Here is a 44,656-nt window from a genome sequence, read left to right as displayed (position 1 = left end):
CTTGGAGCGCTTCGTACATCTCAGTGTCAACTGGTGTTTTTCAGCGTCTATTGGTTCTTTTCAAGGGCTTCCTGCTGGGACTTCAGAAGTCATTCTTTTGTCTCAGCGCTTGGCGCTCACATATAGTACCATACCGCAACCGCTTTTGCAAGCCTTTTTTACATTTTTTTCGCCTTTTTTTGCGCTTTGTGAACTATCGCCAGTTTTCCGCCGGGAACCGCCGGGTGTTTTGACGTCTCCAGCAGCGGCGGTGTCTCCCGCCCTATATTATTACATTATATAGGCAGCGTGATGCACAAACGGGTATAGACAGCGGCTTATATTACCCGCCAGAAAGCGTACTGCGCTGTCAAGACTTTCCGTGCAAAATTTTGTCCCGAAAAATATCTGCGATTTTTGGCGATTGCTACAAAACGCAAAATATAGTGGTATTTTGCTTGACTTGCCACTAGATAATGATAAAATAGAGCTACATTCAGTTTGTTGGATATCATTGTGCGCAAACGGGTATCTCTTAGGGTAAGGGATACCCGTTCACAATGCGCCTATATAGAAGGAGGAGAACCGATGAAGATCATCAAACGAAACGGTGCAGAAGTTCCTTTTGATATTACCAAGATCATCACCGCCGTTACCAAAGCCAGCGATTCTGTGGGCGGTCAGGCTCGCCTGAGCCGGGAGCAGATCACCCAGATCGCCGCAGCTGTTACCGACCAGTGCCAGCAGCTCAACCGCGCGGTCAGCGTGGAAGAAGTACAGGATCTGGTGGAGAACCAGCTGATGGACATTCAGGCGCACGATGTAGCACGCCACTATATCACCTACCGCTACGTCCAGAGCCTGAAGCGCCAGACCAACACCACCGACGAGCGTATTCTGAGCCTGATCGAGTGCCAGAACGAAGAGGTCAAGCAGGAGAACGCCAACAAGAACCCCACCGTCAACAGCGTGCAGCGCGACTATATGGCCGGCGAGATCTCCAAGGATCTGACCGCCCGTCTGCTGCTGGACCCGGAGATCGTAAAGGCACATCAGGAGGGTCTGATCCACTTCCACGATTCCGACTACTTCGCCCAGCATATGCACAACTGCGATCTGGTGAACCTTGAGGATATGCTGCAGAACGGTACCGTTATTTCCGGCACCTATATCGAAAAGCCGCACAGCTTCTCCACCGCCTGCAACATTGCCACCCAGATCATTGCGCAGGTAGCTTCCAACCAGTACGGCGGCCAGAGCATCAGCCTGACCCATCTGGCACCCTTTGTGGACGTCTCCCGCAAGAAGATCGCCGCTGAGGTGGAGCTGGAGATGGAAGGTCTGGACGTCTCTGCCGAGCGCAAAAAGGAGATCGTGGAGCGCCGTCTGCGCAACGAGATCAACCGCGGCGTGCAGACCATCCAGTATCAGGTGGTCACCCTGATGACCACCAACGGTCAGGCACCCTTTATTACCGTGTTCATGTATCTGGGCGAAGCCCGCAACCCGCAGGAAAAGGCCGACCTTGCCATCATCATCGAGGAGACCATCCGCCAGCGCTATCAGGGCGTGAAGAATGAGGCCGGTGTGTGGATCACCCCCGCCTTCCCCAAGCTGATCTATGTGCTGGAAGAGGACAACATCCGCCCCGGCGCTCCCTACTACTACCTGACCGAGCTGGCCGCCAAGTGCACCGCTAAGCGCATGGTGCCGGACTATATCTCGGAAAAGAAGATGCTGGAACTCAAGGTGGACAAGAATGGCGAGGGCCACTGCTACACCTGCATGGGCTGCCGTAGCTTCCTGACTCCCTATGTGGACCCCGAGACCGGCAAGCCCAAGTACTATGGCCGCTTTAATCAGGGCGTGGTCACCATCAATCTGGTGGACGTTGCCCTGAGCTCCGGCGGCAACTTTGAAAAGTTCTGGAAGATCTTTGACGAGCGTCTGGATCTGTGCCACCGGGCTTTGCAGGCACGCCATAAGCGGCTGCTGGGCACCCCCAGCGACGCTGCTCCCATTCTGTGGCAGTACGGCGCGCTGGCACGCCTGAAGAAGGGCGAAAAGATCGACAAGCTGCTCTTCGGCGGCTACTCCACCATCAGTCTGGGCTATGCCGGCCTGTACGAGTGCGTGAAGTATATGACCGGGAAGAGCCACACCGACGCCGGTGCCAAGCCCTTTGCCCTGAGCGTGATGCAGCACATGAACGACAAGTGCAACGAGTGGAAGAAGGCCGAGAACATGGACTACTCCCTCTACGGCACCCCGCTGGAATCCACCACCTACAAGTTTGCCAAGTGCCTGCAAAAGCGCTTTGGCATCGTGGAGGGCATCACGGACAAGAACTATATCACCAACAGCTACCATGTCCATGTCTCTGAACCCATCGACGCCTTTACCAAGCTGAAGTTTGAGGCCGACTTCCAGCGCCTGTCCCCGGGCGGTGCCATCAGCTATGTGGAAGTGCCCAATATGCAGGACAATCTGGAAGCCGTCATGAGCGTGCTGCAGTTCATCTACGACAACATCATGTATGCCGAGTTGAACACCAAGTCCGACTACTGTCAGGTGTGCGGCTATGATGGCGAGATCAAGATCGTAGAGGACGACGGCAAGCTGGTGTGGGAGTGCCCCAAGTGCGGCAACCGCGACCAGAACAAGCTGAATGTTGCCCGCCGCACCTGCGGTTATATCGGCACCCAGTTCTGGAATCAGGGCCGCACGCAGGAGATCAAGGACCGCGTGCTGCATCTGTAAAAACAGCAAAACTTTATTTTTGATTTGATGTTTGGAGCGGTCTTTCGGCCGCTCCAAACATCTTTTCAGCAAACGACAGGAACATTAGCATGAACTACGCAAACATCAAGTATTACGATATCGCCAACGGCCCCGGGGTGCGCACCAGCGTTTTTGTATCCGGCTGCCGCCACCACTGCCCGGGCTGCTTCAACGCCGTGGCATGGGACTTTGCCTACGGTCAGCCCTTTGATAAGACCGTGCGCAACGAGGTATTTGCCTCCTGCCAGCCGGACTATATCGCCGGGCTCTCCCTGCTGGGCGGCGAACCCTTTGAGCCGGAGAACCAGCGGGAGCTGCTGCCCTTTGTGCGCAACTTCAAGGCGCTGTACCCTGCCAAAACGGTGTGGTGCTATTCCGGCTACACTTGGGAACAGCTTACCGGCAAAGAGCCCAGTCCCGCGCGGTGCGAGGTGACCGACGAGCTGCTGGCACTGCTGGATGTGCTGGTGGACGGCAGATTCGTGCAGGCCGAACACGACATCTCCCTGCGCTTCCGCGGCAGCCGCAACCAGCGTCTGCTGGACGTCCCCAAGTCCCTTGCCGCCGGGCAGCCCGTGTGGTGGGAGGACGAAAAGGTGTTCGCCACCCATACCATGGAACGGTAAACCGTATTGAATCCCTCCCGTGAACATCAAAAGAAGCCGCTGCACGGTCTGTGCAGCGGCTTCTTTCTTTTTTTACTCCCGGCTGCCCACGGCGTCCTCGATGACGCGCAGAAAGGCGTTGCCGTAGCGGGCAGCTTTCTTTTCGCCCACGCCGCTGATGTTCAGCAGCTCGTCGATGCTCATGGGCTTTTTCTCTGCCATCTCCCGCAGGGTGGCATCGTTGAACACCATAAAGGCGGGCAGGTTCTGCTTGCCCGCAAGGCGCTTGCGCACCGCATACAGGGCGTTGAGCAGCTTTTCGTCCGCTTCGCTCAGGCTGCCGGCTGCGGCGGGCTTTGCGCGGCGGGGCTTTTCCAGCCGGTCGGCGCTCTGGGCGGCACGGCGGCGGGCGTATTCCACCTGCAGCTGCGCTTCCTGCTCGGCGGCAAGGCAGCAGGAGCAGTTGCCGCACTTTTGGGGCGCTGCTTCCCCGAAGTATTGCAGCAGAAAGCCGCGCAGGCAGTGCTGGGTGGTGGAGTAGAAGGTCATGTACTTGAGCCGCTCCTCTGCCTTGCGGGCGGCTTCGGCCTTTACATCGGCGGGCAGACCGTTGTCGGCTTCCCGCTCCTTGTCGATAAAAAAGCGGATGGTGCGCACATCTGTGCCGGAATACAGCAGGGTACACCGGGCGGGCTGACCATCGCGCCCGGCGCGTCCAGCCTCCTGATAATAGCTTTCCAGATCCTTGGGCATATTATAATGGATGACGAACCGCACGTTGGGCTTGTCGATGCCCATGCCGAAAGCATTGGTGGCAACCATCACCTGCACCCGGTCGTAGAGGAAATCGTCCTGATTCTGCCGCCGGGTGTCTGCATCCAGCTTGGCGTGGTAGGCTGCCGCCCGGATGCTGCGGCTTTGCAGCAGCTGCACCGTCTCGTCCACCTGCCGGGTGGTGCTGCAATACACGATGCCCGCATGATTGCCCTCCTTGAGCACCAGCTCCAGCAGCTCCTTGGGCTTCTGGCTGGGCAGCGCCCGCCGGGTCTCGAAGTACAGGTTGGGGCGGTCGAAGCTGGTGGTCACCTCGTAAGGATCTCGCAGCGCCAGATGGGTGCGGATATCCTCCCGCACATGGGCGGTGGCGGTGGCGGTGAATGCGCCTATGACCGGGCGGGCGGGCAGGCTGTCCACAAACGCCTTGATGCGCAGATAGCTGGGGCGGAAGTCCTGTCCCCACTGGCTGATGCAGTGCGCCTCGTCCACCGTGACCATGCTGATTTTCTGCTCCTGCGCAAACCGTTGGAAGCCCGGCATCTCCAGCCGCTCCGGAGCCACATAGATGATCTTATACCAGCCCTCCCGGGCGCGGTGCAGCATCAGCGCCTTCTGGTTATCGGTCAGGCTGTTATTCAGAAAAGCCGCCGCCACGCCCGCCTGCACCAGCGCTCCCACCTGATCCTTCATCAGGCTGACCAGCGGGGACACCACGATGGTAATGCCCGGCAGCAGCAGTGCCGGCACCTGATAGCAGATGGATTTGCCCGCGCCGGTGGGCATGACCGCCAGCACATCCTGCCCGGCCAGCAGGCGGCTGACGATCTCCTCCTGCCCGGGGCGGAAGCTGTCGTAGCCGAAAACTTTTTTCAGGATACTGTGCGGGTTTTCCATGGTCTCCTCCGTTATATAAGTAGGTGCGCTGACGCGCCGATCGCTCAAAACCTTATCAGTATACCACAAAACCGATACTTTTGGCAGAAAAAAGCGTCACTTTGCGCAAAAATGTGCGATATCCACTCTTTCTGCCCGGGAAGGATAGCTTTTCAGGCGCGAAAATGCTATAATGAGAACACATATCTCCATGCCACCCCCGCAGACTGCCCGGCATGGATCATGCAATGTAAAAAGGAGCATTTATAATATGCAGCAGAAACTTATCACCTTTGCCGTGCCCTGCTACAACTCGGCAGCCTATATGCGTCACTGCATCGAAACGCTGCTGAGCGCAGGCGAGCAGGCCGAGATCATTCTGGTGGACGATGGTTCCGTCAAGGATGACACCCCCGCCATCTGCGACGAGTACGCCGCAAAGTACCCCACCATCGTCAAGGCCATCCATCAGGAGAACGGCGGTCACGGCGAGGGCGTCAATCAGGGCATCCGCAACGCCACCGGCCTGTACTACAAGGTAGTGGACAGCGACGACTGGCTGGACACCGACGCCCTGAAAAAGGTGCTGGAGCGCCTGACCACGCTGGTAGCCCGCGGCACCGCGCCGGATCTGATGATCTGCAACTATGTGTACGAGCACGTGGAGGACGGCACCAGCCATACCGTGCGCTACACCAACGTGTTCCCGCAGAACCGCCTGTTCGACTGGGTGCACGTCCGGCACTTCCGCCCGGATCAGAACCTGCTGATGCACTCGGTCATGTACCGCACCGAGGTGCTGCGCCAGTGCGGCATGGTGCTGCCCAAGCACACCTTCTATGTGGACAACATCTTTGTGTACCAGCCCCTGCCCTACGTCAAGAGTATGTACTATATGGATCTGGATCTGTACCGCTACTTCATCGGCCGCGCAGACCAGAGCGTGAACGAAAGCGTGATGATCGGCCGTGTGGACCAGCAGCTGCGGGTCACAAAGCACATGATCGACTGTCAGGATCTGGACGCGCTGAAAGACCAGAAGCGTCTGCGCGCCTACATGGTGCACTACCTCTCTGTGATGATGGCGGTCAGCGACATCTTCCTGCTGCTGGACGGCAGCGCCGAAGCACACGCCAAAAAGGCAGAGCTGTGGCAGTACCTCAAGGATCACGTCACCCCCGGCGTTTACCGCGCCGTACGCGTGAACCTTGGCGGCCTGACCGACCTGCGCTTCCCCGGCGGCGACAAGGTGGTCATTTCCACCTACCGCCAGCTGCGCAAGATCTTCAAGTTCAACTAAGGGCTTTTGCAAAACAGCACCAACAAAAAAAGAGATAGGTTTCCCCGAAAGGGGTTGCCTATCTCTTTTTGCTTTGATCTTATGTTTTCAGCCTTCTGCCCGATCGGTACGGTGAAGGCGGGCTATTTTCCTTATCAGGCACCCACGATCAGGCGCACGGCACCGTAGATGCCGGCGTCGTTGCCAAGGCTGGCGGCCTTGATGGGAGTCTCCTTACAGGACTGGAAGGCGTACTCCTTGTAGTGGCGCACCAGCGGGTTGAACAGAATCTCCCCGGCGCGGGCCACGCCGCCGCCGATCATGAACATTTCGGGGTCGGTGGTGGCGGCAATGTTGGCCAGTGCCATGCCCAGCGTAGAAGCCATCTCGTCCACCTCGCGGGCGGCCAGTGCGTCCCCGGCGCGGGCGGCGTCGAACACGTCCTTGGCTTCAAAGTCCTTGCCGCGCAGGGTGCAGGCGGTGTCCGGGTTTGCGTCCAGCAGCTTCTTCATGCAACGCACAACGCCGGTGGCGCTGGAATACTGCTCCAGACAGCCGCGCTTGCCGCAGCCGCAGACGGCGGTCTCGTGGGGGTTGACGGTGATGTGGCCGATCTCGCCGCCGGCACCGTGAGCGCCATCGATGACCTTGCCGTTCACGATGACGCCGCCGCCCACGCCGGTGCCCAGCGTGACCATGACGGCGCTGCGGCAGCCCTGTGCCGCGCCCATCCAGATCTCGCCCAGCGCAGCCACGTTGGCGTCGTTACCCACCAGCACCCGGATGCCGCCCAGCAGCTCGCTGAGCTCAATGGACACGTTGCGGTTGCCCCAGCCGCCAAGGTTTGCACACACGATGGGCACGATGCTGGAATCCAGCACCGGGCCGGGCACGCCCAGACCGACACCCTCGACCTCGTCTGCGGACAGACCCTTTTCCTGCATCTTCTGCTGCACGGCAGCAGCCAGATTTTCCAGAATGTGAGCACCATTATTGGAAGTATCGGTGCTTACCTCCCACTTTTCCAGCAGCTTGCCGCTGGTGGTGAACAGGCCGACCTTGGCAGTAGTGCCGCCCAGATCGATGCCAAATGCGTATTCCTTCATGTCATTTACCCCTTTGATGCGGATGCGCCGCATTTTTTATCAGTATTTTATAGTATACCATATTTTTCCGCAAAAGAGCAGTGCTGCGGCGGCATTTCGTGCAATCGGACTGAAATCCATGTAAAATTTTGGGCAGTTCCACAAGTAGATTCAGCGCACGGTGTTGGTCAGCGTGCCGATTCCCTCGATCTCGCACTGCACGGTGTCGCCCGGGTGCAAAAACTGCGGCGGGTCCATGCCCATGCCCACCCCGGCAGGGGTGCCGGTGGCAATGATGGTACCGGCTTTCAGGGTCATGCCCTGCGAAAGCTCGTGGATGACATGGTCGATATCAAAAATTTGCAGCTTGGTGTTGGAATCCTGCCGCAGTTCGCCGTTCACCCGGCTGCGGATGGGCAGCGCGGGCGGGTAGGCGTCAAATTCGTCGGCGGTGACGATGCAGGGCCCCATGGGGGTAAAGCCGTCCAGACTTTTGCCGAAGTACCACTGCTTGTGGGCGGTCTGTACGTCCCGGGCAGAGACATCGTTCAGGATGGTGTAGCCGAACACATAGTCTTTGGTCTGCCCGGCGGGCACATCCTTGGCGTCCTTGCCCAGCACCACCGCCAGCTCACACTCGTAGTCCAGCTTCTGCACAAGGTCGGTGTGTGCCTCGATGAAGCCGCCGTCCGGTACCGCGCGGCTGACCCGCTTGGAGAAGTAGATGGCGTCCTGATGCTGGGTGGCAAAGGCGTCTGCAGAATACTTTTCGGCTTCGTCCGAGTGTGCCATGTAGTTGATGCCCAGACAGACTACGTCCTGTGCAGGGCTGGGGATGGGGCTTTGCAGGGTGACGGCTTCCACCGGCAGCGCGGGGATGCCGCTGATGGCCAGCTGCAAACCGAACCGCACCTGCGGGGTGAGAAAGGGGATGGCGTCGGACAGGGTCTCGTAGGAGAGCCCCAGCCAGCTCAGCGGCCAGACCTGTGTGCCGTCCTGCGAGAGGATGGCGGGGTCCTCCACACCGTCCGGCAGGCGGCAGGTGACAAAACGCATACAGTGCCCCTCCTCTCAGTGCCGGTAGGCGATGGCGCTGCGGATGCGGTCGGCTTCCGCTTCTCCGGCCAGCTGGCGCACCAGCTCCAGCGCAAAGGGGATAGCGCCGCCCAGACCGTAGCTGGTGGTGATGTTGCCATCCACGACCACCTCGGTGTCCAGCACATGGGCACCCGCCAGCTTGTCCTGAAATGCAGCGTGAGCGGTGGCGTTTTTGCCCTCCAGCAGACCCAGTGCTGCCAGCACGCTGGGCGCAGCACAGATGGCGGCTACCTTTTTGCCTGCCTTTGCAAAGGCAACGCAGGTGTCGGTCACCGTCTTGTTGGCGGCAAGGTTCGGCGTACCGGGAATGCCGCCGGGCAGCACCACCAGATCCACGTCGGAATAATCGACTTCCTCCGCCAGTGCATCGGCGGTGATATGCACCTTATGGCTGCTCAGGATCTCCCGGCTGCCGGAAGCGCTGGCAACCAGCACCTCCACCTTGGCGCGGCGGAGCAGATCTACCACCAGCAGAGCTTCGCACTCCTCGGTGCCCTCCGCAAAAAATACAACAGCTTTTGCCATAAGAATAACCTCCCATATCAAATATCAAAAAGAAAAGCCGCGTGCCGCAGCTTTGGGCAACAGCCCTTTTGGCGGTACGCGGCCTTTGGATCAGTCAGCGGCCTTTTTTTCAGCTTCCAGCAGCGCACGCAGCACACTGTCGTCCGCGCTCAGCACCCGGCTGACCCGGCTGATGATGGCGCTGGACGCACCGGTCCTGTCCATGATCTCGGTGTAGATGCACTTGTCGGCCAACAGTTCGGCAATGTTGTAGCGCTGCTCCATTGCGCTGAGCTCCGAATAGCTGCACACGTCCTGTAGAAAACGATAGCATTCCTCCGGGGTCTTGAGCTGCAGAAAAGCCCGGTACAGTCCGGAGTTGCCGGTGGGATGATCTTTCGCCATGATAGTCTCCTTTTTTGCACAGAATGCCCGCAGACAGCGGCTTTATTACACTACATCAGTGTAGTACAAACGCGGATAAATTTCAATGGCTATTTTGTGATTTTTCGGAAATCAGCTCAGGGTATGCTCATACACCAGCTCGTTGCGGGGTACGGTGCCGGTCTCCTGCTCGGCGGGGCGCAGCTCGCGGTAGCGCAGCGCCTTGAAGAACTGCTGCACCGGCAGCGCCTTGGCGTGGATGGTGCACCACACCCGGCCTTTGCCCTCGCCCTTGGCCAGCCGCTCGCAGGTCTGCACGATGTCCCTGCCGATGGCTTTGCCGCGGTATTCCGGCTTGAGGTACAGGTGCATCAGGTGCAGGGCGGTGTTCTCCATCTTCCACGCAAAGTAGCCGATGAGCTTGCCCCCCAGAAACACCAGAAAATAGTTCACATCGTTGTCGATGTCCTCTTCAATGGCGTCGGCGCTCTGCAGCTCCTCCACAAGAGTGTCCAGCTGCTTTGCGGGGTAGTAGCGCTTGTAGACCTCGTGCCACAGCTCGCTGGCAAGGTCGGCAGTATTGTGGATGTATTTGGCCTTTGCGACCAGCTTGTAATCAGGCTTCATAAAACTCCTTATACTCTTACGATGTAATCCGGTTTGCGGGGCGCGGCGGGCTTGGGTTCGGCGGCGGGGTAGCCCAGAATGCAGTGGCCTACGCCGATCCAGTCCCCCTCGATGCCCCACTTTTTCAGCAGTGCCTTGCCCTCGGCGGAGTCGAACTCCTCCCGGGCACGATTGATCCAGCAGCTGCCCAGCCCCAGCGATGCGGCAGCCAGCATCAGGTTGCCCATGACAAGGCTGCCGTCCTGCACGGCGCAGTTTGCGTGGGCATCGGCCAGCACCACCAGAATGGTGGGTGCGCCGTACATGGGGTCGCTGTCGGCACCCATGACGGCGGCGTTCATCCGGGTCAGTTGGGCGCGGGTAGCGGCATCCTGCACGACCACGATCTTAGCGCTCTGGCGTCCCATAGCGCTGGCAGCGTAGGTGCCGGCCTCCAGCACGGCGTCAAGCTCTGCATCCGTGATCTGCTGGGGCTTGTAGGCGCGGCAGCTGCGGCGGCTGTGAATGGTTTGTAAAGTCTCGTTGGTCATGAAAGATCCCCTCCTTAATAGTGGATGGCTTTATTGTACCACAACCTGCGCCGGAGTGCAAAGTGCCCGCCGGTAAAAAACATTGCTGGCTTCCGAAAACGTTTGCGCTGCAAAAACACGACAGAATGCACAAAAAATAAAAGAAAGATTATGGAAAAGCATTCTTGTTGCCAGCGGGCAAATCGGGTATAATAGGGCTACCATAGCGGAAAGGAGTTGTGCTCTATGGCAAAGGCATCGCAGGTCGTCATTATGGAAGGGGAATACTACATCATCAAGTCCCCCAACGGGAAGGTACTGGAAGTAAAGGATTTCAACACGGAGAACGGCGCCGGCATCCAGCTGTGGAGCTATGCGGGGCATCCGTGGCAGCAGTGGCAGTTTGTGGACGCGGGCGAGGGACGCTGGCGCATCCAGAACCGCTTTACCGGCAAGATGATCGATCTGGCACTTGGCGGCGTGGTGGAGGGCACATGGCTGCACCAGTGGAGCCGCACCAGCGGGCTGAGCCAGTGCTGGGCACTGGAACCTACCCGCAGCGGACGCACCCGCATCCGCAATGTGCTGTCGGATAAGTACATCGACCTTGTGGGCATGAACACTGCCAACGGCGCGCAGGCGCAGATCTGGAACTATGTGGCGGGCGGCAATCAGGAGTGGACGCTGGAGCGCATCGACCCCGACGCTGCCCAGGCCGGCAAGCGTGCCGGGGAAGCCAAAGACCCCCAGCCCACCCCCAGCCAGCGCAAGCACCAGAACGATTTGGTGCGCAAGCTGAACAGCGCAGGCAAGGGACGCACCGGACGCAAGGCATAACGAACAAAAGCGCATCCGCTGCTTTGTGGGCATCCGCAGCGGAGACACTTCCCAAAGGGCTGCTGCACAGCGTTTCATGCAGCAGCCCTTTCTTATGAAAAGAGATACGGTCAGCGGTCTCGCCCTCTCAGTCATCGCTACGCGATGCCAGCTCCCCCAAAGTGGGAGCCCTTGGCAGTCCACACAAACTTCATCTCTTTGCCAAGGCCTCTCCCTTTGAGGAAAGACTTCCCCCGCACCGGGGGAAGATGTCGCGCAGCGACAAAAGGGGGAGTGTGGATGCGAACGCAGTGAGCAGACGGAGAGGGCGAACATACTGGCGAAAAAACATCGGACAAAAAAGGAGAACTCCACATGAACTTAGGCGCATTTATGGACCCGGAATTTCCCATCTTCAGCACCACCCTTTGCTATCTGGAGCGGGAGGACGCTTACCTGATGCTGCACCGCATCAAAAAGCAGGATGACTACAACCACGACAAATGGGTGGGCGTGGGCGGCAAATTTGAACGGTTTGAAAGCCCGGAGGACTGCCTTGTGCGGGAGGTGCGGGAGGAGACCGGCCTTACCCTGACGCGCTACCGCGCCCGGGGACTGCTGACCTTTGTGTGGGGCAACATGACCGAGTTCATCCATCTGTACACCGCCGACCGGTGGGAGGGCGAGATGATCCGGGGTGATGCCTGCGCCGAGGGCGAACTGCAGTGGGTGCAGAAGTCTGAGGTGCAAACGCTGCCCATCTGGGAGGGAGATAAGCTCTTTTTCCGTCTGCTGGAGGAAGAGCATCCCTACTTTTCCCTCAAGCTGGTGTATGACGGCGACACCCTGAAGCAGGCCGTGCTGGACGGCAACCGCATCGTCTGAGCAAGCTGCAAAAAAGAACAAAAAGCATCGGCAGACTCCGCTGGTTTTCTGAGGTTCAGAAGCGGAAGCTGCCGATGCTTTTATTTATGTTCTTTGTTTGTGCGCGGTCATCCACGCACGGCGTCCTTCATGCGTTTGACGTAGGCACCGATTTGCTCCGGTGCGGCAGTGCCGTACTGCTCCAGCAGCTTGATGATGGCCGAGCCGACGATGGCACCATCGGCGATGCCTGCCATCTTTGCGGCCTGCTCCGGGGTGGAGATGCCAAAACCGATGGCGCAGGGCGTCTTGGTGTTCTCCCGCACCACCTTTACAATGGCGGCAAGGTCGGTTTTGATCTCACTGCGGGTGCCGGTGACGCCAAGGCTGGACACGATATACAAAAAGCCCGGCGCTTCTGCCGGAGGAGTGTAAAAGAAAAACGCCCCTGACAGAAGAAACCTTCTTCTGTCAAGGACGAATAAAGCTTGGCCTTTGATCCGCGGTGCCACCCTGACTTCATGGGAACGACCCCATGCACTTGGCGGGATGCCAACACATCCCCGGCAACTGACGTATGCCCTACGTTGCAGAATACTGTGCGGCAAAAGCACCGCAGTTCCCTGCACCCTCAGCGGTCCATTTCAGGAAAAAGCGACGCAAGGCCGCCTTTTCCTTGACGAACTGTTTCCGGTCTGCTTCTCAGCTGCGCAGGCTCTCTGTACAGGCATGGTTCGCCGTTATCTCTGCTTCAACGGTTTAGTGTATTGAATTTGCCTATATTAAAGCACGGATTTGGGATTTGCCAATACCAAATTTTGCTTTGGGAAAATTTTACCTATGGCTGAGCCAATACCAGCCCGGATGCTCCTCGCTGCTTGTGATCTGATCCGGGTGCTCAAACAATATTGCATACTGCGCAATTTTTTCATCCGGGATGTCAGGGGCTTCCGCAAAGAACTTTCCGTTTTCAGCGGCGGGGTTCTTTGCGCGGGCGGTATTATACAAGATGATATGGTTCGTATCAGATTCGCCCAGATCTCCGATCTCATGGGTCACGATGCCGTCAATGACGGTCAGTTTGCCGTCAAGGAAGCTTTCTTCACCAGCCATCCGTGAAACGAAACAATCATCGATCCAATAAACCGTTCCATCGCCAACATAGCGTGTCATTTGGACGTGTGCTGCCCCGAACGAACCGAAATACTTTGCAGTTGGATTTTCCTGATAGATTCGCTGGAGATTTGCATACAGGGCATCCTCCCGATAAGCCATAGCCTTGCCGCCATGTTGAAGCTCTGCCTGATAATCGTTCAGTTCATTGCACGTCAGCTCCTGTTGCCAGCCCAGAAGAGCACGCTCCAGATGGATCATCTTATCGCCCAGCACTAATTCGAGCTGTTCCGGCCGAGTCTGCATCTGCTCGATCAGCTGTGGCAGCAGACTGTTTTGAAAACGCTGCTGCAACCGGCATTTCTGGATGCCGATCAAAAGCATCTGTGTCTCTCTGTCTGCTGCTGAAAAATCACAATCTTTCAGAAGATACTTGCAGAAGGTGCAGAGCATCTCAATCGAATCCGTGATATCTGCGCCAACGATGGAGATCTTATCATTGTCCGGTCTGTTTCGGTTGAATTCCGACATCCACCGGAATAATTCGTAGTCCTCTTGGGATATCGTAAACTGATCGAACGCATCGGAAAAGGTCATCCGGTTCTGTATCGTTTCGTTTTCGATAAAGCCGCTTGCATAGCCATGCTCCATCAAAAGGACACGCACACCTTTTTTCTCCACAAGATACTTGAATAGCACATTGCGGAACTTTTGGTATTCTACTTTTCGATGAATCTCGCCAAAGATATAGACCTGCGCGTCATCGTATCGGAGCATTCTGGAAAGCCCGGAACCGGTGGAGAGATCGATGATCTGAGAGCTTCTTGGATAAAGTTCAAACACAAGAGCGAAAAGAAGGACAAGAGCAGCTGCGAAAGTGAGGAACCTCTTGCGCAAACTGCTGTTATATTGCGGTGCTTTCATGACGACACTCCTTGGTATTTTATAATGCGGGAAGGCGGTTTTGTTTTACGCTCATACCACGAAAAAATCCACATTATGGTAACGAAAAACGGTTTTTCTGTCATGAAAAGGCACGGCTCTGTCCTATAGAGTGCACTATTTGCGATTTCAACCTAATCGTATTATAATCGCTGTGAGAGCGGATGAGATATTTTGAATAACCAAAAGCCGATTCGTTTATCTTGGGGGAAATTTCAGATGAATGTATTGATCTGTGATGATGAGTGGCGTGTTACAGAGCAGGTTTCAGAGCTGCTCCAAAAGCATTGCGCAGAAAATGGAATGCAGGTGCGGTTTCACCTGTTTGATGATCCCTGTGCGATCAAAGACCTTGCGGGGTACGATATCGCGATTCTGGATATCGATATGGGAGACTTCAGCGGCATCGATCTGGCGTGGAGACTTCGGAAAGAAAAACCGGGGATCGTGATCATTTTTCTGACCAACTTCATCCAGTATGCGCCGGAAGGGTTTGAAGTACAGGCGTTTCGGTATCTTTTGAAAACCAATATGCAGGAAAGACTGGTACCCTATTTTGAGGATGCAGTCAAAGAAGTGGTCCGAAAAAAACAAATCATTACGATCTCCGTCAATTCGGAATTGATCGATATTCCGGTAAATCATATTCTCTATCTGGAGTCAAATCTGAGGATCGTTATCATGCACCTGATCCACGACGAACGGACCGAATATCGGTTTTATGGAAATATGACAGATTTATCGGAAAAGTTGGAAGACCTTGGGTTTCTGCGTATCCAAAAGTCCTTTCTGGTAAATATGGAGTACATCGAACAGATGCAGTATGAAAAGGTGCACTTACGCGGAGGGATCGTTTTGCCCTCAAGCGCTAAAAGCCACAAGGAATTAAAACAGCATTACTTGAAGTGGAGAGGGAAAAATCGATGGGCGATCTCTTGAGCTTTCTTTATACGGTGGTCGATACACTGTCTTTGATCTTCTTTTTGGATGCATTTGCCCAAAGACGATGGGATAATTGGAAGTTTACGTTGGGCATCGGGTGCCTTGTTGCTCTGAATTTCTGGATCCTGCAAGTTCCGCTTGTTTTCTTTGGCCGAGATCCGGCTATAAAGATCGGCATGATCCTTTTGTCGTACACATTGAGCGCAAGAGCATTGTATAGAGAGATCTCCAGCGGAATGCTGCTGCTCTTAGTCTGTATAGAATATCTCATAACCTATTGTTTGTCTTTTGGGCTTGGCATGGCAGGTGCTTTTATCTGCGGAATGGACGGAGCGTCCTTTCAAACAAGTTTTCCGCTTATGATAAGCTATGGAGTTATCAACTATTCGGCAGAGCTTTTTCTGGCATACACATTTCGAAAGCTTATGCGGAGAAGAAGGAGCTTGAGAACCCCCAACAAGCTGACGGGCGTAAAATCAGGTCTTTATTTTTTGTTTCCGGGAACATCTTTTGTGATGCTGGTGCTTTTGCTGTACATGACGACTGGTAAAAGCGCAAGCGAAATGGTGATTGCTGCGGTATGCGGTTTGATTTTTGCCGCAAATGTGGCAGTGCTGTATCTTTTGGAACGAATGGAAAAGACCGTTGAAAATCAGGAAAGAGTTTTGGCGCTGGAACAGCAGCTCCAGTTTCAGGCTAAAAATATGGAAGCCGCAAGTCAGCTCTATACGGCTCAGCGCCATAAGGTACATGACTTTCAGGCATATCTCAATACACTTCAAGATCTTTTGCAAAATCAGGAATATGATGCGGCAGAGCAATATTTGAATTCTGTATCCAAGGAACAGACAGACCGATCGTTCCTCGTCAACTCTCACCATGCGATCTTGGATGCACTGTTCAATACGAAAGCAACGGAAGCGATCCAGAAGGGGATCGACATTGATTTCGAGCTGAACGATTTATCGGCTCTGCCTTTTGATGTATCGGATATGGTCGTCCTGTTTTCCAATCTGCTGGATAACGCCATTGAAGCCTGCGAAAAAATCGAGAGCGATCGGGTGATTCGGGTTTCTGCAGTGTTAAAACAAAGCTTTTTGTTTTCTGTTCGGAATACGACCCTTCCGGTCGAAATAAAAAATGATACGATCCAGACGACAAAACCGAATGCAAGTCTTCATGGATTCGGGCTTTCCAATATAAAACTTATTCTGAACAAGTATCACGCAGACTTTGTTATGGACTATGAGGATGGATGGTTTCAGTTTACCGGAGAGATCGAAGCGCAGGTGAGGAAGTAGTGTATTTGATATGGGAAACGTTCTGACCAACTTGCACTGCTTGCAGCGAATGCGAACGCCTTTTGAATTGCAAAATGATTTTTCAGTTGCTATACTGGGCTTACCAAAATTTTTTTCGGGAGGACGCCGCAGTGACTGTACAGACAATGCAAATCGGGAGCAGACCTTGCCGCATTTACGGCGAAGCCCATGCAGAATACCTACTGCTCCAAATGACCGGTGAACACGAGCAGCAAAGCATGGAAAGCGAGATTACCGCTATTGCACAGAGTGCGCACCACTTTCTGTTTGCGGCCATTCCGGTGGAAAGCTGGAACGATGCACTTTCCCCGTGGGAAGCCCCTGCTGTTTGGGGAAAGCAGGGTTTCGGTGGCAATGCTGCGGACACCCTGCGCTTTCTGACAGAACAGGTCATTCCGTCACTGAAACAACAGTTCAATCTCCCGGAAAACGTCAAAATCATTCTGGGCGGCTACTCGCTGGCGGGATTGTTTGCGCTGTGGGCATCCACCCAGACCGATTTGTTCTACGGTGTCGCCGCTGCATCCTCCTCGGTGTGGTTTCCGGGCTGGATGGAGTTTGAACAACAGCACCCGATACAGGCACAGCGCGTTTATCTGAGCCTTGGCGACAAGGAGGAACGCACGAAAAACACCGTCATGGCTGCGGTGGGCGATAATATCCGCACCCTGCACAGTCGGCTTACCGCGCGTGGCGCAGACTGCACCCTTGAATGGAACAGCGGCGGGCATTTCAAAGACGCTGACCTGCGCACAGCAAAGGCATTTAGGTGGGCGATGGAGGAAAGCCGATGAATATTTTGATCGATGCAGACGGCTGTCCGGTGGTCGACCTGACATTGCAGATTGCAAAACAGTTTGGCGTTCCGATCATCATCCTGTGCGACACAGCTCACCAAATCGAGCGGGAAGGTGCGCAGACGCTGGTGTTCGATAAAGGAGCAGACAGCGTGGACTTTGCGCTTGTCAACCGGGTAAAACCGGGGGATGTGGTCGTGACACAGGACTACGGGCTGGCGAGTATGTGTCTTGCCAAGTGCGCCCGGGTGCTGAACCAGAATGGTCTGGAATACACCGCCGACAACATAGACGCTCTTATGCTGCGGCGGTATGAAAACAAAAAGCTCCTCCGTGCCGGAAAGCACCCCAAGGGGAGCCCAAAGCGGACGAAGGAGCAGGATGTCAGGTTTGCAGATACGCTTGAGAAGATTCTGAGCAAAAAATATTGATACATTCTTTTTAATGGCTGGAGAACATAAAAAGGCACCAGCCTGAGCTGACGCCTTTTGTTGGCGGAGATGGTGGATATTCTCCCGCGGGCTAAGCAACAGCAACGGGTTGCGTTTGCTGATTTTTCCGCAGCCCCTTGGCAGGGCTTTGAAAAATCAGAACGCTGCCCCAACAACTCCTCCCTGTTTCTGCCACAGGCAGCGGTCGTCGTCGTTGCACAGGGCTGATTGCTTGCGGTCTGCGGACCGCCGCCCTGTTCTCATCCTCACCATCTTTGCCGCAAAAAAAGCACCAGCCTGAGCTGATGCTTTTTGTTGGCGGAGATGGTGGATATTCTCCCGCGGGCTAAGCAACAGCAACGGGTTGCGTTTGCTGATTTTTCCGCAGCCCCTTGGCAGGGCTTTGAAAAATCAGAACGCTGCCCCAACAACTCCTCCCTGTTTCTGCCACAGGCAGCGGTCGTCGTCGTTGCACAGGGCTGATTGCTTGCGGTCTGCGGACCGCCGCCCTGTTCTCATCCTCACCATCTTTGCCGCAAAAAAAGCACCAGCCTGAGCTGATGCTTTTTGTTGGCGGAGATGGTGGGATTCGAACCCACGTGCCCGGTTAAGGACAAAACGATTTCGAGTCTTTGAAATTGTTGGATGAAGCTGGTTCCTCGCGGCTGTCATTGGCAGCTGAGGGCCTTTTTGCAACCTCCAAAAAGGCACGTCACACCGCAATTTGCAGGCAAAAATCAGCCGCTTTTTGCGAAATGACGTTAGAAAAAGCTTTTTTTACACGGGCCGTCAACGGCTGCATTTCAGGTGTAGTTTTGTTAAATGTCCGTTATTACAATTCGCATTTTGATTCGTTGGCAACAACTGCGAATTGTATATCGCAAATAAGCTGTTTGGATTGAAAGCTGCCGTTAAACTTGCGATTGAAATATGCAGTGCTGCCGTTGCTGTGCCAGCTCACAGCAGGCTTCCCTGTCTGAACGCAGCGTTTCCCGAAAGCCGGGAGATGCTGCGTTTTCTCTTGCCCGCATTGGGCTGAAAGGGAAGCCGCCATGTCAACATTCCGCGTCAATAAAAATGTCAACTACACCGTCATGAGCAACCACCACCTGCAGGATAAGAGACTGTCCCTGAAGGCCAAGGGACTGCTGTCCTATATGCTCTCCCTGCCGGACGATTGGGATTATAGCCTGAAAGGGCTGACAACCGGGTGCAGGGATGGCATCGACAGTGTGAGAAGTGCGGTTCACGAACTGGAAGATGGCGGGTATCTGTGTCGGAGCAAAGTCCGTGATGCCCGTGGCCGCATTATTGACTACAACTATGAAGTCTTTGAACTGCCGCAGAAAGAACGGATTGAAAAACGCCCTGCTCCAGTGCCAAATTCACCATCATCGGAAAATCCAATGTCGGGTTTTCCAACGTTGGAGAATCCAACACAACAAAATACTAATAAACAAAATACTAAAAGACAAAGTACTAATCTATCAGGGCAGACAGACGAATCCGCAGATTTTGACCAGATGGAAGCACAGGTACGGGAGAAGTTTCGGGAACGGCTGGAGATTGACACCCTTGCCCAGCGGTACGACCCCGACAAGCTGGAGGAACTGCTGGACAACATTGTGGAGATGTACTGCTGTCCTCGGCAGACCCAGTATGTCGGCAAACAGCCGCAGACCACCAAGGCCATTCGGCTGCGGCTGGACAAGCTGACCAGCCAACACATTGAGTACATCTTCGATGTGATGTCCAACACCACCCAGCCCATCAAGAACATCATGGCCTATCTGCGCACCACCATCCTGAACGCCCCCACCACGATGGAGCACTACTATCAGGCGCAGGGCAACTGGCTGACCGCACAGAATCGGAAGAAGTAAGCGCCGTTTTCCACAAAGAACGCAACACCTGTTGAAAATGCAAAGGAGAATTTCCATGAAGAACACGAACGCCGTCCGCACCGAGATCCATTACGCCCCGGTCGGGGAGTATCAGCTGCCCCTGCTCACCCTGCCGCAGACCGATGATTCCGAACCGCTGGGCAAATATGGCCGGATGCGGCTGGCCTACCTCAAAACCCAGCGCCCCATGCTGTACAACCAGATGCTGCTGAACGGTACGCTCTGGCCGCATTTGCAGGATGTCCAGAAAACGGCCTGCGCGTGGCTGGAACGCACGATGACCACTCTGTTAGACAAGTACCCCGCGCCGGACAAAGAGCGCGCACAGCTTCTCTGGGTGGCGCACATGAATGGGCTGAAAGCGCAGGAGGAGGCGGTGGTGAGGGAGATCGTGTATGCAGAATGAAACCACGATTCATCTTGTCTATCCATCCAAACATGATATAATGGAACAAAGGAGCGTGATACCATGAGCCCAATCGAAGTCCCTGCAAAAATCCAGTTGGTCGAAAAACGTGAAACACGCACAAGCCGTGGAATGCTCTCAAAGGGCTGGTATCGCGTGGATGACCAGCTTGTTATGGTCAAAGGCAACTCTATCACAGAGGCTGGAACGGCTGGATATGAGCCATATTCTGAGGTGATGGCATCGCTGATTGCGCAGGTTCTGGGTCTGTCTCATGTGGAATACGCCCTGATGCCTGCCAAACTCTTTCCCGACATTCAGACCTATTCCTGCGATGTGGTCAGCGTCTGCCCCAAGTTCACAACGGACGATGAACAGCTGTATCATTTTGCAGACTTGGCTGATGCCCATTTCCTTGCCAGCGGTCGAGCCGCTTCACCGGAAGCATTGTTCCAGTATGCGATAGAACTATATGGTAAGAAGTGGCTTTATCAAATGCTGGCATTTGACGCCTTTATCGGCAACGAAGACCGCCACGAAAACAATTTTGATGTGATCGTCCGGGATGGAAAAAATTATGCTCCGCCTATTTACGACAATGGCGGTAGTCTGCTTGCGTGGGCAACGGATGAAGAATTGACCGACACGAAGCTCCGTTATCAGTTCGACAAAGCCAAACCGTTCCGCAGCCACCACGCCCAGCAGATCAAGCTGATCGACGAGCCTGTGCTGCCTGTGGGTGATCTGGATACGCTGTATACAGAAATCATTCAGGCTATTTCGCCTATTCTTGCATTGTTGAGCGAAAAAAGAGCATCTGCGATCCGTCAGTACCTGAAATACCGTCTGCACTATCTGAAAGCTGCCATGGGGTGATAAAATGGCCTATCTGAAATTGATGATGGATGAAAAAGAAATTGCACACCTAAGCGAAGATGGGCAGTCTCTTTGCGCAAATAAGGGCGTGCCGCAGTACAGCCTTCCACTGAACCTTTTCATCGGTGACAAACGTGAAGTTCCATTGGTCGATGTGGTGGTTTGGGCAAAGAAGCGTATTTTTCCGAAAAATCGGATGGACTGCAAGGAAATCCTGAAAATGATGGGCCTGCCTGATTACAATGCTTGGGAAATCGTCAAACGCACCAACGCCTGCCTAATGGAAGACCCCTATTGGCTGCGATTCAGCGAGGATGAAACCTTTGAGGATACCACGCGAGGACGAGCCAGAAGGATCATGAATGAAAATTAGAAAACCAGTTGATGTTAAAAAGCCAAATCTTACCGTACATCCTGTACTGCTTGAGATTTGGTTTTTTTCTTAAGCAATGCAGACGTATATACATCTGCGCACTTGTTGGGGGATTTCAAATCCTGTAATCATCACAATGCGTGATGTCGGCGTCTTCCTACGGAGCACTGAAAAAGCGTTGCGTTTTTTCGCTTTTAGCAGTATAGTTTTATCAGAAGACACTCTCGATGTTTTAAAATACAATTGAGGTAAAAAATGGAAAAAACCACATCTGTATCGCAACGGTTTATTACTGCCTTGCTCTGTGTTAGTTTGCTGATAGGACTGTTACCATTTTCTGCACTGCGCGGATACGCCAGTAAAGAGCAGCGCCCAACCATCGGTGAAATGGGTGGCTATTTACAAGGTGCTTTGCAGACCATTGAAAAGACCTATGCGGAAAGGAAGTTCACAGCCGCACAGGGACACGGTTTTGCAGCAGAGCAAGCAAACAACCTTTCAGATGTTCTTCGGGGCGAAAAGGCGGTTGTTATCGGAGATAACAACGCCAAAAATGGCGCAGACCGTAAGATCCTCAACCGTGACGGAACAACAACTTATATTCAGGACAAGTACTATTCCACTGCCAGCGGCTCTGTGAATGCCGCCTTTGACAGTGTTACTGGAGATTACCGGTATCTCACGTCCGACGGAACGGCGATGTGGTTGGAGGTTCCCTACGACCAGTACGATGACGCGCTCCGCCTGATGCAAAAGAAAATCAGCGACGGCAAGGTTCCGGGTGTGACTGACCCGTCCGAAGCAGTGAATTTTGTACGGAAGGGGAAATACACCTACAAGCAAGCGCAGAACCTTGTTAAAGCCGGAAACATCGACTCTTTGAAGTACGATGCCACAAATGGAGTGATCACAGCAGCAGGAGCTTTTGGCATTAGCTTTGCACTGGACTTTGTTTCCTGCAAAATGAACGGAGAAAACTTTAAGGATGCCACAAAAAATGCGGCGCTGAATGGTCTCAAAGCTGGTGGCTTTGTTTTTGCCACCTATGTGATCTCTAGCCAGCTTGCCAAAAGCGGTCTGAAATCTGCACTTCAGCCTACCACAGAAGCTATTGCAAAATCTCTGGGCAAAGGGGTCTCTACTGCGATTCTCAATGCGTTCGGCGAGAACACCTCCGCGCTTACCGCAAGTCAGATCACAACGCATGTTGCAAATATTCTTCAAAATCAGATCATTACATCCGGCGTTATCGTTGTTGCGCTGTCCGTTGGCGATATTATGGACTTGTTCCATGGCCGAATCTCCAAGGAACAGCTTTTGAAAAATCTGGTCGTCACCATTGCATCTGTGGCGGGCACAACAGCCGGCGGCATCGCCGGTGGTGTGGTCGGCTCTGCGCTTTTGCCCGGTGTCGGAACCACTGTAGGCACTTTTGTGGGAGGCATGGCCGGAGGTGCGGCATCCGGCTATGTGAGCAATGCACTTCTCAGCAAGATCTATGCTGGCGATGCCCAGCAGATGTACGATATTATTTCTGAGCAATTCCGGGTCCTGAGCACGGATTATCTCATCAATGAAGCCGAAGGAACTGCAATTACACAACAACTTCAGCGTGCCCTGACCGGAGACACCCTAAAAGAAATGTATTCCAGTGAAGACCGCACGGCCTTTGCTTCGAATCTAATGGAACCGCTTTTTGAGGAAACGGTTCGGGCACGCGCCAAGATTACACTTCCGACAGAAGATGAGGTACGCACCGAAATGAAAACATCCCTGCAGGAAATCGTATACATACACTGAGGAAAAGAGGAATTCACATGGAGGAAAAACGCTATCTGCTCAACCTTCTTGCACAGTTTCCAAACGTGAAGGAAAGCAAAATTCAGTATTCAAAAATTCCCGTTGATGCGCTTTCGTTTGTGAAATTATGCCGTCTGCTCTCAGAAAACGGACGTGTTCTTGAAACAGACGAAACCGCACACTCGGTCATTGCTGCGCTCTCGGCATCGCCCACCAGCATGAATGAGGGCGTTGCCGCTGTGCTTCTGCTGGATAAAACCCTGTATCTGGCAACCTACGCAAAAGAAGGCCTATTCAAGCAGCATACCGCCGAAAGAATCATTCAAAGAATAACGGAGCTTGTAAACTAATGCAGAATATGGAATCTACTAAGAAAAAGCTGCCAATGGTATGGATCGCAGCAGGCATTATGGTTGTACTCCTGTTTTGCGTAGGATTGACCTTTGCACTTGCGGTTTTGCCCTTGCAGAAAGCGACCAATGCCTATAACATGGCTGTCTCAGAATACAATGTGCATGCCGATGCTTACAATGCACTGATTGGAACCACTTCTGTTGCAAATCTTGATGGCTTTCCATCTTCTGCTGACAAGCTAAGCACGGTAGATGCAAATTTGTCCGCAGTTGTCCACTCGTTTTTTAACGGAAACTCCGCCAAAAAGACACAAACAGACATTCAGACTATTCGGGAACTTTCTGGCTATCTGGAAGAGAACGGCCGCATCCTGAAGCAGATCACCGCTCCTTCTGGAGAATGGGTCATGAACCGGCTCAGAAACGTGGACGATGTTCTTGAGATTCAGGCAGTTACGCCCGACAACGATCCAAACGGATTGCTGAACAAGGAAAACGGCGGCTATACCGCCTGCATTTATTTCACAGCTACTGGTATCAATGTGGAGGGAACCTCTCCGGTTTCCAAGGGTTCGGATGGCGGTGGTGCCATTGAGGTATATGGGACACTGGGGGATGCAGAAGCCCGGTGTCAGTATCTGCACGGCTTCGATAATACCATTCTGTATACTGGTTCTTATGCCATCGTTGGAACGATGGTCATTCGTGTTTCCTACATCTACACGGAGGCTGAGCAATATGAAATGACAGACAGAATTGTAAAAGAATTTACCCGGTTAGAAACAACATGATGCAGAGTGGAATTCTAACACTCACCACAATGTCTAAATCGTCAAAGCGGATAATACTTCCGCAGTATATTTTTGAAGGCTGGAGAAATCCAGTCTTCTTTTTTCATAAGCGTAAATTGCAGCTTCTTGTAAAATTCAAATTCCACGATTTACGCCAATCTGGTAGTGATAAACGTCGTTCCCATAAAGCAGGTTCTGAAGTGGTTGGGACACAGCACATTTTCTACCACTGCTGGCATCTACGCACACTTCGATTACAAAAACAAGGAAGGATCATCGTTGAGGCGCTTCTACGGCGCACCGGAAAAGCGTTTTACAAAAACGTGCAGCCTGCATCGGCACGATGCAGTTCAAGGGTTTGGGATTTCCCAGCAAGCATTTTGAATTTGGATTTTGAAAAATCCAATTCAAAAATCGCAAGTTGGTACCAACTTGCACTGCTTGCCGCGAATGCGAACGCCTTTTGAATTGCAAAATGATGTTTCAGTTGCTATACTGGGCTTACCAAAATTTTTTCGGGAGGACGCCGCAGTGACCGCACAGACAATGCAAATCGGGAACAGACCTTGCCGTATTTACGGCAGGGCTAATGCAGAATACCTGCTGCTCCAAATGACAGGCGAACACGAGTTGCAGAGCATAGACCATGAAGTGGCTGCTATTGCACAAAGCGGCCGGAACTTTCTGTTTGCGGCCGTACCCGTGGAAAGCTGGAATGATGCACTTTCTCCGTGGAAGTCTCCTGCCGTGTGGGGGAAACAAGGTTTCAGCGGCAAGGCTGCGGACACCCTGCGCTTTCTGACAGAACAGGTCATTCCAGTGCTGAAACAACAGTTTGAACTCCCGGAAAACACCAAAATCATTCTGGGTGGCTACTCGCTGGCCGGACTGTTTGCACTGTGGGCATCCACCCAGACCGATTCGTTCTACGGTGTCGCCGCTGCTTCGCCCTCGGTGTGGTTTCCGGGCTGGATAGAGTTTGAACAACAGCACCCGATACAGACGCAGCACATTTATCTGAGCCTTGGCGACAAGGAGGAACGCACGAAAAACGCCGTCATGGCTGTGGTAGGTGATAACATCCGCACCTTGCACAGCCGACTTGCAGAGCGTGGCACAGACTGCACGCTTGAATGGAACAGCGGCGGGCACTTTAAGGACGCTGATTTGCGTACCGCGAAAGTCTTTCGGTAGACGATGGAGGAAAGCCGATGAATATTTTGATCGATGCAGACGGCTGCCCGGTCGTCGATCTGACGTTGCAGATTGCAAAGCGGTTCGGCATCTCGGTCATCATCCTGTGCGACACCTCTCACCAGATTGAACGTGAAGGTGCGCAGACGCTGGTGTTCGATAAAGGAGCTGACAGCGTGGACTTTGCGCTGGTCAACCGGGTAAAGCCGGGTGATATTGTCGTAACGCAGGACTACGGGCTGGCGAGTATGTGCCTTGCTAAATGCGCACGAGTGCTGAATCAGAATGGTCTGAAATACACAGTCGACAACATTGACGCGCTCATGCTGCGGCGATACGAAAACAAAAAACTCCTTCGTGCCGGGAAGCATCCCAAAGGGAGCGCAAAGCGAACGAAGGAGCAAGATGTCAAGTTTGCAGATGGGCTTGAGAAGATTTTGAGCAGTAACCGTTGATACATATGTTTTGAAGGCTGGAGAAATCCAGCTTTCTTTATGGTGGTATAGTGGAAACTGTCTGGGTAAATATGTACAGCATCTTTACCCAGACAGTACCTTTACGTTTGAAATTACTAGACTCCCAGTTCCTGCTTGATATATTCAAGACTTCTTGGCGTTGCGCGCTGCTCTGAAAAGCCTGCTATGACCGCTTGCATCGTTTCTGAACTCCAATATAATTTCAAAATCTTCTTTGCACGGGTGATTGCTGTATAAAAAATCCCGTGCGTTATTTTTTCTGCATTGCTGCTAGGAATAATTATCTTTACAGCATCATATTCCAAACCTTGCGCCTTGTGGATAGAAATGGCATAGGCAAGCTGAAACGGTACCACCGTCTTTTTGCGCAGTTCTTCGTTGTCCTCCGTTTTGCTATCCTCGTAGGCATAAACAGAAAAACGTATCCGTGTGCCTGTTGGAGTGCTTTGAACAAACTCAATTTCTTCATTCCGGCAGTCGTTTTCGGTCAGAAAGCGCTCTACGTCCATTGTAAAGAGAATCCGGTCAGCCTCTTTCTGGATTGCAGCGATGCGGCCTTTCAGGTTGTTGTACAGAGAGGGGAACCGTCGGGTCTCATTGAACAGCACCGGATCGCCAACCTTATAGCGCCATTCCTGCCAGATATAGGCAGGGTTGTTGGGATTGGCACTCTGGAAATAATTGTTCATATTATTCAGACCAAATTTTCCATCATAGTTCAAGCAGAGGACTACTTCGTCCTCCGCCAGCTGTGTGAAAACATTCTCGCCAAGGTCCTCCGAGAACGGGCCGTTAATCACAAGTTTTTCGGTAATGAATGTTCTCCGGTTCCGCACCTCGCTCCAGAGATCCTTGAGGGTTGCGTCTTTTGTGCGCCAAGTATCCAGAAGTTCAACCATTGCACCATCGGTCTGGATGATGTCCTTTGCATAAAAAAACCAGTTTCCAAACTCGATTGCTTCGATCTGATAAATATCTCCTGCCAGCACCAGAAACGTATCTGGCTTTATTTTTTGAAGAAACAGCTCCATTGTACGGTTATCGATGGTGCTGCATTCATCCACAAAAATGATGTCATAGTCCGGCTGCTCTCTCTGCCGCGCAAAGCGGTCAATGCTGCTGAACACCGCTCCTGCGCCCGGATTGTTGATCCTTCGTTTCAGGTTTTGCAGCGCTGTATGCGTTTTGGCCAGAAATAGTTTATTCTTTGTGCTCATCAGATCCGAAAGGTAATTCATCAGGGTGGTTTTTCCGGTTCCTGCCGCACCATAGATTAGCAACAGCCGCGACTGCACAAAGGCATTCTTCACTGCTTTTACCTTGAGTGGATCGGTAAAAGAGGCTTCATTCTCGCGCAGAAAGTATGCATTGAACGCTTCCTGACCATTGTTCTTGCACTGCGATACGGATAAAAGTCTTTTAAGAATACTGAGCGTTGATTTTTCATAGGCGTCGATATAATACAGTCCGTCCTTGTTTTTTCGAATCTCGTATCCCTGATTTTGCTCCCATTCATCTAGACTTTCATTATATTCCGCCACTCTCTGCGGAAAGGCCTCAGTTCCCGCCGGGAAATACAGCTCCCCGGTGCGTACAATCTGCTGTTTCAGGTACAGATAAGGCCACGCTTTGTGGCAGCGTTCCCTTCCGACGGCACGGGTCAGTACGCTGGTAAGGCCTAGTGCGTTTGTTTTACTGCCCACCAAATTAGATATAAATGGGCTCTTGTCAAACGGTGCGCACTTTTTGGAGAGCAGAAGTTCCGGACAGGCTGCCCAGGTATTGTTATGGTAAACAGGGTAGACTGCCTCCAATGTTTCCTCCCGCAGATGCAGCAGGAGATAGCGAATCACATTCCCGCCCGGCTTCGCGGTTTCCCGCCGATAGTCATCGTGTAGTCTGGTAATGATTTCCCGGAATATATGGGTATTAGTTTTTTCATAAACCTTGTCCAGCAGTTCAGAAAAATTAATCTCCTTCAGGTCAATCAGATCCAGCAGGCTAAGACCAGTTTTCGTCAGAAAATCCATTAGTTCGCGGTATTCACCATAGTTTGAACTCAGCTTTGCCGGCATTTTCAGAATCGCCGCTAGTCGGTTCAGGCAGCGCGGATCGATGGATACTTTCCATTGGGTGACTACCTTGATGGGCGATGTCACATCCCACAGGGTGAGAAAAGTATTGATGTACTTAATCTGTACGGAATAATACGTTGTGATGCGCTCTCTGGTATAAACTGTAACACGATTGTATTTGGTTGCATAGATACCGGTCAATTGCAGCGTCACCTCATAGTAACGCTTTCCTTCCACATAAAACGGTTCCTGCTTTTGCACATAGTACCGCACATTGCTCCACGAACTCTTGGCATCATCGCTCTGCTGAACCGTAGCGGCGGCCATGGCATAATATTCTTGATCTAACGTGTTGATTCGCAGCGGAAATTTTTCCAATTCCTTCAGAACGGAAAGGTCGTAATCTCTTTGCAAAAACTCCCGAATGCTCCACAGAAAATCATAGTATTTGAGCATTAGCCGTTCTGACTGGCCTTCTTCTGGGATATGCAGATTCACCAATTGCATTCCCTGATAAAAATCGCTCAGATATTTTGTGTTCCGGTCCAGAAGTGCTTGTTCCCACGCCAGACGGATGCTTGTTGCGCCCGCTGTCTGTTTCAGGCTGTTCAGCAGCAATGCCGCCGCGCTCAAATCATTCATGCGTGTAAGAAGCCGCATGGACAGTTTGTCCCGCGTCTGCTTCTGGGGGGAAAAATTTATGAGATACTCTTCAATCTGTTCATCGCAGTCTTTTATCAGTCGGATGACATTCTCGACGGTATAATCATCCGTCCGCAGCGTGTTGATATATGCATGATGATCCGCAATGTGGTCCAAAGCTCGGCAAAACGCATTGACGCTTTCATCGGTGTCCAGAATTTCACTCTCAGGGGAAAATGTTATCGTACAGCTGTTCTTTGAAAAATCGATGGAATTAAGGAACTGAACGGACATATAGCGCCAGAACACCCGTCTTTTTCCTCGTTCCTTCGGATTTAATACCACAAAAAGAAGGCCGGGGTCACGTGTTACCTCGTTGCAGATAAATGCGGGAAAGGCCAGATCCGGAAGCAGATATTTTATAGCGCCGTCCTTTGGGGTATAGTTTTTTGTTCCTTTTATCTGCACATAGAAGCATTGCTTCGGGCGGCGATCCAGATCGGGGTCCGGCACAAATTCAAGCGTACCGTCATGGTTCGGCCACTTATCGTTGGATGAAAAGTCTGTATTGATTTTTCCTTCCGCGTACAAAAAACTGTTGAGCGTATTAACCGCCGCTACATCTTCTTCTGAACGCTCCGTATGGGTTTTGATGTGCTGTTGAACCAGTTCCCTTTTCTGCTCTAGCATTTTTACCTCCCTGTACAGCGATGGTTGAAAGCAACCGTGTCTGTACACTCTGACTCACTTGATGCTACTGATAGCGAAAAATTTGCCGAAAATATTTTGTGGAAGATTTTAACAAATAAGTAGCAAAGCGTCTCCACCTAATTCTATTTCCTCATACCCTATTATACAGAAAAAGGGTTACCAGTGGTAGTCTTACACAGTGAAAAATTGGCAGCGGGACGAAAAACGCATTAAAAATGTTTTGATGAGGCAGTGCTTAATACACTTCTCTCATCTTACTGAAAGCTCGGTGGATAATTCAAAAATCTCAACACGGTTAGGCAGCATTTGCGCACGATTGTTGAATGAATCTGATTTTTGGCTTATAAGGCAATAGAATCCATATATCTATTTGTGACTTTTTTGTTGACTTTTGGAGACACGGGTGCATTTTGGTCGTCCAACTGGGTTCGTATATGAAGGCTTCTTTTTCTGGCTAATATCGATTTGAATGATTACATCTTGGTTACAGGTTATAAGTTGTGGGTGCAGAATGGCCTTTCCCGTCGGCTACCTATTGAGGGCATCTTTTTTCAAGACCACTTTCAACTTCAGGCACTGCCATTGGTTGCAAAGTTCCACCCTCCATCGGTCGCCCCGCAGACCGATGTTATTTTAAACGAGTAGCCACATCAACTATATTTTCCAAGAACTTTTCAACAAATTTCTTTTTCTGGTAACAAAAAGCCCTTTTTCATCGGCTACCAATTAGAGGGACAATTTTTCAGAAGCTTTAAATTCCGAAGATTTTCTATAAAACTCCGTTCTTTGAAAACAGAATAGTTCAATCGTCCGGTACTTCACAAAAGGTACTTCTGTAACTCGCAGCCCGGTCATAACGAAGACGGGGTGGCTGAAATGCCAATGGTGCGGTGTGAATCCGCTGCCGGACGATTCCCCACTCCTAGGGTGCCGAGGGCGAATATGGGAGACCTATATCATATTGACGCAGATGGGCTGCAAGCCCATCTGCGATGCGAGAGCTGGAATTGCTGCCAGTTCTCTTTACATTATCACCTAACCGCAGCCTTGCTGCAAAGGATGACACACTTTTTGACCTTAAACTACTTATGCAGAAGGAGTGCCTATGAAATTTAACGATGCCTATTCCCAGATGTTTCCCGGTTGCCCCGATGCCGTCAGCCTTCAGCAGGCTGCGGAGATGCTTGGTCTGAACCGCCACACGGTCGGGGAACTGATCCGTTCCCGCCGCCTGTTTGCGCTTAAAATCGGCCGCACCTATCGTATCCCGAAGCTGAGCGTGATCGAGTTCCTGCTCACCGGACAGAGCACCTTCCCGGCTGGAAATCCGCCGCTGGATGTGGTATGCTGTGGGTGCAGCAACGGACAGCACGCCTGTTGACCCAAAGGAGGTTTATGATGAAAACTACAGGGTCTGTCCAAGAGAAAAATGGACGTTTCTATTTCGTGATCAATCTTTATGATGCCAACGGCAAGCGGAAGATCAAGTGGATTTCCACAGGTCTGACCGTCCGGGGCAACAAGCGCAAGGCGGAATCCATGCTCCGGGAAGTATTGCTCCACTATGATGAGACCGGGGAGCTGCCCACAGGGCGGGGCGGAGCCTACGAAAAAGTAGATGCTAAAACCGCCAAGCCCCTGCCACTGCCCCTCCAACCCGTCAACAAGTCGGAGATGTTGTTTCTGGACTATCTCAACGAGTGGGTGCAAGTCCACAAGGCATCCATCCAGCCTGCAACCTTTATCAGCTATAATCAGATGATTCAGGGACGTATCACGCAGTACTTCAGGCCGCTGGGCTTGAAGCTGTGCGAGGTCACGCCGCAGGTGCTGGATGAGTTTCAGGAGAAGATCTTGCTGGAGGGCTATACCACCAACACGGTCATTCACTACCACGCCATCTTCGGTAAAGCGTTCAAGGATGCCGTCCGCAAGGACTATCTGGAAACCAACCCGATGCTGAAAGTTGACCGCCCGAAGAAGAACAGCTTCCGTCCCAACTTCTACTCCAAGGATGAAGTCCAGCAGCTGCTGGAAGTCTCGCAGGATGACCCCCTGCACCTGTGCATCCTCATTACAGCCTACTACGGTCTGCGCCGCAGCGAGGTGCTTGGGCTGAAGTGGTCGTCTATCGACTTTGAGCGCAAGTCCATCACCATCAATCACAAGGTAACGGAACAGTTGGTGAACGGCAAGTACGTTCCTGTGGTCAGCGATGTGATGAAGAACAAGACCAGCTGCCGTACTCTGCCGCTGATCCCGGCTGTGGAAGAAGAACTTCTGAAGCAGAAGGAAAAGCAGCAGCTTTACCGCAAGCTGTTCAAGAAGAGCTACAGCACCGAGTATCTGGATTTCGTCTGCACCGATCAGGAAGGCAAGCTGATCCGCCCGAACTTCGTGACGGAGCACTTCGACTGGCTGCTTCGGAAGTATAGCTTGCCCCGCATCCGCTTCCACGATCTGCGCCACAGCTGTGCCAGCCTGATGGTGATGAACGGCGTATCCATGAAGCAGGTTCAGGAGTGGCTGGGGCACAGTACCTTTTCTACCACCGCTGACATCTACGCACATCTCGATTACAAGAGCAAGGAAGGGTCGGCTGGGGTCATTGCCGGGCTGTTAGAAATGAAAAAGTAAAAAGACCGTTGCATTCTACAGCAGTTTCAACGAACGGTAGTATTTCTAACGGATTCAACAGGCGGCCTGTTAAAGTTCCTGTTGGAGAGAATTTAGGAGAGAACGGGCTTTCAAAGTAGGATCTTAGCTATTGTTGTCACAGCATCACCGTTGGATTTGGCAGCAAAAAAGGCGCAGATTCGTTTGAATCTGCGCCTCTGGCGGAGTAGCAGGGATTTGAACCCTGGCGTCCCTTGCAGGGCCTACGAGATTTCGAGTCACGCCTCTTCGACCACTTGAGTACTACTCCTTGTTGTATTTCGAGAGGAAATTGCAAGTTGTATATTGCTGATTTCCTCTTGAATCTTAGAAATTTAATGTTAGAATATTGTTAGAAAACGCATCGTTCAGACAGGTTCTGAAGCCTGTCGGGACATCAAAATCGACGTTCTCTCGTGCGATATGGAGATTTCCGGCGAAGCATCCACTTGGATTTCGAGTCGTTCTCGTTACGACCGCTTCGATACATCTCCATGATAAACTTTATATAGTATAGCAAAAAAGCCTGTTGGCGTCAACACTTTTTCGCATTCCAAACCCCGGGGCTGCGGTGCAGCAGTCCCGGGGTTTTCAGCTTTTTGCGCAGCACGGAAAATTTTGCAAAAAGGGACTGGTATTTTTGCGGGTTTTGAGTATAATAGAGAAGAGATAGTTCAAATTTGAAGTATAGCAGTTTGCGTTTTTAATGCCTTGGCAACATCCGCAAACTGCATATCGCAAATATGCCGTTTTGATAGGCGCTATTCTTGAAAATTGCGATAAAAAGGAGAATCACATCCATGGCACAGGCAAAACAGGATATGGGCTCTGGCAGCGTAAAAAAGCTGATGCTGCAGCTCATGATCCCGGCGGTCGTTGCACAGGTGGTCAACCTGCTGTATAACATTGTGGACCGCATTTACATCGGACATATTGCCGGCATCGGCGCGGCAGCGCTGACCGGCGTGGGACTGTTCACTCCCATCCTTATGCTGCTGAACGCATTCGCCATGCTGGTGGGCGCGGGCGGCGCACCCCGCACCGCCATTGCGCTGGGACAGGGCGACAAGGAGCAGGCGGAAAAGATCATCTCCAACAGCTTTACCATGCTGCTGCTCTTTTCGGTGGTGCTGACCGTGGTGTTCTACGCCGGAGCACCCACCCTGCTGCGGCTCTTTGGTGCCAGTGACGCCACCCTGCCCTATGCGCTGGCGTACAGCCGCATCTACATTCTGGGCTCGGTGTTCGTGCTGCTGGTGCTGGGCATGAACTCCTTCATCACCACGCAGGGCTTTGCCAAGACCAGTATGCTTACCACCGTCATCGGTGCGGTCATCAACATTATTCTCGACCCCATCCTGATCTTTGGTCTGGGTCTGGGCGTGCGGGGCGCTGCCATTGCCACCGTGCTCAGTCAGGCGGTGGGCGCGGTGTGGATCCTACGCTTCCTTACCGGCAAAAAGACCATCCTGCGCCTGCGCAAGGACTATATGCGCCCGGAAAAGCAGGTCATCCTGCCGGTGATGGCGCTGGGCATCTCCACCTTTGTGATGATGTCCACCGAAAGCCTGCTGTCCATCAGCTTCAGCTCCAGTCTGGCGCGGTACGGCGGCGACGTGGCTGTGGGTGCCATGACCGTCATCACCAGCGCTTCCCAGCTGTGCACCCTGCCCATTCAGGGCATCTGTCAGGGCGGTCAGCCGGTAATGAGCTTCAACTTCGGCGCGGGCAAAATGTCCCGCGTCAAGGAGGCGTTCCGCTTCCAGCTGCTGCTGTGCGGCTGCTACACCTGCCTGTTCTGGCTGCTCATGATGCTGGTGCCGGGGGCTGTGGCGGGCATCTTCACCTCGGATACCGCCCTTATTTCCTACACCACATGGTCCATGCGCATCTATATGGCAGGTATCTTTGCCATGGGCTTCCAAATCGCCTGCCAGCAGAGCTTTATGGCGCTGGGACAGGCCAAGGTCAGCCTGCTGCTGGCCTGTCTGCGCAAGATCATCCTGCTGATCCCGCTCATCTTCATCCTGCCGCACCTGCTGCCGAACCCGGTGTTCGGCGTCTTTCTGGCAGAGCCGGTCAGCGATATTCTGGCGGCTACCATTACCACCATCACCTTCTTCTCCCGCTTCAACGGTATTCTGGAGCGTGGCGCTGCAAAAGTGTAATAAATTAGAACAAGCCCGGAAAGTCTGCGGACTTTCCGGGCTTGTGTTTTCACGGGAGGGCAGCGGGCTCGCCCTCTCAGTCACCTTCGGTGACAGATTCCCCCTTTTGTCGCTGTGCGACATCTTCCCCCGGAACGGGGGAAGTCTTTCCTCAAAGGGAGAGCCCTTGGCATAACGGTACAGTTTCCGATTCAAGTGCAAAGTGTGCGGTTTCGCCAGAGCCTCTCCCTTTGGGAGAGGTGGCACGGCGCAAGCCGTGACGGAGAGGGCGAGGACGCTTATGGGGGAGCGCACTCCAGCACACCAATTATTTCTCAGCCTTTACCGTCTCCGGCTCACCCAGAGCCAGCACCTTCGTCAGCTCAGCCTGCACCTTCGCGTTGGTGGCATCGGTGACGGCCAGCACGTCGGAATAGAACTTTTCCATCTCGTCGCGGGTGGAGAAGGTAGCCACATACATCTGGTTGCCCATGGCACCGGACAGTGCCTCGGGGATGCGGTCTACCATGCGCATATTGTCCTGATACTTCTGCATCAGCTGCTCATGGCTGTAAACAAAGCTCTTGCCGTCCCGGCGGCCGGCAAAGGCGCAGTAGTAGTGCTCACCCACCGGCATATCGGTGCCGCCGAAGGCGATCATGTCCGCCCAGATCTTGTACACGTTGGTGGAACGGGCAAAGTCGATCATGTCCGGGGTAAAGCCACCGCAGGGGCGCATATTGACCTCCAGCGCCACGATCTGGCCTTTTTTGCCCATGCTGGCCTGATCCTCGGTCATGCGGAAGAACTCGAAGTGGACAAAGCGGCTCTTCACCCCAAAGCTCTTGACGGCGGCACGGCCTGCGGCGCGGGTGTCCTCCGGCAGATCCTTGATGATGTAGTAGATGGAGTTGTCATCGTTGTTCACGATGTCCATGATGGACACCGGGCTCACATTGCCTGCCTCAAAGATGGGGTTGCCATGGGCGTCGATGATGGCATCGTAGCTGTTCACCTCGGCGCGGACGAACTCCTCCATGATGTAGGCCACATCCGGGTGCTCCTTCTCCTTGTAAGCCAGAAATTCTTCCAGTTCCTTGTCGGTGGAAAGGCGGTGGGTATCCGAAGCACCCACGCCGTTGTCCGGCTTGACCACCACCGGGTAGCCCACCTGCGCCACAAAGGCCTTGCAGCCTGCAAGGTCATCCACCATGTGGTAGCGGGCGGTGGCGATCCCGGCCTTCTGATAGTACTCCTTCATCTTGCTCTTGTACTTGATGCGGGGCATATCAGAGGTCTGGAAGCCGCTGGTAATGTGGAAATCGGTGCGCAGGGCGGCATCCCGTTCCAGCCAGTATTCATTGTTGGACTCCAGCCAGTCGATGCGGCCATACTTGAAGGTGAAAAAGGCCACGGCACGGTACACCTCGTCGTAGTTTTCCAGACTGTTCACCTTGTAGTATTCGTTCAGGCTTGCCTTCAGTTCGGGCTTCAGTTCCTCATAGGGCTGGTCGCCGATGCCCAGCACGTTCAGGCCGTTGTTCTTCAGCTCCCGGCAGAACTGCCAGTAGTTCGTGGGGAAGTTGGGGGAGATAAAAATAAAGTTCTGCATAGTATTTGTTGATTCCTCTTTCCGTTACCTCTATGATTGCAATGCCCCTGCGGGGCGGGACAGACTTTAATATTGGGAAACAACGGCGCGTCCATGGACGCGCCGTTGTGCCATTTTCACGGGATGGGTCACTGCTGGCCCAGAATGTAGGGCATATAGTACGCCACCTGCTTGTACCACCAGTTCCAGTCGTGGTTGACATCGTGACCCCACAGGTCTACCCAGATGGGGATATGCTTTGCTTCAAAGATGCGCTTGAGCAGCCATGTGGTGTCCGGCTGTTCCCAGTCGCCCTGACCGCAGCAGATGACCGCCTTCTGATTGCGGAACAGCTGCATATAGGGGTGATCTTCCGGGAAGTTCTTCATGTAGTCCACGGGGGAGTTCATGTACACCAGCTCGTCCATATAGTCGCCAAAGCCGTAGTGGGCAGTGTAGATGCCGCTGAGTGCCAGACAGCCGCAGAAGATATCCGGGCGGCGCAGGTACAGGTTTACCGCGTGGGTAGCGCCCAGACTGCACCCGAAAGCGATGACGCCGGGCAGGTCGCTCCAGCCGTTGCGCTGCTGCGCCAGATGCTGAAGCATCGGGGCGGCCTCGCGGGTGATGTAGCGCAGCCACTGCTCATAGCGGCGGATACGCCAGTAGGGGTTGCCCTGTGCGTCCGACCATGTTTCCTGATCCATGGTGTCGATGGAAAGCACCATGATCTGCCCGGACTCGATCCACGGGGCAAGGGTGTCGGTCATGTGGAAGTTTTCAAAATCAAAAAAACGGCCGTCCTGACAGGGGATATACAGCATCGGGCGGCCGGCGTGGCCGTAAAGCTTGCACTCCATATCCCGTCCCAGTTCCGGGCTGTACTCCTTGAAATACTGCATCTCCATGGTGTTTCCTCCTTTGATAGTCTGTGCAATCAAAACCCCTTTGGGTTTATCAAAAGTGGGCAGCGGGCTCGCCCTCTCAGTCATCGCTGCGCGATGCCAGATTCCCCCTTTTGTCGCTGCGCGACATCTTCCCCCGGCCGGGGGAAGTCGGCCCTCAAAGTGGGAGCCCTTGGCAGTCCACGCAAACTTCATCTCTTTGCCAAGGCCTCTCCCTTTGGGAGAGGTGGCAGTGAGCAAAGCGAACTGACGGAGAGGGCAAGGACGCTTCCCATAAGCGTTTTTTATTCCTCTACCTCATACAGCAGGGTGTGGAACACGAAGGGCAGCTGTTTTTCCCAGCTGGCCTCGCTGTGGGTGCCGCCGGGCACGATGCGGCTGGTCAGGTGGATGCCCCGGGTCATCAGCTTGCCGCTCAAGGCAGAAAACTCCCGGCGGATGCCCTCGTGGTTGCCCATCTCCCGGGAGCCGTAGTCCATGTACAGCACCGTGCCGGGGGCAAGCTTTGCACGCCCCACAAGGCCGGAAAGCTTATCCGGCGCCACCCAGATGGAGGGGGAAAGTGCCGCTGCGCGGCTGTAAGTATCGTTATATTGCAGCAGGGCATACAGGCTCATCAGCCCGCCCATGCTGCTGCCGCCGATAAAGGTATTTGCCCTGTCCGGCAGGGTGCGGAAATTCTGGTCGATCAAAGGCTTGAACCGGTGGATGAACCAGCTCATGGTGGCCTGTCCCTTGCCGTCAAAGTGACCGTAGGTGGGGTCATCGAAACGGTAGGGGGAATACTCCACCAGACGCTCGTTGTTTGCCCCGGCGTTGCACTCGATGGCCGCCACGATCAGCGGGGTGTCGGTATAGTCCAGATAATCCGCCACGCCCCAGCTTTTGCCGTAGGTGGCATCCTCGTTGAAAAACACGTTCTGCCCATCGAACATATACAGCACGGGGAACCGGCGCTCCGGCTGTGCCTCGTACATGGTGGGCAGGTAGACATACGCCCGGCGCTGCTCGGTGCCGTTGACCGCCGGGTAACTCATGCTCCATTTTTTGATCATGGTGCTTCTTTCCTCTCAAATCTTCCTGCAAAGGGCACAGGCGGCAAGCCCACGCCCTTTATAGGTAGTGTAGCACCATGCGGCGGGAATTGCAATCTTTATGCGCAAAGGCGCGGCGGGACGATTTAGAATGCGCTCCGCTTCGCTTTGCGTATCATCAGCGGAAATATTATTTATAATTTCGCAATTCTGGAAAATCTGCGGAGCTTGTCGGGGCAAAGCCCCTCCATCTGCTAACGCAGACCGCTCTGCCGCTTAAAAGCCCCACTGGGGCTTTCATTGCTACGCAAACGCGGATTTTCCAGAATTGCCTTTTCACGGGAGGGGTCGTAAAGGCAAACGGCATCTGCGGTGATGCAAAAGGGACTGCTGCCCCAGACGGTATGCAGCAGTCCCTTAAAAAGCCGTAGGGTGACAGGCGGCTCAATATTTCTTTTCCACAGGCACGATCCAGCCCTTGGTATCGGGCAGCTTGCCCCACTGCATACCGGTCATGGTGTCGTACAGCTTCTGGGTGACAGGGCCGATCTTGCCGTCGCCGATGAAGGCGTGCTCGCCCTTCCAGACCAGCTCCTTGACGGGGGAGACGACAGCAGCAGTACCGGTGCCGAACACCTCTTCCAGCTTGCCTTCACGGGCAGCAGCCATGATGTCGGCAATGGCGATCTTGCCCTCAACGACCTCGTAGCCCCAGTCCTTCAGCAGCTCGATGCAGCTGCGGCGGGTAACGCCGGGCAGCACGGTGCCCACGGTAGCGGCGGTGTAAACCTTGCCGTCGATCTTGAACATGATGTTCATGCTGCCCACTTCTTCAACGTACTTCTTCTCCACGCCGTCCAGCCACAGCACCTGTGCGTAGCCCTGCTCCTCGGCCAGCTCGCCGGCCTTGATGGAAGCGGCGTAGTTGCCGCCGCACTTGGTAAAGCCGGTCAGACCCGGGGCGGCGCGGATGTACTCGTCCTCCACGTAGATGCGCACGGGGTTGATACCCTCGGCGTAGTAAGCGCCGGAGGGAGCGCAGATGATGCAGAAGATATAGTGCTTGGAAGCGTGCACGCCCAGACCCACATCATTGGCAAAGATGAAGGGGCGGATGTACAGAGAAGCGCCATCGGTGTGGGGCACCCAGTCGCGGTCCACGTCCACCAGAGCCTTGACAGCCTGAATGTAGTCCTCTACCGGGATCTTGGGGATGCACAGACGGTCGGCAGAATCCTGAAAACGCTTGGCGTTGCAGTCCGGGCGGAACAGCTGCACGGTGTCGTCAGCGGTGCGGTAGGCTTTCATGCCCTCAAAGATCTCCTGTGCGTAGTGGAACACCACGGTAGCGGGGTCCAGCTCAAAGGGGCCGTAGGGAACGATGCGGGCATCGTGCCAGCCTTCGCCCTCGGTGTAATCCATGACGAACATATGGTCGGAGAACTTTTTGCCGAAGCCGAGCTTCGTCTCATCGGTGGGCTTTGCCTTGGGCGCAGCCGTGCGGGTGATCTTGATATCCAACATAGTGAGTTTCCCTCTTTCCTTTTATGCGCGTGCGCACGATTTCCGGCGCTTTATGACACAAATGTTGGTTTCTATTATAATATTCCCAGCCGGTTTTGCAAGGAATCACAAAATGTTTCATCTTTCCACCCGGTAAGTTGCACCAAATTATGAGCATAGTGGTGTGCAAACTGCCAAATCTATGATACAATAGGGGCACAAAGCACTTTTGCGGGGCACAGCCCCGCTTTTCTATGGAAGGAGCATACTGCCATGATCGACAGCGTTATTTTTGATATGGACGGCCTGATGTTCGACACCGAGCGGGTGTGGGCGACCCTGTGGGAGCCGGCACTTGCCACCCTTGGGCTTTCTTATAAGGAAGGGTTGGACGTTGCCGCCCGCGGCACGGCGGGAGACACCATGCGGGCGGTGCTGCGCCGCTTCTACGGGGAAAACTGCGACACGGATGCTATCATCGAGGCGCTGCACGCACAGGCGGAAAAGGCGTTTCAGGCACCGCCGCCCAAAAAGCCCGGGCTGGACGAAATTCTGACATGGCTGGACGCGCAGCACATCCCCATGGCGGTGGCTTCCTCCAGCCGGATGGCGTCTATCCGGCACCATTTGGACGGCTGGGGTCTGACCCACTATTTTAAGGTGATCGTCTCCGGCGAGCAGTTCTCGGCTTCCAAACCCGACCCAGAGATCTTTCTGCGGGCAGCGGAAGCGCTGGGCACTGTGCCCGGCCGCACCCTTGTGCTGGAGGACAGCTACAACGGCGTGCGCGCTGGTGCCGCCGGGCACTTTGTCACCGTGATGGTGCCGGACATGGCCCCCGCCAATGACGAGATGCGCCGTCTGTACACCGCCGAGTGCCGCGATCTGTACGAAGTATTGGACGGGTTGCAGAACGAAAGGTTCTGACCGTAAAAACATCATGCCGGACAGCCCGCAGGCTGTCCGGCATGATGTTTTCTTTATTCTTCAAATTCCAGATCGCTGGGCTGGATGAGGTCAAGCTCTGCGGCAGGCTCAGCCACAAGGCGGCGGCTCTGGTTGAAGATGGCCTTTTCCAGCGTGTTGCGCGCCAGACGGCCATTGCCGGCGGTGCGGCTGTCCAGCGCCTGACGGCGCTTGTAGTACCCCAGCAGCGGGAAGGTGCAGCTCTCGGCAAGGCGGTAGCCCTTGCCCTTTGCCAGCACGGCGGTGATGTCCAGCAGCTCGTCCGCCGTATAGTCCGGGAACTCGATCTTGTTGGGGAAGCGGCTGGCAAGGCCGCTGTTGGCGGTGAGGAACACCTCCATCTCCTTGGTGTAGCCCGCAAGGATGACCACCAGCTCGTCCCGGTGATCCTCCATGCCCTTTACAAGGGTGTCGATGGCTTCCAGCCCAAAACTGTCCTGCTCGCCGCGGTACAGACTGTATGCTTCGTCAATGAACAAAACCCCGCCCAGTGCGCTCTCGATGACGCTGTTGGTCAGCGGGGCGGTGTGCCCGGTGTAGCGCCCCACAAGGTCGGCGCGGGTCACCTCCACCAGCTGCCCGCCCCCCAGCGCACCGATGGCCTTGAGGTACTTTGCCACCAGCCGGGCAATGGTGGTCTTGCCGGTGCCGGGGTTGCCGGTAAAGATCATGTGCATGGACAGGCTTGCGGTCTTGAAGCCCGCCGCCGCGCGGCGCTGCTGTACCTGTAAATTGTCTGCCAGACCGAACACATACTCCTTGACCGGGGCAAGCCCCACCAGCGCATCCAGTTCGGCGCGGATCTGCTCCACCGCGCCGGTGTAGGCCGCCGGCAGCAGGCTGAACAGGTCTGCCGGGGCGGCACCGTTCAGCGCAAATTGCAGCCCCTCGGGCGCGGCGGTCAGCGCCACCGTGCCGGACAGCTTTGCATCGGTCTGCAAACAATACTCGCTCAGGGCGCGGAAAATGCGCTCACAGCAGTCTGCCAGCCCCTCTGCGCCCTTTTCCTTGGAGCACTGCGCCGCCACATAGTCCCGCACCTCTGCCCCGGCGGTGAGGGTCAGCCCCAGACGGCTGTGCACCCGCTGCGCCAGCGCGTTCAGCTGCTGCGCCGCCAGCGCGGCGAGTGCTTCCGGGGTGAAGGGGGCGGTCTGGCACACATCCCCTACCGCCGCCACAAAGGACGCGCCGAATTTATCTGCCAGCGCTTCCCGTCCCTTGCGGGAGAAGAAGATCAGGTACTTGCCGCAGGGGTCGATGCGGCTCACTGCACCGGGGGCAAGCGCCGTGCCGGCTTCCACCAGAATGCCCTCCTTGTTGACCAGATACCGGCTGGACAAAGGCGCACTGCCCTTGACCGCGAGGTCGGAGAGGATGCGCAGAAAGCCGGGGTGGCAGCTCTCGTAGTGCTCGAACACCACGATCTCGCCCGGGGCGTGCAGCGCAGCGTACAAGTCCTGCAAAAACAGCTTTTCCGCGCCGGGGTCGGGGTAGAGTGCGAGATCCATCACCGCCATCCGGTCGCTCTGCAAAAGCCCCCGCGCCGCCATGATGCGGGCAGTCTCTGCCAGCGCAAAGTGCCGTCCCGTGCCCGGTGCGCCCCACAGCAGGATCACGTTGCGGGCGGCTGCGCCCTCGGTGCCCAGCACAAAGGGGCGGCGCATTGCCCGCACCACGCTGTCCACAAAGGCATCCTGCCCGAGGACAGTCTTTTTTACCTCGGCGGCAAGGCCCTCAAAGCTGCCCAGCTGCTCCGGCTTTGTGTCCGCCGTGCCCTTGGCCAGCAGGCCGTCCGCTTCCATGTCCCGCAGCATTTGGCGGCTGTCCTCCAGCGCCGTCTGCACCCCGGCATCCTGCGCTTTCAGCCGGGCGTTCTGCTGCTTGAGCATTTCGTCCAGCTGCTTTTGCTGTTCCAGCAGCGCTGCGTTCAGATCAGGCAGGCCGCTGCCCGCCGTTTTTTTGGGCTGCGGCTTTTCCGGCTGCGGCTGTGCGCCGCCGAACTTCAGTTTGCCGCCCGCGCCGAACACGCCGTTCATCAAGCTTTCCCAATCATCGGTATATGCCATGGTGCTGCCCTCCATCGGTGTTTTTCTTCCAGTATAGTGAACTGCGCGGCATTTTGCAAGGGATTCCCTCTTGAAAAAAAGCCTGTTGTCCGATACACTGAATATAATGAATCTTACAAGAAGGAATGAAGCTGACCATGGCTGCAAAAACGCCTGCCCAGTGGAAAACACTGTTTGAAAACGAACCCTTCCACCGCGAAAACTACTACACCGGCCCCCTTGGGCCGGACTACACCCCCGGCGGCACCTGTCTGCGGCTGTGGGCCCCCACCGCCGAAGCAGTCACCGTGACCTTGTACCATAAGGGAGACGGCGGTGCCGTGCTGGGCACAAAGCCCCTTGTGCGCGGGGCACAGGGCGTGTGGAGCATCTGGCTGCCCGGGGAGCAGCACGGCCGCTACTACACCTTTGCCGTTACCGTAAACGGCATCACCCGCGAGACCGGCGACCCCTACGCCCGGGCGGTGGGGGTAAACGGCGTCCGCAGCATGATCGTAGATCTTGCCCGCACCGCGCCCTCCGGGTGGGAGCGGGATGTGCGCCCCGCTATCCCCCCGGCGCAGCGCGCCGTGTGGGAGGTGAGCGTGCGGGACTTCTCGCAGGATGCCGCCAGCGGGGTACGCCCGGCATGGCGGGGCAAATATATGGCCTTTACCCAGCAGGGCACTACCCTGCACGGCGACGGCATCCACCCCACCTGCCTGAACTACCTCAAGCGGCTGGGGGTAAAATACGTCCAGCTGATGCCCATTTTCGATTTTGGCAGCGTGGACGAAGCAAAGCCCTTGCTGCGGCAGTATAACTGGGGCTACGACCCCACCAACTTCAACGTGCCGGAGGGCAGCTACTCCACCGACCCCACCCGGGGCGAGGTGCGCATCCGGGAGTGCCGGGAGATGATCGCCGCCCTCCATGCGGCGGGCATCGGGGTGGTGATGGACGTGGTGTATAACCACACCTACCGCACCGAAAATCCCCTGAACAATACCGTGCCCTATTACTTTTTCCGGCAGAATGCGGACGGCAGCTTTTCCAACGGCAGCGGCTGCGGCAACGAGTTTGCCAGCGAGCGCCCCATGGCGCGGCGGTACCTCATCGACTCCATCCTCTATTGGGCAAAGGAGTACCACATCGACGGCTTCCGCTTCGATCTGATGGGTCTGTACGACGCCGAGAGCATCAACGCGGTGCGTGCCGCACTGGATGCCCTGCCCGGCGGACGGGACATCCTGCTGTACGGCGAGCCGTGGCAGGGCGGTGCCAGCCAGCTGCACCGGTACGAAGCCAACAAAGCGAACCTTGCCATGCTCAACGAGCGGGTGGGCATCTTCTGCGATGACACCCGGGACGCCATCAAGGGCGGCTGCTTCGATGCCCGGGAACCGGGCTATGTGGAGGGCAAGCCCGGCAGCTTCTGGGATATCGGCGCAGCGGTGGCGGCATGGTGCCGCAGCGACCGTCTGCCGCCCCACGCGCCCAGCCAGATCGTAAGCTACGTTTCCGCCCACGACAACTTTACCCTGTGGGACAAGCTGCTCTGCGTCCGCTACGAAAAGCCGGAGTTCACCGCCCGGGACACTGTGGCGCTGGCGCAGAACCGGCTGGCGGCGGGCATCTACCTGACTAGCTTCGGTCTGCCCTTCATGCAGGCGGGCGAAGAGTTTGCCCGCACCAAAAAGGGCGTAGGCAACAGCTACCGCTCCTCTCCCGCCCTGAACCGGCTGGACTGGAACCGCGCCGAGCAGTACCACGCCCTTGTGGACTACTACCGGGGGCTTCTGGCACTGCGGGCAGCCTTTCCCCGGCTGGGCAGCACCGACCGTCACGCCCCGGAGGCTTTGCAGTTCTTTGCGCTGGAGCAGCCGCTGGTGGGCTGGACACTGCCCGCCGTCTGGGGCGACGGCGCAGCATGGAGCGCTTTGTGCGTCTTTTATAATCCCACCGAAACCGCCTGCACCGTTCCCCTGCCCGCCGGGCAGTGGAAGCTGCTGAGCGACGGCACCTCCTCCAGCCTGTGGCGCGGCCCCAGCCGTATTTTTACCGGCAATGTCCCCCTTGCGCCGTACAGTGCTACTATTTTGGGTGCGGTGTAAGACGATTTGAATGCGCGCCGCGTCTTCCGGGTTGCGGCACCCAGCATCCGCATCGTGCCTTGGGCGGCACTTGCGTCTTGCTGGCCGCGGCCCCAACAACTCCTCCCTGTTTCCGCCACTGGCGGCGGTCGTCGTCGTTGCAGCGGAAAATTATTTGTGATTTGTAAATCGGGAAAATCTGCGGATTTTCCCGATTTACTTTTTCACGGGAGGGGTCGTGGCGGGAAACGGCATTTACAGCGCCTGCTTCCTGCGGAAGCGCGGCGCTGTGGGTGTGCCCGCTCCCCCTTGGGGAGCTGTCGCGCAGCGACTGAGGGGCTATAAATGGAGAAGCGAAAAAAGCGTTAAAGCGATAGCGCCGACTGGC

39 protein-coding genes, 1 tRNA gene and 1 pseudogene are annotated in these 44,656 nt (G+C 54.7%); 25 read left to right on the top strand and 16 right to left on the bottom strand.

The window, feature by feature from the left end:
* The 3 genes from WMO20_RS11830 to nrdG form a co-directional block, all read left to right on the top strand.
* Nucleotides 1-233: hypothetical protein (locus tag WMO20_RS11830; protein WP_349186976.1), on the top strand; the 233-nt coding region annotated here is incomplete at its 5' end.
* Nucleotides 234-567: 334 nt separating this feature from the next.
* Nucleotides 568-2,739, top strand: coding sequence for an anaerobic ribonucleoside-triphosphate reductase (gene nrdD, locus WMO20_RS11825; RefSeq protein WP_349186975.1), 2,172 nt, complete (start codon nucleotides 568-570; stop codon nucleotides 2,737-2,739).
* A gap of 89 nt (nucleotides 2,740-2,828) precedes the next feature.
* The gene (gene nrdG / locus WMO20_RS11820) at nucleotides 2,829-3,386 is read left to right on the top strand and encodes an anaerobic ribonucleoside-triphosphate reductase activating protein (protein WP_308563786.1); all 558 of its coding nucleotides are present in this window, start codon (nucleotides 2,829-2,831) and stop codon (nucleotides 3,384-3,386) included.
* Between the two features lie 72 nt (nucleotides 3,387-3,458).
* Here the strand turns inward: nrdG and WMO20_RS11815 are convergent, their stop codons facing one another.
* Nucleotides 3,459-5,036, bottom strand: coding sequence for a RecQ family ATP-dependent DNA helicase (locus WMO20_RS11815; protein WP_349186974.1), 1,578 nt, complete (start codon nucleotides 5,034-5,036; stop codon nucleotides 3,459-3,461).
* A 250-nt stretch (nucleotides 5,037-5,286) separates the two neighbouring features.
* Between WMO20_RS11815 and WMO20_RS11810 the strand changes: the two genes are divergently transcribed.
* On the top strand, nucleotides 5,287-6,315 hold the full coding sequence (locus WMO20_RS11810; protein WP_349186973.1) for a glycosyltransferase family 2 protein: 1,029 nt from the start codon (nucleotides 5,287-5,289) through the stop codon (nucleotides 6,313-6,315).
* A gap of 134 nt (nucleotides 6,316-6,449) precedes the next feature.
* Here WMO20_RS11810 and WMO20_RS11805 read toward each other — a convergent pair whose 3' ends face one another.
* The 6 genes from WMO20_RS11805 to WMO20_RS11780 form a co-directional block, all read right to left on the bottom strand.
* Nucleotides 6,450-7,400, bottom strand: coding sequence for an ROK family glucokinase (locus WMO20_RS11805; protein WP_242983260.1), 951 nt, complete (start codon nucleotides 7,398-7,400; stop codon nucleotides 6,450-6,452).
* Nucleotides 7,401-7,550: 150 nt separating this feature from the next.
* Nucleotides 7,551-8,435 carry a fumarylacetoacetate hydrolase family protein gene (locus tag WMO20_RS11800; protein ID WP_349186972.1) on the bottom strand — a complete coding sequence of 295 codons (885 nt, stop codon included), beginning with the start codon at nucleotides 8,433-8,435 and terminating at the stop codon, nucleotides 7,551-7,553.
* Between the two features lie 15 nt (nucleotides 8,436-8,450).
* A complete protein-coding gene (locus tag WMO20_RS11795) occupies nucleotides 8,451-9,002 on the bottom strand; it encodes a DJ-1 family glyoxalase III (protein ID WP_005925413.1) in 552 nt (183 codons plus the stop codon).
* Nucleotides 9,003-9,092: 90 nt separating this feature from the next.
* Complete coding sequence (locus WMO20_RS11790) at nucleotides 9,093-9,386, bottom strand: YerC/YecD family TrpR-related protein (RefSeq protein WP_349186971.1); 294 nt, start codon at nucleotides 9,384-9,386, stop codon at nucleotides 9,093-9,095.
* Nucleotides 9,387-9,497: 111 nt separating this feature from the next.
* Nucleotides 9,498-9,992: a GNAT family N-acetyltransferase gene (locus tag WMO20_RS11785; RefSeq protein ID WP_118658602.1), complete on the bottom strand. Its 495-nt coding sequence runs from the start codon at nucleotides 9,990-9,992 to the stop codon at nucleotides 9,498-9,500.
* A gap of 8 nt (nucleotides 9,993-10,000) precedes the next feature.
* The gene (locus WMO20_RS11780) at nucleotides 10,001-10,522 is read right to left on the bottom strand and encodes a nitroreductase family protein (RefSeq protein ID WP_112091559.1); all 522 of its coding nucleotides are present in this window, start codon (nucleotides 10,520-10,522) and stop codon (nucleotides 10,001-10,003) included.
* Nucleotides 10,523-10,747: 225 nt separating this feature from the next.
* Between WMO20_RS11780 and WMO20_RS11775 the strand changes: the two genes are divergently transcribed.
* Nucleotides 10,748-11,338: an RICIN domain-containing protein gene (locus WMO20_RS11775; RefSeq protein WP_308563777.1), complete on the top strand. Its 591-nt coding sequence runs from the start codon at nucleotides 10,748-10,750 to the stop codon at nucleotides 11,336-11,338.
* Nucleotides 11,339-11,692: 354 nt separating this feature from the next.
* On the top strand, nucleotides 11,693-12,202 hold the full coding sequence (locus tag WMO20_RS11770) for an NUDIX hydrolase (protein WP_349186969.1): 510 nt from the start codon (nucleotides 11,693-11,695) through the stop codon (nucleotides 12,200-12,202).
* 107 nt (nucleotides 12,203-12,309) lie between these two features.
* Here WMO20_RS11770 and WMO20_RS11765 read toward each other — a convergent pair.
* A pseudogene (locus WMO20_RS11765) lies at nucleotides 12,310-12,600 on the bottom strand (tryptophan synthase subunit alpha); the annotation flags it as partial.
* Between the two features lie 415 nt (nucleotides 12,601-13,015).
* Nucleotides 13,016-14,218, bottom strand: a complete 1,203-nt coding sequence (locus WMO20_RS11760; RefSeq protein WP_349186968.1) for an erythromycin esterase family protein — start codon at nucleotides 14,216-14,218, stop codon at nucleotides 13,016-13,018.
* A 237-nt stretch (nucleotides 14,219-14,455) separates the two neighbouring features.
* On the opposite strand from WMO20_RS11760, the gene WMO20_RS11755 reads away from it, so the two are divergent.
* From WMO20_RS11755 to WMO20_RS11690, 14 genes are all read left to right on the top strand, one after another.
* Nucleotides 14,456-15,175, top strand: coding sequence for a LytR/AlgR family response regulator transcription factor (locus WMO20_RS11755; RefSeq protein WP_349186966.1), 720 nt, complete (start codon nucleotides 14,456-14,458; stop codon nucleotides 15,173-15,175).
* Nucleotides 15,160-16,479, top strand: a complete 1,320-nt coding sequence (locus tag WMO20_RS11750; RefSeq protein ID WP_349186965.1) for a sensor histidine kinase — start codon at nucleotides 15,160-15,162, stop codon at nucleotides 16,477-16,479. The genes WMO20_RS11755 and WMO20_RS11750 overlap by 16 nt, the downstream gene beginning before the upstream one ends.
* Nucleotides 16,480-16,625: 146 nt before the next feature.
* Nucleotides 16,626-17,294, top strand: coding sequence for an alpha/beta hydrolase (locus tag WMO20_RS11745; RefSeq protein ID WP_349186978.1), 669 nt, complete (start codon nucleotides 16,626-16,628; stop codon nucleotides 17,292-17,294).
* Nucleotides 17,291-17,728, top strand: coding sequence for a YaiI/YqxD family protein (locus tag WMO20_RS11740; protein WP_349186963.1), 438 nt, complete (start codon nucleotides 17,291-17,293; stop codon nucleotides 17,726-17,728). Before WMO20_RS11745 ends, WMO20_RS11740 begins: the two co-directional genes overlap by 4 nt.
* A 1,052-nt stretch (nucleotides 17,729-18,780) precedes the next feature.
* Entirely contained in the window at nucleotides 18,781-19,611 is an 831-nt protein-coding gene (locus WMO20_RS11735; RefSeq protein WP_349186962.1) for a DUF6017 domain-containing protein, read from the top strand.
* A 55-nt stretch (nucleotides 19,612-19,666) separates the two neighbouring features.
* Nucleotides 19,667-20,038: a TnpV protein gene (locus WMO20_RS11730; protein ID WP_349186961.1), complete on the top strand. Its 372-nt coding sequence runs from the start codon at nucleotides 19,667-19,669 to the stop codon at nucleotides 20,036-20,038.
* Between the two features lie 63 nt (nucleotides 20,039-20,101).
* Nucleotides 20,102-20,914, top strand: a complete 813-nt coding sequence (locus WMO20_RS11725) for a HipA domain-containing protein (RefSeq protein ID WP_349186960.1) — start codon at nucleotides 20,102-20,104, stop codon at nucleotides 20,912-20,914.
* 4 nt (nucleotides 20,915-20,918) lie between these two features.
* Nucleotides 20,919-21,287 (top strand): hypothetical protein, encoded by a 369-nt coding sequence (locus WMO20_RS11720; protein WP_349186959.1) that lies wholly within the window; start codon nucleotides 20,919-20,921, stop codon nucleotides 21,285-21,287.
* Nucleotides 21,288-21,542: 255 nt separating this feature from the next.
* Nucleotides 21,543-23,087, top strand: a complete 1,545-nt coding sequence (locus WMO20_RS11715; protein ID WP_349186958.1) for a YeeR family protein — start codon at nucleotides 21,543-21,545, stop codon at nucleotides 23,085-23,087.
* 17 nt (nucleotides 23,088-23,104) lie between these two features.
* Nucleotides 23,105-23,437, top strand: a complete 333-nt coding sequence (locus WMO20_RS11710) for a protein-tyrosine phosphatase family protein (protein ID WP_349186956.1) — start codon at nucleotides 23,105-23,107, stop codon at nucleotides 23,435-23,437.
* On the top strand, nucleotides 23,437-24,231 hold the full coding sequence (locus tag WMO20_RS11705; RefSeq protein ID WP_349186954.1) for a hypothetical protein: 795 nt from the start codon (nucleotides 23,437-23,439) through the stop codon (nucleotides 24,229-24,231). The genes WMO20_RS11710 and WMO20_RS11705 overlap by 1 nt, the downstream gene beginning before the upstream one ends.
* Complete coding sequence (locus WMO20_RS11700; protein ID WP_349186953.1) at nucleotides 24,228-24,698, top strand: hypothetical protein; 471 nt, start codon at nucleotides 24,228-24,230, stop codon at nucleotides 24,696-24,698. Before WMO20_RS11705 ends, WMO20_RS11700 begins: the two co-directional genes overlap by 4 nt.
* 79 nt (nucleotides 24,699-24,777) lie before the next feature.
* Entirely contained in the window at nucleotides 24,778-25,425 is a 648-nt protein-coding gene (locus tag WMO20_RS11695) for an alpha/beta hydrolase (RefSeq protein WP_349186977.1), read from the top strand.
* 17 nt (nucleotides 25,426-25,442) lie between these two features.
* Nucleotides 25,443-25,880 carry a YaiI/YqxD family protein gene (locus WMO20_RS11690; RefSeq protein WP_349186952.1) on the top strand — a complete coding sequence of 146 codons (438 nt, stop codon included), beginning with the start codon at nucleotides 25,443-25,445 and terminating at the stop codon, nucleotides 25,878-25,880.
* A 116-nt stretch (nucleotides 25,881-25,996) separates the two neighbouring features.
* Here WMO20_RS11690 and WMO20_RS11685 read toward each other — a convergent pair whose 3' ends face one another.
* The gene (locus WMO20_RS11685; RefSeq protein WP_349186951.1) at nucleotides 25,997-29,308 is read right to left on the bottom strand and encodes an ATP-dependent DNA helicase; all 3,312 of its coding nucleotides are present in this window, start codon (nucleotides 29,306-29,308) and stop codon (nucleotides 25,997-25,999) included.
* A gap of 1,126 nt (nucleotides 29,309-30,434) precedes the next feature.
* On the opposite strand from WMO20_RS11685, the gene WMO20_RS11680 reads away from it, so the two are divergent.
* On the top strand, nucleotides 30,435-30,710 hold the full coding sequence (locus tag WMO20_RS11680; RefSeq protein WP_118658586.1) for a helix-turn-helix domain-containing protein: 276 nt from the start codon (nucleotides 30,435-30,437) through the stop codon (nucleotides 30,708-30,710).
* A 65-nt stretch (nucleotides 30,711-30,775) separates the two neighbouring features.
* Nucleotides 30,776-31,966 carry a tyrosine-type recombinase/integrase gene (locus WMO20_RS11675; RefSeq protein ID WP_349186950.1) on the top strand — a complete coding sequence of 397 codons (1,191 nt, stop codon included), beginning with the start codon at nucleotides 30,776-30,778 and terminating at the stop codon, nucleotides 31,964-31,966.
* 198 nt (nucleotides 31,967-32,164) lie between these two features.
* Here the strand turns inward: WMO20_RS11675 and WMO20_RS11670 are convergent.
* Nucleotides 32,165-32,255: transfer RNA gene (locus WMO20_RS11670), tRNA-Ser, on the bottom strand.
* Nucleotides 32,256-32,784: 529 nt separating this feature from the next.
* Between WMO20_RS11670 and WMO20_RS11665 the strand changes: the two genes are divergently transcribed.
* On the top strand, nucleotides 32,785-34,152 hold the full coding sequence (locus tag WMO20_RS11665) for an MATE family efflux transporter (protein ID WP_349186949.1): 1,368 nt from the start codon (nucleotides 32,785-32,787) through the stop codon (nucleotides 34,150-34,152).
* 307 nt (nucleotides 34,153-34,459) lie between these two features.
* On the opposite strand, the gene WMO20_RS11660 is transcribed toward WMO20_RS11665, so the two are convergent.
* The 4 genes from WMO20_RS11660 to WMO20_RS11645 all read right to left on the bottom strand — a co-directional run bounded on the left by WMO20_RS11660 (nucleotide 34,460) and on the right by WMO20_RS11645 (nucleotide 39,185).
* The gene (locus WMO20_RS11660) at nucleotides 34,460-35,743 is read right to left on the bottom strand and encodes an ATP-grasp domain-containing protein (RefSeq protein WP_349186948.1); all 1,284 of its coding nucleotides are present in this window, start codon (nucleotides 35,741-35,743) and stop codon (nucleotides 34,460-34,462) included.
* 128 nt (nucleotides 35,744-35,871) lie between these two features.
* Nucleotides 35,872-36,630 carry an esterase family protein gene (locus tag WMO20_RS11655; RefSeq protein ID WP_349186947.1) on the bottom strand — a complete coding sequence of 253 codons (759 nt, stop codon included), beginning with the start codon at nucleotides 36,628-36,630 and terminating at the stop codon, nucleotides 35,872-35,874.
* 281 nt (nucleotides 36,631-36,911) lie between these two features.
* Entirely contained in the window at nucleotides 36,912-37,682 is a 771-nt protein-coding gene (locus WMO20_RS11650) for an alpha/beta hydrolase (RefSeq protein ID WP_349186946.1), read from the bottom strand.
* Nucleotides 37,683-38,105: 423 nt separating this feature from the next.
* Entirely contained in the window at nucleotides 38,106-39,185 is a 1,080-nt protein-coding gene (locus WMO20_RS11645; protein WP_316541117.1) for a branched-chain amino acid aminotransferase, read from the bottom strand.
* Nucleotides 39,186-39,437: 252 nt separating this feature from the next.
* Between WMO20_RS11645 and WMO20_RS11640 the strand changes: the two genes are divergently transcribed.
* Nucleotides 39,438-40,091 carry an HAD family hydrolase gene (locus WMO20_RS11640; protein WP_349186944.1) on the top strand — a complete coding sequence of 218 codons (654 nt, stop codon included), beginning with the start codon at nucleotides 39,438-39,440 and terminating at the stop codon, nucleotides 40,089-40,091.
* A 53-nt stretch (nucleotides 40,092-40,144) separates the two neighbouring features.
* Here WMO20_RS11640 and WMO20_RS11635 read toward each other — a convergent pair whose 3' ends face one another.
* The gene (locus WMO20_RS11635; protein WP_435387769.1) at nucleotides 40,145-42,211 is read right to left on the bottom strand and encodes an AAA family ATPase; all 2,067 of its coding nucleotides are present in this window, start codon (nucleotides 42,209-42,211) and stop codon (nucleotides 40,145-40,147) included.
* 110 nt (nucleotides 42,212-42,321) lie between these two features.
* On the opposite strand from WMO20_RS11635, the gene pulA reads away from it, so the two are divergent.
* On the top strand, nucleotides 42,322-44,289 hold the full coding sequence (pulA, locus tag WMO20_RS11630; RefSeq protein WP_349186942.1) for a type I pullulanase: 1,968 nt from the start codon (nucleotides 42,322-42,324) through the stop codon (nucleotides 44,287-44,289).
* Nucleotides 44,290-44,656 lie beyond the last annotated feature (367 nt).

The organism is Faecalibacterium intestinale, assembly GCF_040096575.1.
Classification (GTDB): Bacteria; Bacillota; Clostridia; order Oscillospirales; family Ruminococcaceae; genus Faecalibacterium; species Faecalibacterium intestinale.
Note: the sequence above shows the minus strand (reverse complement) of the source record. Positions and strands in the feature narration are given on the sequence as shown.

What these genes read in the sequence shown, in the direction of transcription:
- WMO20_RS11815 (WP_349186974.1), bottom strand. Translation starts at nt 5,036, where the DNA reads ATGGAAAACCCGCACAGTATCCTGAAAAAAGTTTTCGGCTACGACAGC.
- WMO20_RS11725 (WP_349186960.1), top strand. Translation starts at nt 20,102, where the DNA reads ATGAGCCCAATCGAAGTCCCTGCAAAAATCCAGTTGGTCGAAAAACGT.
- WMO20_RS11720 (WP_349186959.1), top strand. Translation starts at nt 20,919, where the DNA reads ATGGCCTATCTGAAATTGATGATGGATGAAAAAGAAATTGCACACCTA.
- WMO20_RS11685 (WP_349186951.1), bottom strand. Translation starts at nt 29,308, where the DNA reads ATGCTAGAGCAGAAAAGGGAACTGGTTCAACAGCACATCAAAACCCAT.
- WMO20_RS11690 (WP_349186952.1), top strand. Translation starts at nt 25,443, where the DNA reads ATGAATATTTTGATCGATGCAGACGGCTGCCCGGTCGTCGATCTGACG.
- WMO20_RS11660 (WP_349186948.1), bottom strand. Translation starts at nt 35,743, where the DNA reads ATGCAGAACTTTATTTTTATCTCCCCCAACTTCCCCACGAACTACTGG.
- WMO20_RS11740 (WP_349186963.1), top strand. Translation starts at nt 17,291, where the DNA reads ATGAATATTTTGATCGATGCAGACGGCTGTCCGGTGGTCGACCTGACA.
- WMO20_RS11810 (WP_349186973.1), top strand. Translation starts at nt 5,287, where the DNA reads ATGCAGCAGAAACTTATCACCTTTGCCGTGCCCTGCTACAACTCGGCA.
- WMO20_RS11800 (WP_349186972.1), bottom strand. Translation starts at nt 8,435, where the DNA reads ATGCGTTTTGTCACCTGCCGCCTGCCGGACGGTGTGGAGGACCCCGCC.
- WMO20_RS11755 (WP_349186966.1), top strand. Translation starts at nt 14,456, where the DNA reads ATGAATGTATTGATCTGTGATGATGAGTGGCGTGTTACAGAGCAGGTT.
- WMO20_RS11665 (WP_349186949.1), top strand. Translation starts at nt 32,785, where the DNA reads ATGGCACAGGCAAAACAGGATATGGGCTCTGGCAGCGTAAAAAAGCTG.
- WMO20_RS11705 (WP_349186954.1), top strand. Translation starts at nt 23,437, where the DNA reads ATGCAGAATATGGAATCTACTAAGAAAAAGCTGCCAATGGTATGGATC.
- pulA (WP_349186942.1), top strand. Translation starts at nt 42,322, where the DNA reads ATGAAGCTGACCATGGCTGCAAAAACGCCTGCCCAGTGGAAAACACTG.
- WMO20_RS11780 (WP_112091559.1), bottom strand. Translation starts at nt 10,522, where the DNA reads ATGACCAACGAGACTTTACAAACCATTCACAGCCGCCGCAGCTGCCGC.
- WMO20_RS11760 (WP_349186968.1), bottom strand. Translation starts at nt 14,218, where the DNA reads ATGAAAGCACCGCAATATAACAGCAGTTTGCGCAAGAGGTTCCTCACT.
- WMO20_RS11770 (WP_349186969.1), top strand. Translation starts at nt 11,693, where the DNA reads ATGAACTTAGGCGCATTTATGGACCCGGAATTTCCCATCTTCAGCACC.
- WMO20_RS11680 (WP_118658586.1), top strand. Translation starts at nt 30,435, where the DNA reads ATGAAATTTAACGATGCCTATTCCCAGATGTTTCCCGGTTGCCCCGAT.
- WMO20_RS11775 (WP_308563777.1), top strand. Translation starts at nt 10,748, where the DNA reads ATGGCAAAGGCATCGCAGGTCGTCATTATGGAAGGGGAATACTACATC.
- WMO20_RS11715 (WP_349186958.1), top strand. Translation starts at nt 21,543, where the DNA reads ATGGAAAAAACCACATCTGTATCGCAACGGTTTATTACTGCCTTGCTC.
- WMO20_RS11640 (WP_349186944.1), top strand. Translation starts at nt 39,438, where the DNA reads ATGATCGACAGCGTTATTTTTGATATGGACGGCCTGATGTTCGACACC.
- WMO20_RS11655 (WP_349186947.1), bottom strand. Translation starts at nt 36,630, where the DNA reads ATGGAGATGCAGTATTTCAAGGAGTACAGCCCGGAACTGGGACGGGAT.
- WMO20_RS11745 (WP_349186978.1), top strand. Translation starts at nt 16,626, where the DNA reads ATGCAAATCGGGAGCAGACCTTGCCGCATTTACGGCGAAGCCCATGCA.
- WMO20_RS11795 (WP_005925413.1), bottom strand. Translation starts at nt 9,002, where the DNA reads ATGGCAAAAGCTGTTGTATTTTTTGCGGAGGGCACCGAGGAGTGCGAA.
- WMO20_RS11785 (WP_118658602.1), bottom strand. Translation starts at nt 9,992, where the DNA reads ATGAAGCCTGATTACAAGCTGGTCGCAAAGGCCAAATACATCCACAAT.
- WMO20_RS11710 (WP_349186956.1), top strand. Translation starts at nt 23,105, where the DNA reads ATGGAGGAAAAACGCTATCTGCTCAACCTTCTTGCACAGTTTCCAAAC.
- WMO20_RS11790 (WP_349186971.1), bottom strand. Translation starts at nt 9,386, where the DNA reads ATGGCGAAAGATCATCCCACCGGCAACTCCGGACTGTACCGGGCTTTT.
- WMO20_RS11805 (WP_242983260.1), bottom strand. Translation starts at nt 7,400, where the DNA reads ATGAAGGAATACGCATTTGGCATCGATCTGGGCGGCACTACTGCCAAG.
- WMO20_RS11645 (WP_316541117.1), bottom strand. Translation starts at nt 39,185, where the DNA reads ATGTTGGATATCAAGATCACCCGCACGGCTGCGCCCAAGGCAAAGCCC.
- WMO20_RS11635 (WP_435387769.1), bottom strand. Translation starts at nt 42,211, where the DNA reads ATGGAGGGCAGCACCATGGCATATACCGATGATTGGGAAAGCTTGATG.
- WMO20_RS11735 (WP_349186962.1), top strand. Translation starts at nt 18,781, where the DNA reads ATGTCAACATTCCGCGTCAATAAAAATGTCAACTACACCGTCATGAGC.
- nrdG (WP_308563786.1), top strand. Translation starts at nt 2,829, where the DNA reads ATGAACTACGCAAACATCAAGTATTACGATATCGCCAACGGCCCCGGG.
- nrdD (WP_349186975.1), top strand. Translation starts at nt 568, where the DNA reads ATGAAGATCATCAAACGAAACGGTGCAGAAGTTCCTTTTGATATTACC.
- WMO20_RS11750 (WP_349186965.1), top strand. Translation starts at nt 15,160, where the DNA reads ATGGGCGATCTCTTGAGCTTTCTTTATACGGTGGTCGATACACTGTCT.
- WMO20_RS11650 (WP_349186946.1), bottom strand. Translation starts at nt 37,682, where the DNA reads ATGATCAAAAAATGGAGCATGAGTTACCCGGCGGTCAACGGCACCGAG.
- WMO20_RS11695 (WP_349186977.1), top strand. Translation starts at nt 24,778, where the DNA reads ATGCAAATCGGGAACAGACCTTGCCGTATTTACGGCAGGGCTAATGCA.
- WMO20_RS11700 (WP_349186953.1), top strand. Translation starts at nt 24,228, where the DNA reads ATGATGCAGAGTGGAATTCTAACACTCACCACAATGTCTAAATCGTCA.
- WMO20_RS11730 (WP_349186961.1), top strand. Translation starts at nt 19,667, where the DNA reads ATGAAGAACACGAACGCCGTCCGCACCGAGATCCATTACGCCCCGGTC.